Genomic DNA, 56,878 nt, shown 5'->3' on the forward strand with positions numbered 1-56,878 from the left:
GCACGGCGTCGAGATACGCGTGCCTTACGTCGATCCGGTCTTTCTCGCCAGCCTGCCGGCGGGCAATGTTCTGGCGCGCCTCGATGCCAAGAAGGCGGTGGCCTCGGTGCCGGTCCCGCCGCTGCCCGCCGCTATCCAGAACAGGCCGAAGACCGGATTCGCCACGCCGGTCGGGCGTTGGCTGTGCGAGGCCACCGAGGCATCCGCAGGGCAGGGCGTCGACTTTTCCGTGGCCTCGCGGACCTGGGCCTTGCGCGTCTGGCGACATGGTTGGGCCGCGCCGGTGCCGGCATGAGATGGGAATGACGACCCGTATCCTGGCCCTGGTCACCGATGCCTACGGCATGCGGGGTGGCATCGCCCGCTACAATCGCGATCTGTTCGAGGCATTGGCGGCCGACGGTGCGGAGATCTTCGTGCTGCCCCGGCACGGCAGCGCCGAGGGGCTGACGTTGCCGACCGGCATCCGCCAGTTCCCGGCAGTGCTCGATCGACTGCGGTTCTGCCTGGCATCGCTCGGCGTTGCCTGGCGCTGCCGGCCGGTCGACGTGGTCTTCTGCGGGCATGTGTTCATGGCGCCGTTTGCGCGCCTGGTGGCGCGCCTGACAGGCGCGCACTATTGGCTCCAGGCGCATGGCGCCGAGGTGTGGACCGACCGCCGCGACATGGTGCGCCGGGCGATCGAGGCGGCCGACATGGTGAGCACGGTAAGCCGTGCGACGCGGCGGCTGTTGCTCGACTGGGTCGACCTCGCACCCGAGCGGGTGCGGGTCCTGCCCAACACGGTCGACGACCGATTCACGCCAGGCCCTCCGTGCGAGGCGCTGCGGAAGCGTCTGCGCCTGGGGCCCGGGCCGGTCTTGCTCACGGTCGGCCGCATCTCCTCGACCGAACGCTACAAGGGCCACGAGCAGATCTTTGCAGCTATGCCGATCCTGCGACGCCATTTTCCCGATCTCGTCCATGTCGTGGCCGGCGATGGCGACGATCGTGCGCGGCTGGAGCAGCGCGCCGCCGAGTTGACGGGCGACCGGCAAGCCGTGCGTTTCCTGGGTTACGCGCCGGAGGACGAGCTGCCCGATCTCTATCGCCTCGCCGATCTGTTCGTGATGCCGAGCTCGGACGAGGGGTTCGGCATCGTCTATCTCGAGGCGGCGGCCTGTGGCCTGCGCGTCGTCGGCGGAGCCGGGGGCGGCAGCGACGATGCGATCCCCGATGGCCGGGTGGGTGTCGTCGTTGATCCCAACGACCAGGCCGCCCTTGTCGAGGCCATCCTGCGCCTGCTCGAGCAGGGCAGGGTCGACCCGGCGGTAATTGAACCGTACCGCCGGCCGCATTTTGCTAAGGCCGCGGGCCTACTCCTTGCTCGCCTTCTGGCGCAGCCGCGTCGTATGAGGGGGTAGCATGAGCACGTCCCAAGCCGATTCGGTCCGGCGGCTGGTCCTCGAGGCGGGTGGCGCCGACCGCCAGTATTGGCTCGACCTGTGGCGCTATCGCGAGTTGTTCTTCATCCTCGCCTGGCGCGACGTTGCCGTGCGCTACAAGCAGACGGTGATCGGCATCGCCTGGGCGTTCCTGCGGCCGTTCCTCACCATGGTCGTGTTCACCGTGGTGTTCGGCCGGATCGCCAAGCTGCCGAGCGAGGCCGGGGCGCCCTATGCCGTCATGGTGTTTGCGGGCCTGCTGCCGTGGACCCTGTTCTCATCGGTGCTGGGCGACGCCGCCGCCAGCGTCATCGGCAACGGCCAGCTGGTCAGCAAGGTCTACTTTCCCCGCATGGTCATCCCGCTGGCGACCATGGTGGTCGCGCTGATCGATTTCCTCGTCAGCCTGGTGATCCTTGCCGGCCTGATGCTGTGGTACGCGGTGATCCCGGGTTGGCAGATTCTGCTGCTGCCGGTGTTCGTCGTGCTCACGCTGCTGGCCGCCCTTGGTCCGGCGATGTGGCTGGCGGCCATGATCGTGAAGTTCCGCGACTTCCGCTTCGTCGTTCCTTTCGTCATCCAGGTCGGGCTGTACGTCTCGCCGGTCGGCTTCTCGGCCACCCTGGTGCCCGACGACTGGAAGCTCCTCTACAATCTCAACCCGCTGGTCGGCATCATCGACGGCTTCCGCTGGTGCGTCCTGGGCGGCGACAGCCCGATATACCTGCCGGGCTTCGTGCTCAGCCTGGCTGTCATCGCTGTCATGCTGTGGTGGGGTACGCGGAGCTTCCGTCGCACCGAGCGCAGCTTTGCCGACCTGATCTGACCATGCCGGACACCGTCATCCGCGCCGAAGGGCTCGGCAAACGTTACCTGATCGGCCACCGCGTCCACCGCGAGGGCATCTTCGGCGAGGTCGTCATGCGCGGCGCCCGCAACATATGGCGCAAAGGCCTCGACCTGATGCGCGGCCAGAGCGTGATCGAAGGCGACGTCATCGAGGAATTCTGGGCCCTGCGCGACGTCAACTTCACCATCCGGCGGGGCGAGGTCATCGGCGTGATCGGCCACAACGGCGCCGGCAAGACGACGCTGCTGAAGATCCTGTCGCGCATCGTCGAGCCGACGCAGGGGCGGGTCGAGATCACCGGACGGGTCGCCAGCCTGCTCGAGGTGGGCACCGGGTTCCACCCGGAGCTCACCGGCCGGGAGAACATCTTCCTGAACGGTGCCATTCTCGGCATGAGCCAGCGCGAGGTGCGGGCGCGCATGGACGAGATCGTCGATTTCTCGGGCATCGAGAAATTCCTCGACACGCCGGTCAAGCGCTACTCGGTCGGCATGTATGCGCGACTGGCCTTCGCCGTCGCCGCCCATCTCGAGACCGAGGTCCTGTTCGTCGACGAGGTGCTGGCCGTCGGCGATGCGGAGTTCCAGGCGCGTTGCCTCAACCGGATGTCCAAGGTCGCCAATGCCGGCCGCACCGTGCTGTTCGTCAGCCACAACATGGCGGCGGTCAGCGCGCTCACGCGCCGGGCTCTGGTGTTCCGTGGCGGCACCCTGTCGTTCGACGGGGCGATCCAGGATGCCGTCGCTCACTATGCCGAGTCGCTGAGCCGCATGAGTGTCGAGCGAGATTGGGGCCGCGGCACCAATGCCACCTTGCTCGAGGCGTCGCTTCTCAATGCGGACGGCCTTCCGACCGACCGTTACGAGCCCGGTACGCCGCTCAGGCTTCGTGTCGCGATCGAGACCACCGGCATGCCCGGCATGTCCCTCGACGTGGTGCTGCGTGACGAGCACAATCTGCCGATCGCCTATTATTCCTCGAGCATCTTCAGCGCGATCTCGCTGCCGAGCGTGGCCGGCCGCTATGTGTGCACGCTTGGTCTTGCGCCGTATTTCCTGGCATCGGGCCAGTACTGCTTCGACTTGATGACCAACTATAACAAGTACCATGGCGATCATCGCGTCGACAACGCGGTCCGGTTCACCGTCGAGCTGTGCAGTCCCGATGGCATTCCGTTCGACTTCAACCAGAGCCTGGGCCAGGGTACGCACGCGATGCGGCTGAGCGCGCCGCTGCACTTCCAGCCCATGCCCGAGCCGGCCTCTGGCGGCGAAAAGCTGCGGGATTGATCGGTGCCCGAGCCGCGAAGGGTATGCATCGTGAGCCCCGGCAATCTCGCCTCGAACCCGCGGCTCTTCAAGGAGGCGGATGCACTGCATTCGGCCGGCTACGACGTGACCACCGTCGTAACCGACTTTTCCGAGTCGGTCCGGGCATTCGACGACGAGCTGGTGGCGCGCGCGTCGTGGCGCGTCGTCCGCATTGCCCGCCAACGCGGCCTGAATTTGCGCTCCGCGGCGAGCGCCCTGATCGCGCGGACCATGGGCGGAAGGGTTCCGGTCGGGCTGGCGTGTCGCGCGGCGGGAGGCGCGCCGGTCGGCGCCATGATGCGCTCTGTCCGCGCCGTCGAGGCCGACCTCTACGTCGCCCACTATGTCGCGGCCCTGCCGGCGGCGGCTGACGCCGCGCGTCGGCATGGCGCGCTGCTCGGTTTCGACGCCGAAGACTTTCATTCAGGCGAAGGCGTCGGAGGGGCCGGCGAGGACTTTCGCATGAAAATGGTGACTGCGGTCGAGCAGGCGACCCTGCCGCACTGCGCCTACAGCACCGCGGCATCCCCGCTGATTGGGCGCGCCTATGCCGAGCGCTATGGCCTCAGCCCCACCACGATCCTGAACGTCTTTCCGCTGGCCATGGCGCCGCGGCAGCCCAGGCCGCGCGAACGGGCGTCCGCCGAATTCAAGGCATACTGGTTCTCCCAAACGATCGGCCTTGATCGCGGCCTGCAGGCGTTCGTGCGGGCAATGGCTCTCACCAGGTGCCGCGTCACGCTCGACATTCGCGGCAGCAACCGATGGCGACACGGCGATACGCTGATGAAGCTGGCCGGCGAGCTCGGCATTGCCGACCGCGTGAGGCTCCTGCCGTTGGCTCCCCCTGGCGAGATGGTCAGGCTCGCGGCCGACTACGATCTCGGCCTGTCGTTGGAGACCGATATCAGCGAGAGCCGCAATTACTGCCTCACCAACAAGATCTTCAGCTACCTGCTGGCCGGCGTCCCGACAATGCTGAGCGACACGCCGGCGCAGCGCGCCCTGGCGCCCGATCTCGGCCGCGCAGCCACCGTCGTCTCGTTGGCTGACCCTGCGGCCATGGCATCCGCTCTGGACCTCATATGCGGCACGGAAGGCGCTCTCGAGGAAGCAATGGCGACGGCCTGGCGGCTGGGCCGCGAGCGTTACAACTGGGAGGTCGAGCAGCGGTTGCTGCTCGACGCCGTCGCCAATGCCTTCGAGGCTGCCCCGGCCGGCACGGCGAGGCGGCACTGATGGCGAACCAGCGCCCTTGCATCCGCAGGACTGTCGACCACGACTTTTTTCTACGTCATCCCGAGCGGAGCCGCCCGAAGGGTGGCGCAGTCGAGGGACCTTTCTTACCGACGTTGCAACAAGAAAGGTCCCTCCACTGCGCCGCGCTGCGCTCGGCTTCGGCCGGGATGACAATGTTTTCTGTCAATTGCGTTCGTGCTGCTTGCAGCGAGGCCAGACGCTGATGCGGCTTCTCTTTACCGTCGATCCGGAGATCGAGGTGCCGCCGAAAACCTACGGGGGTATCGAGCGCATCGTCGATGCACTGGTGCGTCACCTGCAGGCTGCCGGACACGAGATCGCCCTGATCGCCAGGCCCGGCTCGGAATGCCCGGCAGACAGGGTCTTCCCGTGGCGGGGGCTGATCTCCCAGTCGACGCCCGACACCGTGATCAACACGTGGACGCTGTCGAAGGCGGTGAGAAGCTTCCGGCCGCACGTCATCCACAGTTTCGCGCGTCTCGCCTATCTCACGCCGCACTTGCGCGGCCGAATCCCGATCATCATGTCCTACCAGCGCTATCCCACGATGCGGACGATCCGCATGGCGCTGCGGCTGGCCAGGCCGGGCGTGGTGACGTTCACCGGCTGCAGCGAGTACATCGCCCGCCGCGGGCGGCCGGCCGGCGGCGAGTGGCACGGCATTCCCAACTTCACCGACACCGAGGCTCTGCAGTTCAACCCGAGCGTACCCGCCGATGCGCCGCTGGTGTTCCTGAGCCGTGTCGAGACGATCAAGGGGGCGGATTGGGCGATCGAGATGGCGCGCCGTACCGGGCGGCGCCTGATCATCGCCGGCAATCATGCCACGAGCGGGGAGGAGGGCGCCTACTGGAGCGACCGGATCGCGCCCTGCATCGGCCGTGACGGCATCGAGTATGTCGGGCCGGTCGACGACGTGCAGAAGAACGCCTTGCTGCGTCAGGCCCTGGCGATGGTCGTGCCGATCCAGTGGGACGAGCCGTTCGGCATCGTCTTCGCCGAGTCGCTGGCCTGTGGCACGCCGGTCATCTCCTGTCCGCGCGGAGCCCTGCCGGAAATCGTGCGACCGGGCATCGATGGATTCCTGGTGCAATCCATCGAAGAAGGGTGTGCGGCGGTCGAACGCGTCGGCGCGCTCGACCGGGCGGCCTGCCGCCGCCGCGCCGAGGAGTGCTTCTCGCCGCGCGCCGTGGTGGCGCAGTATCTCGCTCTCTATGAGCGGGTCCGCACCCGCCTGGGGACAGCCTGATGAAACGCATCGCCTTGGTGACGGGGCACTTTCCCCCCAGCAATTTGGTCGGCGGCCAGCGCGCGCGCCTGTGGTCGCAGTACCTGCCCGAGCTCGGTTGGGAGCCGATCATCGTCACCGGCGATCCGGCGATGTACGAGGAACGGCCCGACCCGGACCTCGCGCTCCTGGTGCCGAAGGGCTTGCGCGTCATCCATGCGCCGACCTATTCCAACAAGCCGATCCGGCTGGTGGGCGATATCGGCGTGCGGGCCTTCATGGGTACCTACCGCGTGCTCGCCGACCTCGCCCGCTCGGGCCAGATCGACTTCGTCATCATCACCATCCCGTCCAACTTCCTGGCGTGCGTCGGGCGGCTCATTCACCGTCGCTTCGGCATCCCCTTCGGCATCGACTATATCGATCCCTGGGTACATCGCTGGCCGGGCGTGGAGAAGGTCTTCAGCCGCGCCTGGGGCGCTCACCATCTTGGCAATATGCTCGAGCCGTGGGCGGTCCGGGGCATCTCGCTGGTGACCGGCATGTCGCTGGGCTACGTGCAAGGCATGCTCGATCGCAATCCGGAGGTCGCCAGGACCGCCGTGGTGGCGGCCATGCCGATGGGCGGCTCGCCGGAGGAGTTCGAGATCGTGCGCAGCCTTCATCGGCCGCCCTTCCTGTTCAAGCAGGGCGACGGGCGGATCAACCTGGTCTATGCCGGCGCACTGCTGCCGCGCGGCCTCACCGTGCTCGACACGTTCCTGTCGAGCCTCGGTGTGTTGCGGGACAAGGCGCCGCGTCTCGCCGAACGGATCTGCGCGCATTTCGTCGGCACCGGGACGGCGCCCGACGATCCCAAGGGCCACCAGGTCCTGCCGCGCGCCGAACGGCTCGGCGTCGCGCAGATGATCAACGAGCATCCGCATCGCATCGGCTATGTCGATGCTCTCAATCACCAGATCAACAGCGACGGCATCCTGGTGCTGGGGTCGACGGAGCCGCATTACACGCCGTCGAAGGTCTTCCAGGGCATCCTGTCGCGCCGGCCGATCTTCGGCATGCTGCACGAGGCCAGCACCGCGGTGGACATGGTGCGCCGGGCACGCGCCGGAACGGTGCTGACCGTCACCGAGACGCAGTTGCCGACGGCCGCGGCGACAGCCGAGGGTCTGCGATCGCTGCTGGAGGACAGGGCCTACGATCCGGACGCCGTCGACTGGAGTGCCTTCGAATCCTACACCGCGCGCGAGTCGACGCGGCTGATGGTGGACGCCCTCGACCGAGCCTACGCTCGAAGCAGGGTCGCCAGGGCAGCGTGAGGTGGCAGCCGTGATATCGCCGCCTGACCAGGGCATTCGCATATGGACAATGATCGCGTCATCCCGAGCGAAGCCGTCCGCAGCATGGTTTCTCCTCCCCAGCTTCGCTGGGGAGGTGTCGCCGTCTTCGGCGACGGAGGGGTCATGAGCCACAATCCCGCTGCTCATGACCCCTCCGTCGGCGATTACGCCGACACCTCCCCAGCGAAGCTGGGGAGGAGAAACCATGCTGCGCGCGGCTCCGGTCGGGATGACGGGTATTTCTTCAATATGCGAATGCCCTGGCCGCCTGACAGGGCGGCATGACATGGCGGTTCCCCGCATCGGCTTCCTGCTGAGCCATCCGATCCAGTACTACGCGCCGATCTTTCGCGCGCTGGCCAAGCGCTGCGACCTGCAGGTCTTCTTCGCCTACCGGCAACCGGCGGCTGGTCAGGCCGATGCCGGCTTCGGCGTGGCGTTCGACTGGGACATCGATCTTCTCGGCGGCTACGAGAGCAAGTTTCTTCAGAACGTCGCGCGGCATCCCTCGACCGACCGCTTCAACGGCTGTGACACGCCGGCCATCGGCCGTGAGATCGCAGAAGGCCGCTTCGACGCCCTCGTCGTGCCGGGCTGGGCCCTGCGCTCGTACTGGCAGGGCATCCTGGCGGGACGGAAGGCGGGCGTGACGGTGCTGGTTCGCGGCGACTCCCAGCTCGGCGGTCACCAGAAGCCGTGGGTCAGGCTGGCCAAGCGGCTGGTCTTCGCGCAGGTGCTGCGTCGCTTCGACGGGTTCCTCTATGTGGGCCGAAGGAATCGCGAATACCTGATGCATTATGGCGTGCCGGAAAAACGCCTGTTCTTCTCGCCGCACTGCATCGACAACGACCTGTTCGCCGCCGCCAGCGAGGCGGCACGTCGCGGCGGGCCGGCCGACGAGCGAGCACGACAGCACGTGCCGAGAATCCTGTTCGTCGGCAAGCTGATGGCGCGCAAGCGGCCGGTCGACGTCCTGCGCGCGGCCGATATGGTGGGCCGCCGGATCGGCCCCGTCGAGGTGGTGTTCGCCGGATCGGGAGAGCTCGAGCCGGAGCTCCGGCGCGTCGCGGCCGCGACGCAGGTCGCGACCACCTTCCTCGGCTTCGTGAACCAGAGCCAGCTGCCGGCTGTGTACAGCGCCGCCGATGTCATCGTCCTGCCGTCGAACTCGTCGGAGACCTGGGGGCTGGTCGTCAACGAGGCCATGGCCTGCGGCGTGCCCGCCGCGGTGTCGGAGGCGATCGGCTGTGCGCCCGACCTGGTCGAGAACGGCGTCACGGGCGCCACTTTCGCCGACGGCGACCTTGCCGGTTGCGCGCGGGCGCTCGAAAGCGTTCTGGCCCTCGATCGCGCGGCGACGCGACGTCATCTGGCCGAACGCATGGCGACCTACTCGCCGGCGCGCGCGGCCGACGGCATCGTCGAGGCGGCGTTGGCCCTTGCCGGCCGGGCGCGGGCAGAGTAGGTGCCGTTCATGCGAGGCTCGGCCGGCGTCAGCCTATGTCCACGATCACCTTAGCCAAGTCCGCCGGCGTCACGCGGCTGGATTACGACCTGCTGCGTCGCGTTGCGATGGTGTTCGGGGTCGTGAATCTGCTGCTTGCCCCGCTCATGATGGATTCGCTGGCATATGCCGGGGGTGCCGTGACGCCGTGGCTGCTGCTTCGCATCATCGGCACGCCAACCATGCCGGCCGCCGCTGCCTATCTGTTTCTCTGGCAGTGGATGCAGGTCTTCGCCCGCGTTCTGCAGGTCCAGATCGATGGCGAATCGCTGGGTGCCGGCATCCACGGGATCAATGTCACGCGAGCCTATTGGTACATGCTGGCGAGCCTGGTGGCGATGGCCGTCGCCTTTCGCGTCACATTGAGCGGGCTTCGCCCGGCCACCTATGCCGCTGCCGTCGCGCACGAGAGGTGGCGGCCGACCGATCTGATCATCGTCTATTTCGGAGCGATCGTGGTCAGCCTGGTCTTCGCCTTCGCCGGCCGGCTGGTACCGGCGCTGTTCCAGGCGATGGACGTCGCGTCGCGCCTCAAGGTCGTGGCGCTGTTCGTTCTCTGCACTTACACCTTTAGCACCGGCCAAGGCATGAAGTTCATGCTGGGGGCGGTGTTCTTCGAGATCCTGGTCGGCTTCACCGGCTTCTTCTCGGATTTTCGCGGCGTGTTCATCTACGTTGCGGTCGCGGCGATCGCGGCGCGCATCCGGTGGACGACGATGTCCAGCATCGCCGCGGTCGTCTGGGTGTCGCTGCTTCTCGTGCTGGCCCTGTTCTGGACGTCGGTCAAGAACGACTATCGCGTCTATGCCAGCCAGTCCGAGGAATCGCAGGAGATCAAGGTCCCGCTCAGCGAACGCATGGCCTATCTCGGCGAGAAGGTGACATCGGCCGACGGCATCAACTGGAGCGATGCCGCCTATACGCTGCTCATTCGCTTGGCCTATGTCGACATTTTCGGCGCCGTGATCGGGGTGCAGGAATCGTCGCCGGAGCCCGAGCCTTACCGGCAATGGAGCGAGGCTTTCGGTCACGTCTTCCAGCCGCGCTTCCTGTTTCCCGACAAGCCCCAACTCCTCGACTCGGACGTCTATATGCGCCTGGCCCGCAGCGACCCAGCCGAGCATGCCCGCGTGGGCACGTCGATCAGCGTCGGCTATATGGGCGAGAACTTCGCCGATTTCGGTTTTCCGGGCATGCTGTTCGGCATCGTGTTCCTCGGTGTCATGCTCGGTTTGGTCACGCGCTTCTTCATGTCCTCGAACCTGCCCCTGATGGTGCGCGAAGGCATCGTCATGGGGTTCGTCTTCAGCATGGCCCGTGACGGCGTCGAGGTGTCGTTGCCCAAGGTCCTGGGCGGCATGTTCATGTTCTTCCTGGTGTTCAGCCTGATCGCCAGGTTCGGGCTTCCGATCGTCGTCCGCTGGCTCGACACGCGGGCCGCCGAAGCGCGTGCCAGGGCCGCCTCCGTGTCATGATCGCGCCGTCGCAGCATTGAGAGACGGGCCGTTGCGGCTGCTCCATGTCGTTCCGACCTATCTGCCGGCAGTCCGCTACGGCGGACCGATTCGCTCCGTCCACGCGCTGTGCCGGGGGTTGGCCGGCGAGGGACACGACGTCCACGTCTTCACGACCAGCGTCGATGGTCCGTCCGACAGCGATGTACCGTTGCTCGAGACGGTCGATCTCGAAGGCGTGAAGGTCACCTACTTCCCGAGCCGCAATCTCCGGCGACTCTATTGGTCGCCCGCCATGGGGAAGGCCCTCGCGGCCACGGTGGCGGGTTTCGATCTCGTGCACCTGCACGCGATCTACCTGTGGCCGATCTGGGCGGGCGCGCGGGCGGCCCGCCGCCACGGGGTCCCCTACGTCATGTCGCCTCGCGGCATGCTGGTCCCCGAGTTGATCCGGCGAAAGAATCGCTGGGTGAAGACGGCCTGGATCGAGCTGATCGAGCGCGGCAACCTCGAACGGGCGGCGGCCATTCACGTCACCTCGTCGGTCGAGGCCGAGCATGTCGCGAGCTTCGGCTGGCCTCTGCGGCGGCTCGCCATGATCCCGCATGGCGTCGACGATCCGCCGGCGCCTTCGGCGGCGACGCCTGCCGCGGATATCGCCGACGCTGTTGCGGCCGGCCCCGTCGTGCTGGCGCTCGGCCGGATCAGCTGGGAGAAGGGGCTGGACCGGCTCGTCGCGGCACTGCCCGAGGCGCCGCAAGCCCGCGTCGTCCTGGCGGGTGGCGACGCCGATGGTCAAGCCGCGCGGCTTGCCGCCCAGGCGCGCGAGCTGGGCGTGGCGGATCGCGTCGCGATTGTCGCGCGGCATGTCGATGGCGTCGACAAGGAGGCGCTGTTCGCGGCGGCGCAGCTCTTCGCCATGACCTCGCTGTCGGAGAATTTTGGCCTGGCTGCCTTCGAGGCCCTGCGCCGTGGTGTACCCGTGCTGGCGACGTCGGGGGTCGGAATGGCCGAGGTGGTGCGTGACACCGGCGCCGGCCGGGTGGTCGATGCGACGCCGACGGCAATCGCCGCAGCGCTCAGGGAGATGCTGGCGGATCCGCAGCGCTGTCGGATGATGGGCGAGGCCGGGCGTGCTCGCGTGATCGGATCGTACAGCTGGCCGGCAATCGCCCGCCGCATGGCGGCGCTTTACGCATCCCTGCTCGGCGGAAAGTCGGCTGCGGCCGCCGCATGATGGATTTGCTGGCGAAGAGCCCCTTCGATCCGGTGGAGGAGCCGAAAATCGTGATCATCGCCGACTGGCTGCCGCCCGATTTTGGCGCCGTTGGCCAGTACATGCAGATGCGCGCGCAGGCGCTCGCCGAGCAAGGCCACGATGTGACGCTGATCGGCCTTGCCTCCTCGGGCAGCGCGACTCGCAGCGGTGCCAGAGGGCAGGGGCGACTCACGGAGCTGCGGCTCTCAGCGACGTCCGTGCCGCGAACCTCGTTGCTGCGGCGTCTGCTGTGGACGATCTGGACCAACGTGCGGCTGGTCGCAGCCGGCTTTCGGAGCCTGCGGGCGGCGGATGGCATTCTTTTCACCGGTTCGCCGCCGTTCCTGATCCACTTGCTGGCGCCGTTGCGCTTCCTGTGGCGGGGCAGGCTGGTCTATCGGATCACGGACTTCCATCCGGAGTGCCTGATCGCCGCGCGAGACAGGCCCTCATGGGCGCTCGGGATCCTGCTGTCTCTCACGAACTTCTGGCGCCGGCGGGTCGACGGATTCGAGGTGCTGGGTCTCGACCAGCGCCGCCGCCTGCAAGAGACGGGCGTGCCGGAACGGCGCATGACCCTGGTGCGCGATGGCTCGCCGGTCATGTTCACGGGACAGGAGCATGCGGAGCCCCTGCCGCAGCCTCTGGCAGGCACCGTCGTGCTGCTCTACTCGGGGAACTACGGCGTGGCGCATGAGGTCGAGACGGTCGTCGCCGGATACGAGCGGCATCACCGGCAGGGGTCGGGCCGGGTGCACTTGTGGCTCAGCGCCACGGGAGGAGGGGCGGATGAGGTCGCGATGCGCCTCAGTGGGCGAGGTCTGCCCATCCACAAATCGGCTCCGGTGCCGCTGGAGCGCCTTGCGGGACTTCTGCTGGCCCCTGCCGCTCATCTCGTGACTCTGAGGGATGCCTTCGTCGGTTTCGTGATGCCGTCGAAGATTTACGCCTGCGTCGCCTCAGGACGCCCGATCCTGTTCGTCGGCAGCGCCGACTCGGACGTCGACCTGATCGCCCGGGAAGGCCGCGCAGACTATTGGCATGTTGTGTGCGGAGATGTCGCAGGCTTTGCCGCCGCCCTCGAAGCAATTGCCGACGCCCAGCAGCCGAGACCATAGACGCCGTGTTTTCGACATCCGCATGGCGCCAGCGACAGCGGTCGGATCGAAGGGCAGAACGCGGTCGCAATGTTGTCTCAATTATTGCGTTGCGCCTGCAGTTTTAGCGACTATAATTATCGCTGTGGGAACGCTAGCCAGGTTTTGCGGAGCAGCCGTGGGAAGCAGCTCCGACGAGGCCGACAAAGAGTCGTGGATCATCGCATCGTCCGACGCAAAATCGAAGTCTTGGCATGGTCGAGGGGATTCGATACTTTGTATGGTAGGCTAGGCGAAAAACGGCCGGACAGCCTTGAGCGGGGTCCGAGTCGTCAGGACGAAGTGACCTGAGCCGCACCGGCGGCAGTCACGATGGTGGGGCTGGGTACCGATGATCAACATTTCGCTGCTCTTGCAAGGGTTCCTCCTGACCTTCGTCAGCGCCGTGGCATCGACCCTCATTTGGGTTGGCATCACGGACGCGCAGTCATGGCTGACGGCGACGGCCGGTCAGACGGAAGAGGGCCAGCAACTCGCCCAGGGCAACTCCCCGATGCAGGGGGCGGGTCCCCTGCAGGACGCCGGGCCGCTGCAAGGAGCAGGTCCGCTGCAGGATGCCGGCCCGTTGCAGGGTGCAGGGCCTCTCCAGGGAGCTGGTCCGCTGCAGGGAGCGATCCCGCTGCAGAATGTTCTGCCGCTGCCGCCCGCTTCCGATGCGTTGGACGAGGCGGTTCCTGGGACGATGTTGACCGAGGTGCCGAATATCCCATTGATTCCGACCGAGCTGACGTCGACCCAGATCGTCGCGTTGAGCAGCGGCGATACCAGCGTGATGAACCAGCTGATCGGTCAGTTGCTGGGCGGCAACGTCAACCCGACTGTCATCCAGCAGATCATCAACGTCCTGACGGCCGGTCCGGCCGCGCCGGAGTCGTCGCCGATTCTTGTCGCCATTGCGCCGAGTGGCGGCACCGCACCAGCCACGATTACCGGCACGCCATCGTCTACACCGATCACTTCGCCGCTGCCGCCGGCGGTCCTGCCGCCGACCACCTATGTCAGCAACCAGTAACGTATGCGGGTTGAGGCGGAATTTCTACCAGCCTGCCCTTGGGCCCTTGGCTGGATGGTCCGCCAGTCCCCCGATGATTAGAGCAGCCCGCTCGCGACTTGCATGGTCGCCGGTCCTGGGTTGGGTGCTGCTGTCCTGTGCTGCGACGGGAGCGCAAGCCCAGGTGACCGACGCGCCCGCGATCGAGTTTGTCCACGAGCAAACGCCGATCGTGGATCTGTTGAATTTGCCGGGCTCACCGGTGGGTGCCCTCGGGCAAAGATCGCCTTCCGAGCTCGGCATGTCGCTTGGCGCCTTCACCTTGTACCCCCAGGTCGATCTTCTTGTCGGCTTCGATGACAACGTTTTCGCTACGCCGGCGCCGGCGATCGGATCGGCATTCACGGTCATTCGGCCGCAACTCGAGTTGCGATCGGAATGGCTCAACCACTATCTGCGATTGCTGGCCGGCGGTGGCTTCGGATTCTATGCGGCGGCGCCGACCCAGAATTTCCAGAACTACAACATCCGGCTCGATGGCCGGCTCGATATCAGGAACGACTTCTACCTGACCGGCCTCGTTGCGTTTCAACGTGCCACCGAGGCGCTGGGAACGCCCAACGTGACCTTCTCCCAGGCGCCGACCGTCGCCGATTCGCTGGCCGCGGAGGTTTCGCTCTATCAGAGGTTCAATCGGTTCTTCTACCAGCTGACCGCGACGGCGACGAAGTATTGGTACTACGAATACAGCAACATCGCGTCGCTGGGCCTGCCAGCCCAGAGTCGCAATCGCACCGAGTTCGAGGAACGGGTCCGCCTGGGATACGAGGTGTCGGAAGGCATTTCGGTGTGGCTCCAGCCGGGGATCAACCAGCGGCGCTATGAAAGTCCGACCAACACGGTTGGGCAGCAGCGCGATTCGAACGGCTGGTTCATGAATCTGGGGGCAACGGCGGTCCTCAGTCCGAAGACGCAGCTCGAAGGCTTTGTCGGCTACCAGACGCTGAGCTATCCGGCGGACGGCACGTCGACCAATTCGATGATCTTTGGTTTGAGAGGGGTCTGGAACGGCTACGAACCGCTGACCCTGCGTCCGGCGATCATGAGGAGCATCAACGAGTCGGCGCTGATCAACTATCAGAACTACATCTCGACCACGATCGGCGTCGATTTTACCTATCAAATCAATGGTCCGTGGCAGGCAGTGGGCGGCGTCGCCTACAACATTGCCGAGTTCACGCCGGCCTTCGGCGTGGCCAACGTGAACCCGCGAACCGATTATTTCTTCAGGGGATCGATCGGCCTGCTGTACTCCATCCGCCCGCAGATCCAGATCGGGCCGCTGTACGAATATGCATCGGGGTGGTCGACCGACGTGGCTGCCGGTGGGCCAGCGTACACCCGCAACATTTTCTCCATTCGGCTGGTGGCGAGGCACTGACGGCGATATGAGCAGCACCGGCATCCTCAGTGTATTTCGCAGAGCGATCGGCGGCCTGATGTCGATAGCGGTCGGTCTCGGGTTGGCGGCTTGCGATCCGCAGCCTCCGATGACGACCCAGACTCTTCAACAGCCATCGCAGATGACCCAGACGATAAGGATGGGCGAATACCGGGTCGCTCCGGGCGACAAGCTGCGCGTCGTCGTGCTCTCCGATACCGAGTTGTCGGGTGAGTACGAGGTCGATTCGGTGGGAGCGATTTCCCCTCGTCTGGCCGGTCGGACCCAGGTGGTCGGCATGACCACGCCTGAGATCGAGGACACGCTGCGCAACCGCTACAAGGCCGACGGTGTCCTGCTGACTCCGCGCCTCAGCGTCGAATTGATGACCCGGCGGCCTTTTTATGTGGTCGGCGAGGTCGTTCGGCCGGGCGCCTTTGCGTTCGTATCGGGAATCAACGTCGTCCAAGCTGTCGCCATAGCGGGCGGCTACACCCGCCGTGCCTCGAAAACGCGGATGACAATCCAGCGTTTCAATACGACCATCGGGTCGGAGGAGACGGTGACTGAGGACAGTCCAGTCGGGCCGGGAGACATCATCCGGGTGCCCGAAAGGTGGTTTTAAGGGATCTTTGATAGAGTCGTTGCGTAGCGTGACCGCGACGGGCGGTGTGGGACTGCCCGTTCGGAAGTTGCGGCTTGCAAGAGTGGCCCTGGGAAGCCGTTTTTGCTGACCGCAGGAGAGTGGAGCGAAGACTTTTCGTTGTCGTGGGGTTGGGATGAGATCGTTTTCAAGGGCTGACCAGAGCGTGGATGAGTCAGTGCTAAGCCGAGTCGCGCCAGTTGCCGATGGCGGCAATCTGGCGCCTGCGCCGGTAACGGTACGCGCCAACGATGCGTCCGCCGAGCTGTGGTCGTGGCTGCACCTGCTCAACCGCCGCAAGGCGATGATCGTCGGCTGCGGCCTGATCGCGGTCGCGCTGATGGCCGTGATGATTGCCCAGCAGACGCCGCTCTACAAGGCGTCGGCCCGGATCATGCTGGATACGCGCACCTTCAAGGTGGTCAGCACCGAAGCGGCCCTGTCGGGCGTCGACACGCTCAACATGGGGGCGATCCAGAGCGAGCTCGAGGTCATCAAGTCGGATTTTCTGATCGCCCGCGTCGTCGACAAGCTTGGGCTGGCCAATCTGCCGGACTTCAATGGCACCAAGCCGCCGGGATTCATCGACCGCTCGCTCGCGCCGTTGCGGGAACTGTGGAGCACCGGCATCGCGAAGCTGCTGGCGCCGATCACGTCCAATTCCTCCGAGCCCGAAGAGTCGGCCAAGACTTCGGCTCCCACCGAGGAGAACGATCCCCGTCGCCTGGCGGCAATCGGCGCGGTGTCAGGCCACCTCAGCGTGACCCTGCTTGGCCGTACCTTCGTCATCGTCGTGACCGTCGAGAGCCCGGACGGGACAATGTCTGCCAAGATCGCCAATGCCATCGCCGACGCCTACCTGTCCGACCAGATCGACAGCAAGAACGAGGCGAACAAGAAGGCGACCGATTGGCTGGAGCAGCGCCTCGCCGAGTTGCGCCGCAACCTGCAGGCGGCCGAGGAGGCCGTGGCGGCCTATCGCCGCGACAAGGGGCTGGCGGGCAGCCCCGAGGGTAATGTCTCGACCCAAACCTTGTCCGACCTCAACACCAGGTACACGCAGGCGCGTGGCCGCCGCGTCGAGAAGGAAGCTCGGCTGGTCGCCTTGAGCAAGGCGAGCCTCAATCCCAGCGAGCTGGCCAACATCGCCGAGGTCGCGGGCAACACGACGCTCGCGGCGCTGCGCATCCAGGATGTCGAGCTCAGCCGCAAGCTGGCCGAGCTCGGCGCTCAGCTCGGCGAGAATCACCCGCGCCTGGTCCAGGTCCGCAATGAGCTGAATGCGGTGCGCGCCCGCTTCCTGAGCGAGACCCAGCGCATCACCCTGGCGGTGAGGGCGGAGCTCGATGCCGCCAAGGCCGAGGAGGAGGAGCTCAAGGAGATGGTGGACAAGGCCTCCGTCGTCTCCGGAACGGCGACCCAGTACGAGGCCGAGCAGAAGCAGCTCGAGCGCGAAGCCCAATCCAACCGGACGCTCTACGAGAGCTTCCTGACCCGATACAAGGAATTGCGCCAGCAGCAGGACATCCAGCGCGCCGATGCCCGCATCCTGTCCTACGCCTCGCCGTCCTACACGCCGTCCTCGCCCAACTACAAGACCGGCCTGCTGACCGCCTTCATCATCGGCTGCATGCTCGGGATGGCGGGCGCCGTGGCGGCCGAAAAGCTGGACCGCGTGTTCCGTTCGGCGGCGCAGATCGAGGAGGCCACCGGCGTCAACGTTCTCGGCATGATCCCGGAGGTCAAGGGAGCCTCCGGTGCCCGGGCCAGCGTCGTCGGCCAGGTGCTGGACAACACCACGTCGCCGGCGGCGGAGGCCGTTCGTGCGGTCTTTACCGCCATCACGTTGGGCAGTCTCGACCGGCCGCCCAAGGTGGTTGCCATCACCTCGTCGACGCCGAGCGAGGGCAAGACCACCTTCGTCGCGTCGCTGGGTGGGCTGCTGACCAAGATGAACGCATCGCGCCGTGTGCTGATCGTCGATCTCGACCTGCGTCAGGCGAGCATGTCGGCGGCGCTCGGCCTGCGCGATCGAGGCGGTACAATCGATGAATATCTGATGGGCCTGCGCTCGCTCGACGAATGCATCCGGCGTCATGATTTGTCGGGCGTCGACTACATCTGCGCGCGTCCCAATACGCCCAACGCGCCGGAAATTCTCGAATCGCATGCCATGAGATCGGCGCTGGCGACGTTCGCCGATCGCTACGATCTGGTGATCCTCGATGGTCCGCCGGTCATGGCCGTGTCGGATGCCCGCATCATTGCCCGTCTCGCCGACTACACCGTGTTCGTGGTGCAGTGGGCCAAGACGCCGCGCGAAGTGGTCAAGGCGGCGATCAGCGCCTTGCTGGCGGTGACCAGCCATGTCGGTATCGTCATCAACCGGGTCAATCTCGCCAAGCATGCGCGCTACGGCTACGGCGATCACAGCGACTACTATTCCCGCTATCAGGGCTACTACAGCGACGAAAGCGATGAGCCACCGAAGCCAGTCAGGCGGCCATCACTGAAGCTGGCGAAGTAGGTCGCGGACCGCTCACGCAATCGTAAGCAGTCAATTCAGGTCCTCCATGGCAGGTTCCCGGCCTGCCTGCATGGAGGACCTCATGACTATTCGTCGTTCGATGACGAGCCGCCGCCCGCTGTTGGCCGGCGCGGCGGCCGCGCTGCTGGGCTGTGCTGCCGTCTCCGCGGCCGAGGCCCAGACACCCCCGGCGAGCCCGCCAACTCGCCTGCGTGGCGCGATTGCTGCGATCGACGGCAAGACCGCGACCATCGCAACCCGGGAGGGCGCGTCGGTGCCCGTCAAGCTCGCCGACAACTGGGCCGTCCTGCTGGTCAGTCCGCTCACCCTGGCCGACATCAAGCAGGGCAGCTTCGTCGGCGTTGCGTCGTTGAAGGGACCGGACGGTTCGCTGAACGCCCTTGAGGTCCTGGTCTTTCCCGAAGCGGCGCGCGGCAGCAACGAGGGCCATTATCCGTGGGACCTGCAGCCCGAGAGCCTCATGACCAACGCCACGGTGTCGACGGCGGCGTCAACCGGCGACGGCCAGACGTTGACCCTCACCTACAAGGACGGCTCGCAGACCATCAAGGTGAAGCCGGGCACGCCGATCGTCACCTTCGCCCCGGGCGACCGCGCCGACGCCAAGGTCGGCGCCAAGGTTTTCCTGGGTGCCGCCAAGGCCGCCGACGGCAGCCTGTCGGCAACCCGACTGCTGGTCGGCAAGGACGGCCTGACGCCGCCGATGTGAGGGCTGGGAGCACGCCGCGCTCCGCCGCCGTCAGGCCTTGACCGCGCGCCGCAGGGCGGCGCGGGCGAGCAGGCGAGTCGAATCGAGGCTCGGCAGCGGCGAATCGCTCACGGCCGGCCAGTCGTGGCGCTCGATCGCCCGCACGTATTCGGCGAGCGACGGGGTGTGCATCGAGATCTCCGGATGGGCGTGTGCCCCGAGCAGGCTCGCCCCTTCGACGCAGATGGTGCGATAGCACAGCGCCGCACCTTCGGCCGAGCAGGCGACGATGCCGATATGGCGCGGCGGCATGGCGTCAGCTCTTCAGGCGCATCCTGCCGAGGAAATCGCGCTTGCCCAGAGGCACGCCCTTAATGCGCAGGATGTCGTAGGCGGTCGTGGCATGGAAAAAGAAATTCGGCATCGAGAACGACTGGATGAAGCCCTCGGCGGTGAACGGGATCTTGGTGTCTCGGATCTGGAACACGACATCCTTGCCCTCGCAGGCATTGACCTCGTCGGGCTTGATCTTCTGCAGCTCGTCGCGCGCCTCCGTGACCATCTTCTGCAGGCCGGCAAAGTCGAGCTCGCCCAGCGGCGCCGGCGGCCCGAACAGACCTGCCTTGATGCCGCGGATCGCACCGATCGAATGGTGCGCTACCGCCACGATCTGGAAGCGGAACGGCAGCATGTCTGAAAACAGGCGATGGTCGACCACGGTGCCGACGTCGATGTTGTTGTCCTTGAAGTGAGTGGCCGCGCGGGCCAGGAAGCCTTCGACGGCGCCGGTGATCTGCAGGTAGCTGGGGACGCTGAGGTCGTAGAGTGAGATAGCCATGGCGTGGTGTCCTCCCGCGTGGAAAGTCTTGCCATCCGTCGGGCTAGTGGCGAACAGCCGATCGGTCAAGCCTCGGCGGTCGAGACGCGCGGGAAGGGCTTCTTGCCTTCGCCCCGTTGCCCCACTGCGCTAGGGTCCTGCCAACGCAATCGCTCCCGGAGACACGCATCATGATCGACCTTTACTACTGGCCGACGCCGAACGGCTGGAAGATCTCCATCATGCTGGAGGAGTGCGGCCTGCCGTACAAGTTGGTTCCGGTGAACATCGGCACCGGCGAGCAATTCAAGGCGGACTTCCTGAGCATCAGTCCCAACAACCGAATGCCGGCGATCGTCGATCACGATCCGCCGGGTGGCGGAGCGCCGGTGTCGGTGTTCGAGTCTGGCGCCATTCTGCAATACCTGGCCGAGAAGTCCGGCCGCTTCATGCCCAAGGACCTGCGCGGCAAGTACGAGGTGCTGCAGTGGGTCAACTGGCAGATGGGCGGACTGGGCCCGATGGCGGGGCAGGCGACGCACTTCAATGTCTATGCGCCGCAGTTCAATGCCCCGGAAGCTCTGAGCTATGGTCAGAGCCGCTATACCAACGAGGTCAACCGGCTGTTCGGCGTCCTGAACAAGCGGCTGGTCGACCGGCCGTTCGTTGCAGGCGATTGTTCGATCGCCGACATGGCGATCTGGCCGTGGGTTGTGCGATGGGAGAACTTCAAGCAGAACTTGGACGACTTCCCGAACCTCAAGAAATGGTTCGAGGAATCGATGGGCCAGCGGCCCGCCGTCATCAGGGGCAAGGCGGTCGGCGCCGAGTTGCGCCAGACCCCCGGCATCAACACCGAAGAGCAACGCCGCGTCCTGTTCGGCCAGACCGCCGCCGTGGTGCGCTGACCGACTGGAAGGGCGACCTGCTTCCGACGCTGGTTTCGCCAGCAACCATCGTCAGGCGATGGGATGATGAAATCAAAGGTCCCTCGGCGCGCTCGGGATGGCAGCACTACTGGCGTCACAGTACGGATGTCATCCCGAGCGCCGCGAGGAACCTTTCCTTTTGTGTCGCTGCAGCACTGTCAACGATCTGTCTTGGCAAGGCCCGATAGTGCCCTGAACACGGCGTTCAGGGGCTCTCGCCGACCCTTGACGCTCGGCGCCTGGACAACCACGTTGAGGTGCCCGCAACTGGGGTGAGAGGGATGTCATGCAAGCACAGGAACGTGAGCTGATCGCCGGTCTGTTCGGTCGCCTGCAGCCGTTCGAATCGCAACCGCGCGACCTGGAAGCGGAAGCGTTGATCAAGGATTTCATGGCCCGCCAGCCGGCTGCCGGCTATCTCCTGGTTCAGGCCGTGCTCGTGCAGGAGCATGCGCTCAAGGCAGCGCAGGATCGTATCGCCGAGCTCGAGGCGAGTGCCAAGGAGGCGCCGCCGGCCGCAGCAGCACCGGGCTTCCTGGGCAGTGCGCCGAAGCTCGGTCCTTGGGGAGCCTCGGCGACAGCGCCGCGAACCTCGGTTCCGACGACGCCGCCCGCACCCATGGCACCACCCGCACCGCAGACTCGCTCGCCGCTGCAGGCCGCGTTGTCGCCGCAAGCAGGGGGCGGCGGCGGCGGCTTCCTGCGCACGGCCATGATGACGGCGGCCGGAGTCGCGGGCGGTGCGCTGCTGTTCGAGGGCATCCGCGGGTTGCTGAACAACAGTGCCAGCCCGTTCGGCCAGGCCCAGACGGCGCAGCCGTCGCCATTGCTGCCGCCGGATTCGATCCCGCAGCAGCAGCAGGCTTGGTCCGATACGACATCGGCGGACAATCAGTACCAGGCCGACAGCCAGCACCAGACTGACGATCAGTTCCAGCAGGACCAACAGTATCAGGACGACTACGATACGGCTTCGGTCGACGATGGAGGGTCGGACGACAGCTGGACCTGAGCGGCGCCGACGTTTCGAAGATCAAAGGGGGAGAAGAAGACAATGATCGAATTGCATACGTGGGGCACGCCCAACGGCCGCAAGGTCTCCATCATGCTCGAGGAATGCGGGCTGCCCTACAGCGTGCACAAGATCGACATTTCCAAGGGCGAGCAGTTCAAGCCGGAGTTTCTGCGCATCAGCCCCAACAACCGCATTCCCGCGATCGTCGATCCCGACGGTCCGGGCGGAAAGCCGTACAGCCTGTTCGAGTCGGGTGCGATCCTGATCTACCTCGCCGACAAGACCGGCAAGTTCCTGCCCACGGACCCCGTGAAGAAGTACGACGCGCTGCAATGGCTGATGTGGCAGATGGGTGGCGTGGGGCCGATGTTCGGCCAGGCGCATCACTTCCTGCGCGCGGCACCGACCAAGATCGAGTACGGCATCAAGCGTTATGTCGATGAAGCCAAGCGGTTGTACGGCGTTCTCGACAAGCAGCTCGCCGTGAACGCTTTCGCCGCCGGCGCCGACTACACCATTGCCGACATGGCCATCTTCCCGTGGGCGGCCCGGCACGAATGGCACACCGTCAACCTGGCCGATTTTCCCAACGTCAAACGCTGGTTCGATACCGTCAACGCCCGTCCGGCCGTGACCAGGGGCATGGCGGTTCCGTACCTGAATTGATGGCGTTTGGCAGACGCTCTTTGCCGGCGGCGATGGCGGCCCTCGCCATCGCCGGGGCAAGCGGCGATGCCTTGGCGCAGGGCGGCCCGGCGACGGTTTGCGTCGCGCCGCTCAAGCCGGCCCTGTCCGTCGAGCTCTATTTCGGCCGTGGCAAGCCCGAGGGCGGCGAGGTAAGCGATGACGAGTGGGAGGACTTTCTCGCCACCGAGGTGACGCCGCGCTTTCCTGACGGGCTCAGCGTCATGGACGTCAGGGGACAGTACCGCGGCTCGTCTGGAAGGGCTGTGTCCGAGCGCTCCAAGCGCCTGCACGTCGTGGTGTTCGATTCGCCGACCTACGTGGCGAAGATCGCCGAGATCATCGACCTCTATCGCCAGCGCTTCCGTCAGGAATCCGTGCTTCGGACGGAGCGCAGCCTGTGTGCCGCCTTGTAGCGCGCGACCGGTTCACCCTGTCGGGGAGGCCGGCTAGATTTGTTCGTACACCGCCAGGAGAGTCCGTTCATGAGCAACGACGCGAAGTCCCGCAAGACCGCCAACCTCGCTACGCCGTCCGATCTCGGCGCCAATGCCACCAAGGAGCTGGCGGGCGGCCTCAACATCCTGCTGGCTGACGTCTATGCGCTCTACCTCAAGACCAAGAACTTCCATTGGCACGTGTCGGGCCCGCACTTCCGCGACTACCATTTGCTGCTCGACGAGCAGGCGACGCAGATCGACGCCATGACCGATGCCATCGCCGAGCGGGTGCGCAAGCTCGGCGGCACGACCATCCGCTCGATCGGCCATATCAAGCGGCTGCAGCGCGTGCTCGACAACGACGCCGACTACGTGACCCCGCACGACATGCTGGCCGAGCTGCGCGGCGACAACATCGAGCTCAACAAGCACATGCGGACGCTCCACGAGCTGTGCGACGAGCACGGCGACATCGCCACCGCGAGCCTGATCGAGAACTGGATCGACGAGACCGAGAAGCGCGTGTGGTTCCTGTTCGAGACTGGCCGGCGCATGGATGGCTGAGGCCATCGCATAGCCGGGAGCGCGCCACGAGGTGGCGCGCTCCCGGCGAGGAAAATGAAACCTACGTTGCCCGGCGCACCATGGCGGGCACGAGCTGCTTCAGCGATGTCGCGCCGAGCTGCATCATGACGTTGCGAGTCTCCTGGTGGAGGAGATTCAGCACCCTTTCCACGCCGGCCTGCCCGAACGCGCCGAGGCCCCAGAGGTAAGGCCGGCCCACGCATACGGCGCGGGCGCCGAGGGCCAGCGCCTTGACGATGTCGGTACCGCGACGGAAGCCCGAATCGATCAGCACGGGAATGCGGCCGTCGACCGCTTCGAGGATCTCGGGCAGGGCGTCGATGGTCGACCGGCCATTGTCCTCCGAGCGGCCGCCGTGGTTGGAAACAACGATGGCGTCGACACCGGCATCGATCGCGAACAGGGCATCCTCGGCGGTCACCAGGCCTTTCAGCACCAGCCGCGTCTTGACCGTGTCGCGCAGGCGCTTGACGAAGCCCCAGGTCAGGTTGTCGACGTGCGTGCCGGTGATGCCGGACGGATTCAGGCCGTCGAAGCTCGGCTTGCGCCGCACGAAGTCCGCCACGCTGAGGCCATGGCACTCGGCGCACGACCGGGAATCGGAGCGCGCCATCCGGCGGAACGTCTCCCACATCTGGAAGGCGATCACGTCGGTGGTGACGACGATCGTGTCGGCGCCGGCCTGCTCGGCGCGTGTCGCCAGCGCCTTGGCGATCTCCCAGTTGTTGGTGGGATAGAGCTGGAACCAGACCGGGGCGCCGCGCGCCTCGATGGCATCCTCGATCGACGTCGTGGCCACGGTCGACAGCATCTCGAGATGGTCGCCGCGGCGCGCGGCGCGCGCCACGGCGAGCTCGCCGTCGGGATGGAAAGCGCGGTTCGAGCCGGTCGGTGCGATCACGACAGGGCTGCGCCAGGTGCGCCCGAACAGCTCCATGCCGAGGTCGACCTTCTGGACATCGACCATGCGGCGCGGCAGCAGCTGGAACTTCAGGAAGCCTTCGCGATTGGCGCGCAAGGTCACCTCGTCGCCGGTGCCGGTGGTCATGTAGCCGAAATGGGCCGGCGGCACCTTCTCCTTCATCACCGGCTCGAAGTCGAAGACGTTCAGCGCTTCGTTGGGCGTGCGGATCAGCTTGTCGAGCGTGCGCGGCGCCCACATCGAGGGATCGGGCAGACGCTGCTCCTGGGCCAGCACCGCCATCGGGCCGGCGAGCAGGGGGCTGCCGGCGAGAAACCTCAGGAAGCGGCGGCGATGCGCCAGCACGCTCACGGGCGCTCTGCCCAGCCGATCAGGCGCCCCAGGAAGGCGTCGCAGGCATCCATCTGGGCGCGGGCGACGAACTCGTTGGGCTGATGGGCCTGGGCGATGTCGCCCGGTCCGCAGATCACCGTCGGGATGCCGTGGCGGCGGAAGATGCCGGCTTCGGTGCCGTAAGGCACGGCGTAGGTCCGGTTGCCGCCGGTCCACTGCAGCGCCAGTCGCGCGGCTTCCTCGTTCTCCTGCGGCAACAGCCCCGGCACGAAGGAGCGGCGCCTGAGCGTGATGTCCGCTTCCGGGTGGCGCGCCTTCATCTTGGGCAGCAGCAGCTCCGCGATGTACCGCTCGGCGCGGCGCTGCACCTCCCACGGATCATCGCCGGGCAGGGTGCGATAGCCCCAGTTCAGCGTGCAATCGCGCGCCAGGATGTTGGCCGCGGTGCCGCCGGTGATGATGCCGACATTGATCGTGGTGTGGCCCGGCACGGTGTCGATGTCGCTGCGCTTGCGCGCCGCCAGCTCGACCTGCAGCCCGTTCAGCCAATGGATGAACTCGCCGGCGAAATGGATGGCGCTGACGCCGAGATGGGTCATCGAGGAATGCGCCTCGAAGCCCTTGAAGGTGGCGATGAGGCCGCCGCCGGCATTCTGGGCGTTGACCACGCTCATCATGGTGGGCTCGCCCACGATCACGGCTTGCGGACGCGGCACCTCGCCGACCAGCCGCTCGGCAAGCGCGTGGGCGCCGAGGCAGCCGATCTCCTCGTCGTAGCTGAAGGCGAAATGCATCGGCACCTTGAGGCGGGCGCGCTGGAAGGCCGGCAGGTTGGCGAGGCAGGCGGCGATGAAGCCCTTCATGTCGCAGGTGCCGCGGCCATAGAGGTTGCCGTCGTCCCGTGCCGTCAGCTGCCAGGGATCGGACGTCCAGGGCTGGCCATCGACAGGCACGACGTCGGTATGGCCCGACAGGACGATGCCGCCCTCGGAGTTGGGCCCGATCGAGGCGAACAGGTTGGCCTTGGTCCCCTCGGCGTTCGGCACAAGGGTGCTCGCAACGCCATGCTCCGCGAGATAGTCGGCGATCCAGTGGATCAACTCCAGGTTGGAATTGCGCGAAGTGGTGTCGAACGCCACCAGGCGCTGCAGCATGTCGATCGAACTCGGCGAGGCGCTCATTCCGGTACCGTGGCACAGTTCAGGCCGATCGGCCAAGGGCCTGATTTTCCATGGAAAATTGACACTATGTTTGACACGCAGGGCTGCCCCGGCTAGAAACGCCGCGCATCCGTCGTGAAACACGACCGCCGGGGTCTTAGCGGGCTGCGGAGAGGTGGCCGAGCGGTCGAAGGCGGCGGTTTGCTAAACCGTTATACGGGGATAACCCGTATCGAGGGTTCGAATCCCTTCCTCTCCGCCATTTCAGTCCTTGAGTGGGCACTGCATTTACACTGCCGTGCGCCACCAGGGTCTGGAGCAGCCGGGACTTCGATCCCATGATCCGGACCTCGCCGATATCCACCTCGACACGCTGGGCGAGCGCGCGCAGATGGTCCCGGCGATAGCCGCCGCCTTCAACCTGGATACGCTCCCGCGCTGTGCGGGCGAACTTGTGCAACGTCTGCGGCGTCACCGCCTGCTGGCCTGAGTTCTGAAGCATGGCCTGCGCGCGTGCGGCGTCGGTCTTCGCCTGATCGCGAACGGCCTTCAGGGCCTCGATGCGATCCTTGAGCGCCGGATCGTCGAGCCCGGCCACTCCCGTCTCGATGGCGTCATAGAGGCGCTTGAGACGCAGGTCCGCCTCCGTGGCCCGCTTGTTCAATTCGGCAATATGCTCGCGGCGGCGATCGGCACGCTCCTCCCTGCGGTCGAGAACGCCGGCAAGGATGGTTTCCAGCCGCTTGGGCTGAAGCAAGCGGTCCTTCAGATGGCTGGCGACCAGGTCGTCCAGTTTCTCCATCGGGATGGCCATGCCCCCGCAGCCGGTCGGGCCCTGCCGCGCCCTGGTCGAGCACGCGTAGTAGCGATAGCGGCCGCTCTTGCCGGTGCGGATGGTCATGGCGCCGCCGCACCTGGCGCAATGGATGAGCCCGGTAAGCATGGTCGGGCCGCTGATCACGCGGGCGGGCATGACCTTCGGGTTGCGGGCCTTGAGCAGCGCCTGGACCGCATCGAACGTCTGCCGATCGATGATCGGCGGCACCGGAACCGTTACTACTTCGCTGGCCGGCTTCCACTCTTTGGACTTCGATCGCCTGTTGAAGTGATGCTCGCCCACATAGGTCAGGCGGGTCAGGATGCGGTGGACCTGAGCGATCCCCCAGCGTCCGCCGTCGCGGGTGAAGATGCGATTGCGGTTGAGGTAGGAAACGATGTTCTTGATGCCCATCTGGCCCGATGTGCCGTCGCCCTGAAGGGCAAGGCGGTAGACCAGCCGCACCGTCTCGGCGTGCAGTGGGTCGATCTCCAGCTTCTTCTTGACCTTCGCCCCGCGTGTCTCGGCGGCAACGGTGCGATAGCCGATGGGCGGCAGCGCCCCGTTCCAGAAGCCCTGGCGGGCATTCTCCTTCAGGGCACGGATGACGTGCTTGGCGTTCTCCTTGGATTGATATTCGTCGAACAGCGCCATGATCTGCCGCATCATGACGTGCATGGGATCGTCGCCCATCTCCTGGGTGATGGAGACGAGCCGCACCCCGTTCTTGGCCAGCTTGCGAACGTAGAACTCGAGCTCGAAGTGATCGCGGAAGAAGCGCGAGAAGCTGTGGACCACGACGATGTCGAAGGGCGCGGGCTTCGACGTGCCCGCCTCGATCATCCGCTGGAACTCGGGGCGGCGATCGTTCATCGCCGATGCGCCCGGCTCCACGAAGGTCTCGACCAACCGATAGCCGCGAGACTGGCAGTACGCCTCGCCCTGGCGCTTCTGGTCGGGGATGGAGACATCATGCTCGGCCTGCCGCGCCGTCGAGACGCGCAGGTAGAGGGCGGCGCGCAGCGGCACGGTCATGGCAGGTGTCTCCTGATCAGATCATGATTGTGGCCCGAACAGCTCGTCGAACAGGTCGCCGAACCAGCGTTCGAAGACGTCGATCTCGGCCTCGGTGACCGGAACGTCCTGCGGCCAGTCGTCGGTGACGGTCCAGCTCGAAAGGTCGTGCTTGGGCGGACGGCCCGGGAATGGCCACGGCTCGCCGAGCAGCTGGCGGAGCTGTTCAGATGCCGAAGGCCGAGGAGGACGCGCAGAGTGAGGCATTTCGCCAAAGTCATGGAGGCGGCAGGCAGAGACAATCGTCCGTCTCTACGCCACAGCCCGACGCGTAGTCTGGGATAATGAAACAAGGACAGGACGGCTCCCGGCGGTGCCGGCGTCAGGTCGGCAGGCACTAGGCGGTGCTCCTTCATGGACCTATGCCTCTTGCTTGGTCCGTGGAGAGACGGCGAGCCCGAGGAAGACGACAATGGCCCGATTGAGCCGCAAGATGTCCTCCTCGTCCAGGCGGCCGATCTGTGCGCCGACTCTACCCTTCGGGACGGTGGTGATCTTGTCCGCCATGAGGCGACAGGCCGCGCGCAGGCCGTTGCGCTCGTTCGGTTCCACGGGCAGCCGGAACAGCGGCGCTTCGGTCTTGTCCGTGGTGAAAGCGCAGACGGTGACGGAAGCGGTGGCGTTGAAGCTGTCATCCTGCACGATGACGACGGGCCGCGGCTTGCCCGCATAGCCCTTGCCGCCTGCGACGGTCCAGATATCGCCACGCCTCATTCATCGCCCCAGTCCGACACCGCGTCGATGAACGCCTGATCTTCGGCGGCGCGGGCGCTTCTCGCGACGGCGAGCGATTGGCGATGCGCTTGCGATCGGAAAGACGGCGCCCGCACGTCCGGCACCCAAATCTGGATCGGACGCAAGCCTTGCGAGCGTAAGCGCTTTCGATGTTCCCGCACCTTGACACGGGAGGGCTTGGGCTTCGCTGCCGGGGCCATGATCTTCCTCCATCTGGGTTACATGTAACCTACCATGAGCCGCTCGCTTTGACCAGCCACTGGGATCAGAAAGGAGCGGACCGCTCCCCACTCCGCCTTAACTGCTTGCCAAGTCCCTGGCGGGCCGGCGACAGGCGGTCAAGGCTGGCGCGGCACGCGCCACCGCGAAGCGGCTGCGGCCTTGACGGGCTGCCGCCGGTCCGGCCTCCTGCCTGCAAGCAGATCAAGGCTCACAACCCCAGCCCGCGCTTCCGCCCGAACGACCAGTCCACGTCACCGCCGGGCATGGCGACGCCGGAGATGTGTCGACCGAGCTGTTGCTCAAGCGCCGGCCGCCACGGCACGAGGCTGAAGCCCAGGCCATCATCGATCATGGCGAACCGGCCGCTGGCAAGCTGCGTCGAGCCGACCAGCTGGCCAGTGACGTAGTTGCCGGGGACGGCCGGCTGCCAGTCCCGCCCACGCTCCGCGGCAAGTGCCCTGCCGGCGCGTTCGATGTCGATGACCTCAAGCCGCCGGATCAGGTCTTTCGGTGCAATGACACGGCCATCGCCATGGTCAGTGGCATAGCCCATGTCGACCAGCGACTGCTTGCGCTTCTCCAGGGCCGCCTTCACCTCGCGGCCGAACCCTTCATCCGCCAGGACGGTACGCTCGCGGGAAGCAAGCTCGCGGTCCAGCCAGGTTGCACCCTCATGGCCGATCTGGTGACCGAGGCCGGTGGGTGACAGGATGCCGATCCGAATGTTCCCGCGGTGCCGCGCCAAGTCATAGGCCTGCCCCCGTTCGACCAGATCAGTCGGGACGCGCCAGTGATCGGCGTCGAGCCGTACGGCATGCCCGGCGCGCCGCAACGCCTCCAGCCGGCGCACATGGGAACGGACGAACGCCTCGGGATCGCCGCCGATGCGGCCGATGCCGGCCCTGGCCCGCTCCAGGTGCACTGACGGGCGATAGAGGCCGTCTTGGCCGGCCACCTCCACGATGTTGCGGTCCGCCGCGCGCGGGCCGGCTTGGCCGGAGCCGGCGGTCACGATCATGCCCCGGCCGATCTCCTCGGCGCGGCCGGCGTCCACCTCCAGATGATGGACGCGCCCGTCCGCGCCGTCGATCACCAGGCGCACGCGATCGGCCATCTCGTCGCCGCCCAGACCCTTATCGAGCACGCGGCCGACGATGCGCTCGGTCGTTTCTTCCTGGTGCAGCATGTAGCTCGTGAAGGGGCGTGCGTCGGCCAGGCCTTCCCGCTCCAGCGCCCGGTGCAGGGTCTTGATGATATCGCCGCGCTCGCCCAGTTCCCGCAAGGTGGGCTCAGCCCTGGGCGAGACGGTCCAGCGGCCGACCTCGACCTCTGTGGCAAGCCGCATGCGCTCCAGCTTGCGCGCCCGCTGGATCAGCAGCGCCCGGTTCTGCCGCATCGTGTCGAGCATGTCCCTGTCGGGGCGGAGGTCGGCGAACTCGCTGCGGCTCTGCTGCTCGGCAATCAGCATGCGGTCGAGCCGGGTGAAGCGCTCGGCGTCGACCTCCCGTTCCAGGCTGCGCGACACTTCCTGCTCGGTCTGCCGGCCCAGCTCCAGGGTGACGACCTCACTCGCCCGCTCGCGGATGCCGTGGGCGATGTAGTCGCCGGCGATATTGAGGGTCTTGCCGTCGTCGGTCACGCCGCGGACGATGATGTGGGTGTGCGGGTGGCCGGTGTTGTGGTGATCGACCGCGATCCAGTCGAGCCGGGTGCCAAGGTCGGCTTCCATCTGCCTCATCAGATCGCGCGTGCTCGCCCGCGGGTCCGACAGCTGGACGCCTTCCTCGGCCGACACGATGAAGCGGAACTGGTGACGGTCCTCGCGGCCGCGCTCTAGAAAAGCGCGGCCGTCCTCCAAGTCGCGCTCGGCCGAATAGAGCTGGCCCTTCTCTCCGTCCTTCGTGACGCCGTCGCGCTGGAGATAGCGCACGTGCGCGTCGACCGCCTTGGCGCTGACGAACTGCCGCCCGCGTGCCGCGCCGCGTTGCGGGTTGAGCTTCACGACGCGCGCCTTCGCGGCAACCCGCCGCGCCCGGGTGCGGGCGCCGCTCCCGTCCCGGCTCCAGGCGCTGCGCCCCTTGAGGCCGAGCGCCACGGAGGCGCCCCGGCCGCGCGCGTTGAACCGGCCACTTGCCGTGCCGGACCCGCCCGGCCGGTTGAGGTCGCCGCCTGCGCGGCGGATTGCTTGATGTACTTCGCCGATAAAGCTCGTGGCGCGAGGCCGCACTCGACGGATACGACGCACTGGCGCCCGCGCGCCGCCGCGATCACGGACCTTACCCGGTCGGATGCGGAAGTCGTCGTCGCCGCGTGCCATGAAGTGACGATTGGAACTGCGAGCACGGCCGGCAAGAGGCTACATGCGGTCGTCGGGCCATGGCGTAGAAAAGCTTGCGCCAGCGTAGGCTCACAAGGACGCACCTCGCGGCGACGGCGCTCGCTGCATTGGAATCAAAAGGAAAACCGGTTCAAGCGCCGCAACCGCACCTCGCCGGGTTATCGAGGTCATCATGAGCGGAGCGATAAAACAACGTGCAGACAAACACTTAGGAACGAAGTTCCGGGAGCGAGGAATCTCGCTTTATCTTGCCGTCCTAATCGGTGGGATGAGTCTGATCTTCTTCGCCATCGTCGTCTCTCCTCTATAGCACGCAACGTCCTTCTTCGCTTCGCGGCAATGCGCCGTTCCACGACGGTTGAGAGTTCCGGTGCGCCGTGCAGTCCTCCGCGCTCAGCGACGGGGTGGGATGGCTGCGGTCGTGCAGCGCTCGAACCGTCGCGGCGCATTTTTCCATCGGATTGACGGGGCATCATCACAGGCAGTCGAGCGTGGTCCGACACCGCAAGCTGTGCGGCCACAGGCAACGTATGGCCTGCCCCGCTGCAAGAGGTTTGCTGAGATGGATGTAACAGTCTGCGTCAACGTATTCGGCCTCGACATCAAATGTCCTGCCAAGATGGAGATTCGCACGCTCGGTTCCTGCTAAGATACACGGCCTCGAAAGGGCCATTGCCTGACGACAGGTTTGCCGAACGTCGATCGACTGTTGGGCCATCTATTCGCGTACCACTCGCAGATCCTTTGCAGCTCGATCGTCTTTACATAACCGCCCCGACCGCTAGAGATTCGTCATGCCGCGACAGGGTCGGCAGCAAACGGTCTGCCGCGCGCCAGCACGGCCCAGACAATTCGAGCCAACTTATTGGCCAGGGCGACGACAACGACATTACGCTTTGCTCTTGCAAGGAGACCGCGCAACCATGCTCCCAGCAGTGTGCTGCTCGCTGCCAAACCTGGCAGCGCCGAGCGGGCGCCGTGGATAAGCAGCACGCGCAAATAGCGGTTTCCTCGCTTTGTGATTCCAACTAACCGGGGATTGCCACCTGTCGTTACTTGACGCGGCGCAAGCCCGAGCCATGCAGCGAAGTCTCGCCCGCGTTCAAAAGCCGCCGCATCGCCCACGGCGGCAACAATTGCCGTACCGTTCAGCACACCGATTCCAGGAATGGATTGGAGACGCTGCGTGGCCTCATCCGACCTGGTCATTGCCTTAAATTCGCGGTCGAAGGCGCCGATACGTGCGTCGAGTTCACGCATCTCGGCTACCAGATCCCCGACGAATCGCTGCATTCGGGCCGACACCGCGACGATGTTCGGAAGCTCCGTTCGCAACCATACTTCAAGCTTGGTGCGACCTTTCGCGATGGTCACACCGCGCTCGAGAAGCAGAGCCCGGAGCTGATTGATCAATGCAGTTCGTGCGGCAACCAGCCGAGCACGGCTGCGGTGCAGGGACTGGACATCGAGTTGCTCTTCCGTCTTCAAAGGAACAAATCTCATAGTAGGCCGCGTCGCTGCTTCAGCGATGCCCTCCGCGTCTCGGTCGTCATTCTTTTGCGATTTGACATACGCTTTGACGTATTCTGGAGGCATTAAGCGCACGTCATGACCTAACGCCACCATCTGCCGTCCCAGATGATGTGCTCCACAGCATGCCTCCATGCCAATAACGCACGCGGGCAGTCTTTGGAGAAAGGCCGCGAGCGAACCAGGACGCATACGACGACGAAGGACGACCTGTCCGGCCGCATCGAGCGCAACCAAGCTGCAGACGTTCTTGCCGAGATCAATTCCGATTACCTTGGCCTCCATAGCTCATCCTTTCCCACGCTTGTGAACCCTGAAAACCTATCTTGGAGCGTCAGGGGCAGGCCATCCCATAAGATAACGTGCGTCCCGTCGTCCTTGGTCTGCACCAGTCCTCATCCGCCGCAGCGGAGCTCCATTGTTCAGTTGGCGGCCGTCGGGATGACGGACCGCAGCATCAAAGGTCCCGGTCGCGCGCTCATGCTTGGGCTCCCAGCAGCTTGCCATCCTTCCGGGCGGCGCGTGCTTGGTTTTCGCTGGTGCTGGCCGCCGCATCGCCAACGTAGCAGGTTCCATCCGTCCACATGGCGTGCATGATCACGGCCAGCTTGCGCGCCACGGCCACCGTCGCCTTGCGGTGGCAGCTGCGCCTGGCCAGCGCCAAGCCCCACGTCTGCACCTTGTCGCGACCCTTGAAGCGCGTCATCAATGCCGACGCCGCCTCGTACAACGCTCGCCGAACATCCCCATCGCCGGCCTTGCTGATGCGACCCTGGACGTCGATCGATGTGCCGGATTGCCAGCGTCGCGAGGTCAGCCCGAAGTACGCCGCCACGTCACGTGAGCGACGGAAGCGCGACGGATCGTCGATCGCCGTCACGAAGCTCAACGCCGTCACCGGACCCACGCCTGGGATCGCCATGAAGCGCCGACAGAGCTCGTGCCGCGCGACGAACTTCACCACCAAGTCGTGCAGCCGGCGGTATTGCTTCCACAGCATCGCCCGTGCCGCCAGCATGGCGTCCATCAGTTCGCTGGTCAGCGCATCGTCGGCCACCGCCTCGCGCACCGCCGCGTCGAAGCCAGTGCGCCCTGTGCCCTTGATGCGGATGCCGAAGGCCTTCAGCGAGTGCCGGATGGTGTTCTCGAGATCCAACACCTTGCGTTTGAGATTGCGCCGTTGCGTCAGCAGAAGCCGCAGCCGGTAGCAGCTCTCCGCCTTGATATGGGCCTGCCGGAACCAGCCGGTTCGCACGATATGCGCCAACGCCAACGCATCCGTCGCATCGGTCTTGTTGCGCTGCGCTGACATGGCCGCGCGCACGTGCCCGGTCTCCAGACAGACCGCCGGCAGACCGCGCTTGACGAGCTCGGGCTGCAGCCAGGGCGACAGCGATCCGGCCTCATGACCCGCGCGCCGTAGCCGCGGCAAGAACGGCTTGAGGGCTGCCGCGATCGCGTCCGGATCGGTCACCACCTCCGTCTGCATCTGCACCTCGCCCTTGTCGTCGACCACGCAGATCGCTGTCCGCTCCATAGACACATCGAGACCCGAGAAGAATTCCATCGCTCGCCTCCTGCGTTGCTGCTTCACCGCAGCGACGTTAACAGCAGGCGCACCCGACAATTGCCTTTCGCCGGTGCCATACGGTGCACACCGATTACGGGCCGCAGTCCTAATCAGGCCACTCAAGTCAAGATGCTCGTTCGCTTTTCTTCGATCTACCTTCCATCGTCACCTACCTTTCTCACTGCGTGAACAGCGGCCAGAGTCCGTCCGTCAACACGCATGCGGTTTGCAATCTCCAGGCGGGGTCCATGCGTTCCTTCGCGATCAGCACAGGGCCGTCGCATGCTCTTCAACAGTCGTAACAAGGTGGTCCAAGCAGTCATAGCGCTCTCATCCTCGAGGGATGGCAGCCGGCAAGATAGCGGACATTCCCTGTTTCGCGGCCCCGCCAGGGGACACTCACCGCGCGCGCGGGTCTCGATCTCATCTCCTCTCGTGCAAGTTCTCGGCAACTCCAACTACAAGATGACCGGCCATGCCCGACACGACATCGCTACGCCGGCTTCAACTTGACCTTCTCGATCACCTTCGCACCGAAGCCCACTTGGAACTCCGTGCCGTCGATCCACATACGGTGCAGGATGCCCGCCAGCTTGCGAGCGACGGCCACGATCGCGCAAAGCATGCTCGTCCGCTTTGCGACCCGGAGCCCCCAGGCCCGCAAGGCAGAGTAGCGCTTCACCCGCAGCAGCAAGCTTGCAGCGGCCTCGCAGAGAGCTTCGCGGACAGTACCATCACCCTGCTTGGTTATGTGCCCTTCGAAGTCGATGGATGTACCGGATTGATGTCGCCTGGGCGTCAAACCGAAGTGCGCCCCAACCGTTCGTGATCTGGTGAAGCGCAGCGGATCATCGACGCCAACCTTGAACGACAGCGCGGTAACGGGACCAACGCCCGGCACGGTCATGAGACGTCGACAAACGACATCATGTTGCACGACCCGCAGAAGGATCTTGTGCAGTCGATTGAAGCCCTCCCAGACGGCCCGGCGCACGTCCAGCATGGTCTCGATCATTGTCGTAAAGACGATGTCGGTACGCTCGACCAGCTCGCGCACCCGCGCTTCGAAGCCCGCTCGACCGACCGGGCCGATCAACAATCCATAGGTCCTGAGCGCTCCTCGAATGTGATTCTCCATGTCGATGAGCTTGCGCTTCAACAGCTTGCGGTTGGACAGCAGCGTGCGCAGCCTCTGCGCCTCGATGTTCTTGACATGCACCGCCCGGAACCAACCCAGCCGCATCATCTGAGCAATGCCGCGGGCATCGTTACGGTCGGTCTTGTTGCGCATGGCCGACAGAGACACATGCATATGTCGCGCTTCCACGACGATCACCGGAAGACCGGCCGGGTGCAGCTCACGATAGAGCCAAAGTCCAATCGACGACGCTTACAAGCCTATCCGCTGCAGGTCATCGGCGAAGCCCGCCAGTGCCGAGCGGATCGCTTCCGGTTCGGTCGGAACCTTCGGTTCGCGGACGTTCTTGCCGTCCTGGTCCACAACGCAAAGACTAGGGCTGAGACTCATTAAATCCACCATACGATAGCAGCAGCGAGGCAGACGGAGGCGAGGAAGTTTCGAGCGAGTCTGTCGTATCGGGTGAAGACGCGTCGGAAGTCTTTGAGGCGGCAGAAGGCATTCTCGATGAGATGTCGCTGCCTGTAGGTCTTTTTACTGAAGCTGAAGGGCTGTTTGCGGTTTGAGGTATTGGGGATGACCGGCTTGGTGCCGCGCTCGGTCAGCCATTGCCGCAACTCGGCGCTGTCATAGGCCTTGTCGGCGAGCAGCTTCTTGGCGGCCTTTGTGCGTCGGATCAGGCGCTGAGCTGGTGGACAGTCGTGCGCTTGGCCGCCGGTCAGGAGGATGGAAAGAAGGCGGCCTTTAGCATCTGCGAGTGCATGGATCTTCGTGTTGCGCCCTCCACGAGAGCGACCGATCGCCTGTGTCTGCTCCCCCCTTTTGCGCCCGCAGCAGAGCGATGCGTCTTGATGTGCGTCGAGTCGATCATCTGGGTGGCGGTTGATCGACCGCGCCCCGCAAGTTCGCGAAACAAATTCTCCCAGACGCCTCGCCGAGCCCAGCGCGTGAAGCGATTGTAGATCGTCGTATGCGGGCCGTACTCCGGCGGACAATCCTTCCAGCGACAGCCACTTCGCAGCACATGCAGGATACCGCTGATGACACGTCGATCATCCGCTCGCTCCTTGCCCCGTACGTCGGTCGGCAAGTGTGGTTCGATCCGCCGCCACTGATCGTCGTCGAGCCAGAATAGGTTGCTACGCATCTGCTGCTCCGTTTGACAGCAGAGAATCAACAACCGATTCTAATCGCAACCAATTTATTGGGTTTCAGCCCTAGTTTCTTGCAGGCCGACGTCCAGTCCAGCATACAATTCCATGGCAGACTCCCTTCCGTGGCAACGATCGTTTGGATCGTCGCACCAGGCTCCGAGGTGCCGCCACCGGGATTGTTCCCCACGGTCTCCTAGTCGAGCCTGATTAGAGGAGCCGTCCTAATCGGTGGGATGGTGGGATGACTCTGATCTTCTTGACCATCGTCGTCTCTCCTCTATAGCACGGAACGTCCTTCTTCTCTTCGCGGTCATGCGCCGTTCCCCGACAGCCGAGAGTCCCGGTGCGCCGTGCAGTCCTCCGCGCTCAGCGACGGGGTGGATTGGCTGCGGTCGTGCAGCGCTCGAACCGGCGCGGCGCATTTTTCCATCGGACTGACGGAGCATCATCACAGGCAATCGGGCGTGGTCCGAAGACACCACGAGGGCGTCGGCCACAGGCAACGTATGGCCTGCCCCGCTGCAAGCGATTTGCTCGATGGACATAACAGTCTGCGTCAACGTATTCGGCCTCGACATCAAATGTCCTGCCAAGATGGAGATCCGCACGCTCGGGTCCTGCTAAGATACGCGGCCTCAAAAGGGCCATTGCCTGACGACAGGTTTACCGAACGTCGATCGACTGTTGGGCCATCTATTCGCGCACCACTCGCAGATTCTTTGCCGCTCGATCGCGCTCCGACCGCTAGCCCGGAACTCTCACGGGTAAGAGGTGCATCGGAGTCCGGCCTCTGAGAAAGTTGTTTTGCGAGAACGACTTTCAGCGGAAGAGGAAAGAGCCCCGATGCCGACAGAGTGTATTGCGGACCTGTTTGGATTTGAAGCTGTGGAAAGGCGGCGAGTTGAGGCGTCATTCGACGGCGGTCGGATGACGTCGGACGCGGGGGCGCTGCTGCTGGGTCGGACGGCTCGAGCGATCGGGTTGATCGATCGGTTTGCGAGCTGCTTTGCCGACCACCGTGATCCGGCGCTGATCGAGCATGAGATTGCGACGCTGGTCGGTCAACGGGTCTACGGCATTGCGCTGGGCTACGAGGACCTTGTCGACCACGATCAGCTCCGCCATGACCCGGTGTTGGCGGCGCTGGGCGGCAAGCTCGAAGCCCGGCGGTCGAGCTGCGCGGCGCTGGCAGGCAAGAGCACGCTGAACCGGCTGGAGCTGAGCCGGGCAGAGCCTTCGCGGTACCACAAGATTGGTCATGACGGTGCGGCGATCGAGCGGCTGTTCGTCGAGCTGTTCCTGGAGGCCCATGCGACAGCGCCGTCGGAGATCGTGCTGGATCTCGACGCTACGGACGACCCGGTGCACGGCGAGCAGGAGGGCCGGTTCTTCCACGGCTACTATGGCGGCTACTGCTACCTGCCGCTGTACGTGTTCTGTGGCCGCCATCTTGTGGCGGCGAAGCTGAGGCCGGCCAATATCGACGGCTCGGCCGGGGCGCGCGAGGAGGTCGAGCGGATCGTCGGCCAGATCCGTGCCCGCTGGCCCGGGGTGCGGATCGTCCTGCGGGCCGATTCCGGCTTCGCTCGCGAAGCCCTGATGGCGTGGTGCGAGGCCCACGGCGTCGACTATCTGTTCGGCCTGGCGCGCAATGCGCGGCTGGTCTCGGAGATCGAGGCCGAGCTTGCCGAGGCTTCGGTCGAGAGTGTTGCCAGCGGACTGCGCGTCACAACCCGGCACGCCGTCGCGCACCATCCAGTTTTCATCGACCATCCTCGTTGCATGAAGGGCCGACTGCGAACGGCCATGTTTCAATCCAGGCTCACACTTTCCGCGCTCACTTGTGGCGACACCCGATCCACCCCCAATCGAGATCGCTGCTCGCCACCAGTGTCGACATTGCCGTCACCCCCGCGCCACTGAAAGGCGGCGGCTCGCGTTCGGCCGCCAGCGAGAAGCGCAATTTGACCGCGTCCTACTCGGACCACGCCACAACGCAACACCCGTACCGAGCCCTCCGACTGTCGGCTAGCCGATGTTAGCAAGTATCGGAAAGACATCGAGCAGCCAATAAGCGATGACCGTGAGCTGGCCGGTGATCATCGCGATTCCCATAAGCACCATGAGGCCGCCTGCCAGGATCTGCAGGACGCGCCCAAGCCGGCCCATCGCCTTGAGCCGTGCGGCCAGTTCATCGGTGAACAGTGCTGCCAGGACGAAGGGCACACCAAGGCCAAGAGAGTAGACAGCGAGCAACGAGACACCGCCCGCGACTGTCGCCGATGCAGCGCTAACCGTCAGCACGGCGCCCAATATCGGCCCGATGCACGGCGTCCATCCGAAGGCAAAGGCGAGGCCGAGCACGTAGGCGGAAGCCGGTTTGCCGCCGGCAACGGCGGGGTGCACGCGGAACTCCCGCTGCAGCCGGGGGAAGTTCGCCAGGCCGAGCATGAAGAGCCCGAAGAAGACGACGATCGAACCGCTGACGACGTTCAGTTCTTGCCGGTAAGAAAGGAGGAGCTGGCCGAGCGCGGTCGCGCTGGCACCCAGGATGAGGAATACGGTCGAGAAACCGAGCACGAAGCACATGCTCAGGCCCACTGCCGGCCATCGTCGCGCCATGACACCATTGGGCGAGGCGTCGACCGACGAGCCGGCAACGTAGGAGAGGTAGCCTGGAACGAGCGGCAGGACACAGGGCGACAGGAACGAGATGACCCCCGCCGCGAACGCGGTCGGCACCCCGATGTCGGAGATCTGGATCATAGCGGCGGTTCGGCGCGTGCCTTGTCGACGAGGCTCCGCAACGTCGCTGCATCGGTCGCACCGCGTAGAATGTGCTCTCCGATCACAAAGCCCGGTGTGCCGGCAATGCGCAGTGCCTGGGCCAGCTTCAGGTTGCGATCGATCGCCGACTGGATCTCGGCATCCGCCATGTCGGCCTTGAGGCGGGTCACGTCCAGTCCGACCTCGGCTGCGATGCGAAGGACGCCCGCTTCGTCGGCCGCGCCGCGCGCCTGCATGAGCGCCTCGTGGAAGGCGATATAACGGCCCTGCCGATGGGCCGCCAGCGCGGCCTTGGCGGCAAACACCGAATTCGGGCCGAGGATCGGGAACTCCATGTAGACGACGCGTAGCTTGGCGTCGCCGGTCACCGTTTCCTGCACGGCGCTCGCGACCTTGCGACAATAGGGGCAGTTGTAGTCGAAGAACTCGACCATCGTGACATCGCCGGCCGGATTGCCGCCGACTGGGCTGGCCGGGTCGCGGAACACCTCGTCGGCCCGCGACTTCAGCACTGCCTGCGCCTCGCCGTCTTCCGCAGCCCGCCGGCGCGTCTCAAGGCGCTGGACGGCTTCCATGATCACTTCGGGGTGCTTGAGCAAATAGTCGCGCACCCGCTGCTCGAATGCGTCGGACGCCATCTCGGTCGTCGCGTTCGAACCGACGCCACGGAATCCCGGATCCAACGCAAACCACGCGATGACGGCGCCCACTATGAGCAGCGGCGGCACGAGCCACGATCGTCGCCGTGAAAGGACGTTGCGAGAATCTGCATTCATGTCGTCTCTCCCGGCGTCAGAAGAATTCGCGGAGCCTTTCCCACAGGCCTTTTCTTGCCTGATGGTGCGAGCGCTCGATGTCATTGGTCAGGGCGTTGACCAAAAGCGTCAGGTTGACGGATGCGAACTCCAGACCGTGGAAGTTCGCCCGCCACCGCCCTTCCTTGTCGATCACGTGGGTGACGACGCCGTGCGTGAGCTGCCCGCTTTCGGCCCGGGTGAATTTGTGGCCATATGCCTCTACGAGTTTCCTGGTCAGATCGGGCGGCTGACCCGGCATCGTCGTCAGGAACACCCAGTTGGCGTCGTCCAATCCATGTGCCGACCCATTGGGGCGCAGGATTTCGGGCGTGTCGTGCTCGGGATCGGTGGAGACGCTGATGAACTGGACCATGCCCTTCATCGGCGTGCGATTGACCATCGCCTGGATCTCGGCGATCCGGTCGGCGTGCAGCGGGCAGACGTCGGGGCAGCCGGCGTAGATGAAATTCAGGATGACGACCTTGCCGCGGAAATCGGCGAGCCGGTAGACCTTCCCGCCCACGTCCTGCAACGTGAACTCCGGCGCCGGCTTGTCGACGGGCTGGAAATATTTCTCGTCTTGAAGAAGCTTCGCCTGAAGTTCTTCGAGCGAAGAAGCGCGCGGTCGCTGTGAGCACCGCCGCCGTGACGAAGACGAGGATCCAGCCGATGATCGAGCGCATTTTCACTCCTGGCATGTGGAGACAGGATCCGCCGCGCGGTTGGCGCGGCGGATCGATGCCGCACTATTGCTTCTCTTTTGTCTGGTCGCCCGACGGCTGGGTGCTGTTGCGCCATTGCTCGTTGGGCTTGCCGGAGGCGCCCTGCATCATGCGGTTGCAGTGGTCCATCATTTCGCCCATCTGCCCCATCATGTTCATCATCCCCGAGCCGCCCATCATGGAGCCTCCCTCCTTGCGGGGACTCGTGGTGTCATCGTGCGCCTGAAGCGCCGACGGCACGGAGAGCGCCACGGCCACGGCAAACATGGATCTACGCATCGGTCAGTCTCCTTTCCTGTTGGATTTCAGTCGCCCGCCCACCATCGCCGCCTCGACGAAAGCGGTCTGCGGATCGCTGGCGCCGCTTGCGGTCGAGATGACGGGCGGGATTTCACGCGCCGGGACCGGCGTCTCGTCCGCCCCGCTGCCTCGTGATGTCGGTGGTGCGGACGTGTCCGTCGAACAGGAACGTCCGCCCATGCGGTGCATGCAGAGGCCCAGCGCGCACATGGCCACGCAGGGCAGCGCCGTCAGCAGCACCGGCAGGATGCCGGCCGCCACCAGCCAGCTCCAGTTGAAGGCCAGGCCGGCGGCCACGGCGACGACGCCGACGACAATGATGCCCCGTCGGCCGCCAAGGTAGTGACGCGCGATGTCGAGTATGTCGCGGGTCAGCGAGGTGTCGGGATTGCGGGTGGGATTCGACTCAGTCATGGGCGGGACTCCTTTCGGGATTCGCAGCCGTCATGCGCGCGGCTGCGGCACGATCCGCAGATATGGCTTGGGTGCCTTCCATCCGCCGGGGAACTTCTTCCGGGCGTCCTCGTCGGAAACCGTGGGAACGATGATCACGTCCTCACCCGGCTTCCAGTTCACCGGTGTCGCCACCTGGTGCTTCGCCGTCAGCTGGATCGAGTCCAGCACCCGCAGCACCTCGTCGAAGTTGCGGCCGGTGCTCATCGGATAGGTCAGCGACATCCTGATCTTCTTGTCGGGGCCGACCAGGAACACCGTGCGCACGGTCGCATTCTGGGCCGGCGTGCGGCCCTGTGACGTCGCGCCGGCCTCCGCCGGCAGCATGTCGTAGAGCTTGGCGACCTTCAGTTCGGGATCGCCAATCATCGGGTAGTTCACAGCGTGGCCCTGGGTCTCCTCGATGTCCTTCGCCCATCTGCTGTGGTCGTCGACGGGATCGACACTCAGTCCGACGATCTTGCAGTTGCGCTTGTCGAATTCCCTCTTCAGGCCCGCCATGTAGCCCAGCTCGGTCGTGCATACCGGCGTGAAGTCCTTGGGATGCGAGAACAGGATCGCCCAGCCTTCGCCGATCCAGTCGTGGAAGGTGATCCGGCCGTGCGTCGTCTCGGCCGTGAAGTCGGGCGCTTCGTCGTTGATCCTGAGTGGCATGATCTTTCCTCCAGTTGTCGGTCCGTTACGGTCTGTCGTGCTGCTGGTCGATGCGCCGGCGGATGAAGGCGATCATCTCCGGCGTATCCCATTCGGCGGGGCCGACGAGCCGACCGATCTCGCGGCCCGCGCGGTCGATCAGCAACGTGGTCGGCACGCCGACGGCGCCGAGTTCGCGCGCCGCCTTGCCGCTGCTGTCGATGTGCATGGCGAGGTTCTTGATGCCGATCTCGCCGTAGAACTTGCGCATGACGTCCAGTCCCTTCCGGTCGGCCGACAGGGCGATGACCTGGAAGTCCGCACCGCCGAGCGCGCCCTGCAGCCGATCGAAGGTCGGCATTTCCCTGCGGCAGGGCAGGCACCATGTCGCCCAGACATTGAGTAGCACGACCTTGCCGCGGAAATCCGTGAGCGCGGCGTTGCGGCCCTCGCCATCCATGAACCTGACGTCGGGCAGCGCCTTAGGCGGATCGACGAGGGCGAAGTTCGGCTCGGCAGTGGCTGCAGCCGCTGGCAGTGCAGCCAGCAACAGCGGCAGGAGCACGGCCCTCATGGCGACATCGGCTATCTGGGGCATTGCACATGGCTCCATCGATGGTTCGTCGCTCGATCATTCCTTCGCGTAGACGGTCGGCGCGCCGCCGCCCTTGGGCAGGGCGTAGACGACGAACGGGACGGTCTTCGTGCCCACCATACCAGGCGAGCCGGCCGGCATGCCGGGCAACGTGATGCCCGCGATCTGCGGGCGCTCCGCCAGCAGCCGAAGCACGATGTCGACCGGGACGTGACCGTCGATCACGTAACCGTCGATGAACATCGAATGGCAGCCTTGAAGCCGCTCCGGCACGCCCGCATTCTTGCTGATCGTGGCGTGGTCGTGGGTCGGCTTGACGGCGACTTCGAAGCCATTGCCGCGCAGATAGCCGGCATAGCCTTCGCAGCAGCCACATTGCGGGTTCTTGTACAGGATCGCCTTGCGGGTCTCCTCGGCACGTACCGCGGCGGCGCCGGTCATCAGGATGGAGGCGAGAGCAAGAAGCAGAATACGACGCATGGACTGGGTTCCTTTCCCTGGGTGCCTCATTCCGTTCAGCATTCTTCCTCGACGAATCGTTTGATCTCCTCGACGCTGGCGAAGATCACCGAGACGCGGTCGCCCTGCATGCCGGCGCCGGTGACGACCGGCTTGCCCGGCGCCGGGCCGGTGGCGCGCGTGTCGAGTTTCAGGCGCACATTCATCTCCCAAAACGGCGTGGTGGCGCCGTCGGCCGTGGAGATGAAATAGCTGTCGCCGCAGTGGCGGACGGCCGTTACGCGGGCTTGGTCGGGCGCCGATGCAAGGGGCCGGGATCGTGGTCCGCGGGCAAAGGCGGCCGGCAGGAGACCCTGCTCAACGACTCGCTTGTCGCGTTCCGGCGCCATGGCGAGCTTCAGGAAGGCGACGATGTCGGCGCGTTGCTGCTCGTCCTCGATGCCGCGGAAACTCATGTAGGTGTCCGGCACCACGACCTGCGGATCGGCGACCCAGGCGAAGAGCATTTCGGCGGTCCACGTGAAGTCGGCCGATTTCAGCCCCTTCGAGTAGCGCGCGAAGCCCGTGGTCTTCCCGGCCGGCCTGTCCCACAGCCCCGCCAGGCTCGGTCCGCTCAGGTGGACGCCCGGTTCGAGCGAATGGCAGGCGACGCAGCTCCGATAAAGCTGCGCGCCGCGCTTGGTGTCGCCGTCGGCCGCCTGGGCCAGGCTCACGGCGGCGAGGAAGGCGACAAGGGAAGACGAGGCCAGCCGCATATACGTTCCTCCCATCATCCTTTTCCCCCCTTGCCGACGCGCAGGACCGCCATCAGGCCGGCCGTCTGGTGGTCGGTGACGTGGCAATGCACCATCCAGTCGCCGGGGTTGTCGGCGACGAACGCCACGTCGACGGTTTGCCTGGGCTCGACGAACACGGTGTCGGCCCATTGATTGAAGGGAACGGGCACCCCATTGCGGCTGAGCACGCGGAAGCTGTGTCCGTGCAGGTGGATGGGATGCGGCCATGCGGTGTCGTTGCGCAGGCCGAGCACGTAGCTGCGGCCCAACATGAGCGTCGTCAGCGGCGGCATGCCGGCATGCCCGTCGCCGGTCATCGAGGCGCCGTTGATCGCCCAGGCGGCGCGGCCCATCCCCATCATTCCGCCGCCGCCCATCATGCCACCCTGCAGCACGAGCTCGCGACGCTCCGCGGCCCCGAGATCGGGCTCGGGCAGCGGATTGCGCGGCAGACGGATCGGCGCTTCGAGAGGATGCGGGCGCACTGGCGCCGCCGCGTCGTAGGCGAGATGGACCAACGAGTACTCGAGGTCCTCGTCGTAATCGTCGACCACGCGGTAGCGCCGGCCAGGGTCGCCCTGCATGTCGAGCACGATGTCGATTCGCATCGCCGGCCCGAGCAGCAGGCGGCCGTCCTTCGGTTCATGCGGATCGCAAGGCTGGCCGTCGACGGCCACGACGACCGGGCGGTGACCTTCGAAACGCAGCGCCATGATACGCGCGAGCGCGGCATTGAGCAGGCGGAGGCGCACGCGTTCGCCCGCGCGAACCCGTTCATCGGGCGGTACGACACCGTTGATGGTGACGGTGTTGCCGATGCGCCCGGCCATGGCCGCTTCCATCCGGTTGCCGAATCCGGCGGCGATCTGCCCATCGGACTTGAGCCGCCAGTCCATGATCGTCCAGAGGAGTTCGCGGTCGACGGCCACTGGCGAGCGTTCCTCGACGATCAGCGCGCCGGCCAATCCCCGACCGAGCTGCTGCAGCGCGTTGGCGTGCGGGTGGTACCAGAAGGTGCCGGCGTCGGGTGGCGTGAACTCGTAGACGAAGCTCTCGCCGGGGCGGATCGGCGGCTGTGAGATGCCGGGCACGCCGTCCATGCCGATCGGCAATCGGATGCCGTGCCAGTGAACCGTGGTGTCATCGTCGAGGCGGTTCTCGACGACGATCGAGGCCGGCTCACCCTGGCGGAGGTGCAGCGTAGGCCCCGGCACGCTGCCGCCGTAGGCCCAGACGTCGGTCGCGCGCCGCCGCGGCCCGGTCAGCGACGCCTGCCCCGGAGCGGCGACGATCCGATGGCTTTGGTTCGCCCGCGCCGGGCCCGGGCGCACCACGCCCAGCAAGGCCGCCCCGGCGCTCGCCGAGAGCAACGCGCGCCGCTTCAACAATCCGATATGATCGGTACCCACAGCTCGATCCCTCCGCAACCATCGTCGATGGAGGTGCACCGTGGCGCCAGACAACGGAGAATCTGAACGAACTCAGCCAGCCGCCATCGTGCACGTGCACGCACCACTTGCCTGGTCAGCCGCGCTGCGGCGACCAGGTTCAGCCGAGAGTGCTGGGTCTGGGTGGGTAAGGATCAGGCGCATGCGCCCAGCCGACGAGCAGCGGCTGGGCCTGAACCGGCAAGTCGAGCCCGTCGATCCGGACGGCGACGACAGGTGTCAACGCCAGGGTCGCAACGCCTGAAGTGCCGCAGAGGGCAAGGCGGCAGTCCATTGCCTTCATGTCGCGGCTGCCGTGGTCGCAGTCCGGGCATTTGACGTCGTTGGCGGCAACGCCCATGGCCGACGCCATGGTCATCCTGACTGCCATATCCGTCGCCTGGACTGCTGAAACGCTCATGCTCGCAGCAAACACCAGCCCCAGAATCGAGGTGAATGTCCGTCGCAGCCAAAAGCGAATCATATGCCACAGGATGGGGATTTATTTCCGGACTGCAAGCCCTATCCCATCACGGGGCTGTGATCTTACGACGCGTGTCGAAGCGATGCTAGTGTTCCCCGACGATCGTACCAGCCATTGCGGGTGTTTCAGCCGTCGCGTCGAGTATCGAATTCACCGCGATTACCGGGCGCGGCGAGATGGATCGACTTTCTGCACTTGAAGCAGGATGTCGCGAACGATAGGTGCAGCGGTGCGCGAGCCGCCCATCCCGTGCTCCACGACCACAGCGCAGGCGTAGCGCGGACTGGCGACCGGCGCGTACGCGCAGAATAGGGCATGATGACGCAAATGCCAGGGCAACTGTTCCTGTGACACTTTGCGGTCTCGCTCGGCCTCGGTCATCCGTTTGACCTGCGACGTACCGGTTTTGCCGGCCATCGCCATGCCTTGTTCCACGATGCGCGATGCGAAGGCTGTGCCGCTCGGGCTATTGACCACCAGATCCATGCCGTTTCGGATCGCACGCAGATTTTCCACGCGGAAGGACAGGCTTGGGGTCGCTGGAGTCGACTGCACCGGCAGCGACCTGACCGGAGCGCGCGCCCCGGTAGTGGCTGCAGTCAGATGCGGCTTGACTTCGTAGCCACCGTTGCCGATGCGCGCCGCCATGACCGCAAGCTGTAGCGGCGTCGCCAGCATGTCCCCTTGGCCGATGCCGAGATTGTAGGTGTTGCCGATCGTCCATGGCCTGCCCGTACGTGCCAGCGTCCAGCCGGGCGTCGGCAGAAAGCCAGGCGATTCTTCGGGCAACCCGACATCCGTGAGCTTGCCAAAACCTAGTTTCGCCGCAGCTTGGACGATCTGGCCGACACCGGCGCGCTTTGCTGCCTCATAGAAGAATACGTCACAGGAATGCTGCAAGGCCTCGGTGACGTTGATGGCCGCCACCGCCAAGCTGCCGACTACGACGGTCAATGCCGCAACAGACATGCCGCTTTCCGCTGCTGCCTCCTTCAATGATTTCTCCTTGAGCTCAACAGCCGGTTCGCTGCGCGTTGTCCCGGCGATAGGCCTTCGACGGCTTGCCGCAGTGCACGTTGACCGGATTTCTCTTCATGCAAGTTCGTTTGAGGCGCCGGAAAGGCTTCATGCTCCATGCCGAGGGCCTCTTTCCGTAACTTGTACGCCCGAGACGACGCAGCCGGTCGACGATGCGGCGGTTACGTGATTCAAGCCTTCTCGGTGGCAAGGATGGGTTAAATTGCGGCAGAAGCCGCAAGCGTGGCTCGCTTTCTGATCGGCGTGCGAATCCTCTTGGAACATTGGACAGGTTGACCATCCGGCACTATTTCCGACGCTGGAAGCTTGTGGCAATCCGCCTCCAGCGCGCAGCTTCCCATAGAAGTGCTCCTATGGCATTGTCCAACTTATGAAAGTCGGCGTGTGGCTCCGCACGGTGCTTCCGATCCTTGCGATCGTGGGGCTTATTGCCGGCCCGTTCGTCACGATGAGCGTGTCGATGATAGCGGCTGCATCGACAATGTCCGGAATGCCGGACGACATGCCGTGCTGCCCGCCCGAGAAACCCACCATTCCAGACTGCCAGAAGGCCTGCCCGTTGACGACAACGTGTATGGCGAAGTGCTTCTCAATCACGCCGCTGCTTTCGGGTGTGGCTTACGTTCATTGGGAGCAGAGTGAGGTTATCCGCCCTGGCAGCGACGTCGCGGGTGACGCGCTCGCGGTAGAGCCTCCCGCCCGACCTCCGCGAACCTAGAACATCGCCGGCGTTTGCACGCCGGCTCGCGCCGCTCCAGCGAGGCTCGGGCGGTTAAGAGCGCGTGGCCATAGGCCGCGCAACGCCGGGCCGTGTGCACGGTGCTCCGATGCATCTGGGATGTCCAAACCATGACGACCTTTCATACCAAGCGCGCCGTAATGGCGGCGCTCGCCGCCGCGCTCTCCGTATCGGCTCTCTCGACGGCGCGCGCCGACATTGCCGACTATGAATTTCGTCTCGTTCAGGCGAATCTAAAGCAAGGCGACGGTGCGATGATCTCTGTCCGGCTCGTCGACAAGCGGACGGGCAAGGCGGTTCCGGACGCGGTCATCTTCGCCATGCGGATCGATATGGCGCCTGACGGCATGCCGACCATGACCGCTCCGATCGAGGCCCTGCCGTCGACCGAACCCGGCATCTACCGTTTCAAAACTAACCTGACGATGGAGGGCGGCTGGCAGCTCTCGCTGGGGGCCAAGATTCAAGGTGAGACGGGCACGCTTCAGAACAAGTTGATCCTGAGGGCCGTGCCATGAAACGGATTGTCCTCACAGGCCTCGCCTTGGCCGCCGTTGTGGCGGCGGGGATCGGAGGCAATTGGGCAGGTGTCCGGGGTCTTCCCGCGCCTGGCGTCGGCGCATGGTTCGGTGTCGAACCTACGCTTGCGGCTGTTGAGCCAGCCGGCACCGGTATGGTGATCTACTATCAGGATCCCGACGGCAAGCCCTTCTATTCGGCGACCCCGCGCCAGACCGAGGACGGTCGGGCTTTCCGCGCCGTTCGCACCAGCGAGGACGTAAGTTTCGAGGTCAAACCGCCGGCCAGGGCTGAGGCGACCGTCCCGGCAGGCGCGCGGCGCATCCTCTATTACCGCAACCCAATGGGCCTGCCCGACACCTCGCCCACGCCGAAAAAGGATTCCATGGGGATGGACTATATCCCCGTCTACGAGGGAGAGGACGACGGCGGCTCGGTCGTGAAGGTGTCCCCCGGCAGGCTGCAGCGCACCGGCGTCCGGTCGGAGCTGGTCGAGCGGCGCGCCGTCGGCCGGCTAGTGCGGGTGCCGGGAACGGTTCAGCTCGACGAGCGTCGCATCTCGGTGGTCGCAACGCGGAGCGACGCCTTCGTCAACGAGGTGGCGAACGTGACGACAGGCGACCAGGTGACAAAGGGTCAGGTGCTCCTCCGGCTCTATTCACCTGACATCGCCGCAGCGGGCGCTCAGTTTCTCACCGACCTCAATATCGGCGGCCGCGACGGCGCAGTCGGCGGTGCCCGCCAGCGCCTCGAAAACCTAGGGCTGTCATCTCGGGTGATTGGCGAGATCGAGCGGACGCGCAAGGTCCCACTATCGGTGACGTGGCACGCACCACGCGATGGCATTGTGCTCGAGCGCAATGTCGTCGACGGCATGAAAGCCGCCCCCGGGGAGGTGCTTTTCCGTATTGCCGACATCTCGAATATCTGGGTGCTTGCGGATGTGCCGGAGTTTGACCTCGGTGTCGTCCGACTTGGCGCTCCGGCGACGATTCAGGTGCGAAGCCTGCCTGGGCGCAGGTTCGAAGGGCACGTGTCGCTGATCTATCCGCAAGTGGGCGAGGCGACGCGGGCCACAAGGGTACGCATCGAGATCGCGAAGCCCGGCGGCGTGCTGCTTCCTAACATGTATGCCGATGTGGAGATCGGCACCGGCGGCGTGCTGCCGGTGGTCGCCGTTCCGGACGACGCCATCATAGACACAGGCACTCGGCAGGTAGTGATCCTTGATCGGGGGGAAGGCAAATTTGAACCGCGTGTGGTCAAAGTCGGACTCCGCGGCGGTGGTTTCACCGAAATCCGCGAAGGGATTGCCGCGGGCGACCGCGTCGTCGTGGCGGCGAACTTCTTGATCGACGCTGAGAGCAATCTGAAGGCCGCGCTGCGCAGCCTGGCAACTCCGGAGGCGCAGCCATGATCGCCCGTCTCATTGGATGGTCCGCCCGCAATCTCGTGCTCGTCTTCGTCGGCACGATCTTCGCTGTCGCGGCCGGTGCCTATGCGCTGAAGACGCTACCGCTCGACGCCATCCCCGATCTCTCCGACGTGCAGGTGATCGTCTATACCGACTATCCTGGTCAAGCGCCGCAGGTCGTGGAGGACCAGGTCACCTATCCCCTCACGACGTCCATGCTGACGGTGCCGAAATCGAAGGTGGTGCGCGGCTTCTCCTTCTTCGGCGTCTCCTTCGTCTATGTGATCTTCGAGGACGGCACCGATCCCTATTGGGCGAGAAGCCGAGTGCTGGAATACCTCAATGCGGCCGCGCAGCGCCTGCCAGCTGGCGTGACGCCGACTCTTGGACCGGATGCCACCGGCGTCGGCTGGGTCTACCAGTACGCCGTTGTCGCCAAGGAGATGACACTCGCCGAGCTCCGCTCGCTGCAGGATTGGGTGATCCGCTTCGGCGCGTCCAAAGCAGAGGGCGTCGCCGAGGTCGCCAGCGTCGGGGGCTTCGTGAAGCGATATTCGATCGTGGTTGATCCGAATCGGTTGCGTGCGCTAGGCATTTCGCTCGATAGAGTGCGCGAGGCCGTCAAGGGGAGCAATGCCGACGTCGGTGGACGCACTGTCGAGCTCTCCGAATTTGAGTTTATGATACGCGGCCGCGGCTATCTTCGCGGCGTTGCCGACATCGAGAACGTGGTGCTGAAGACCGACCGGGGCGTACCCCTGCGGGTGAAGGATGTTGCCCGTGTCGAGGTCGGACCGGACGAGCGGCGCGGCATCACCGAGCTGAACGGTGAAGGCGAGGTGGCGAGCGGCATCGTGCTGCAGCGCTTCGGTGCCAACGCGCTGAGCGTGATCGAGAACGTCAAGGCGCGGCTCATGGAGATTGGGTCGAGCCTGCCCAAGGGCGTCGAGCTCGTGCCGGTCTACGACCGATCCGAGCTGATCGACCGGGCGATCGAAACGCTGATGGGCACGCTGATCGAGGAGAGCATCATCGTTGCCCTGGTCTGCGTCGTGTTCCTGCTACATGTGCGTAGCGCGCTCGTCGCCATCTTGATGCTGCCGGTCGGCATCCTGATGGCGTTCGCGGCGATGAAAGTCATCGGACTCGGGTCCAACATCATGAGCCTCGGCGGCATCGCCATCGCCGTCGGTGCTATGATCGACGCCGCGATCGTCATGATCGAGAACGCTCACAAGCATTTGGAGCGCGCTCCGCCTGACAAGCCGCGTGTCGAGACCCTGATCGAGGCGGCGAGCGAGGTCGGCCCCGCACTGTTCTTCAGCCTGCTGGTCATCACCGTCTCGTTCCTGCCCATCTTCACGCTGGAATCGCAGGAAGGGCGGATGTTTGGTCCGCTTGCCTTCACCAAGACATTCGCCATGGCGGCGGCGGCACTCCTTTCGGTGACGCTGGTGCCGGCCTTGATGGTCGTCTTTGTGCGCGGGCGGATCGTTGCCGAGCACCGGAACCCGATCAACCGCTTCCTGATCTGGATCTACAGGCCGATAATCCGTGGTGTTCTCAAAGCGAAAATCCTGACCATCCTCATCGCCCTCGTCGTGCTGGGCGTCACCGTCTGGCCAGCGCGGCAGCTCGGCTCCGAGTTCATGCCGAGCCTCGATGAGGGAACGCTGATGTATATGCCGACAACATTGCCGGGGATTTCCGTCACCAAGGCGGCCGAACTCCTGCAAATGCAGGATAGGATCATCAAGAGCTTTCCGGAGGTCGTCTCGGTTTACGGCAAAGCGGGGCGCGCGCTCACCGCGACCGATCCGGCGCCGATCGAGATGTTCGAGACCATCATCAATCTGAAGCCGAAGAGCGAATGGCGGCCGCAGGTCACGATCGACAGTCTAAAAGCGGAGCTGGACCAGGCGCTGCAGTTCCCTGGCGTCTCAAACGCCTGGACCATGCCGATCCGCGCTCGGATCGATATGCTCGCGACCGGCATCCGAACGCCGGTCGGCGTCAAGGTGTTCGGCCAGGATCTGGCGCAGATGGAGCAGACCGCCCGCGAGATCGAGCGGGTGCTGCGGTCCGTAGCGGGGACTTCGAGCGCCTACGCGGAGCGGGTGATCGGCGGTTACTATCTCGACATCGTGCCGGATCGGGATGTGCTTGGCCGCTATAATTTGGCCATTGCCGACGTTCAACGGGTGATCGCGAGCGCGCTCGGCGCAGAGACCGTGACGACCACGGTCGAAGGTCGTGAGCGCTACGGAGTCGCGATTCGATATCCGCGCGACTTCCGGAGCGATCCGCAGGCAATCGCTCACGACGTGCAGGTGCCGTTGCCGGGCGGCGGCACGGTGCCGCTCGGCGAGGTTGCCAAGGTGGAGCTCACACGTGGAGCGACCTCGATCCGGACCGAGAACGGCAAGCTCGCGGTTTATGTCTTCGTCGACATCACCGGCCGCGACCTCGGCGGCTATGTCGCCGAGGCGCAGCGAGCCGTGGCGAATGAGGTGAAGCTGCCGCCCGGCACCTACGTCTCGTGGAGCGGTCAGTTCGAGTACCTGCAGCGCGCCGAGGCACGGCTGAAGATCGTCGTGCCGGTGACGTTGCTCGTCATCTTCCTGCTGCTTTATCTCAATTTTCGAGCGCTCACTGAAACACTCATCGTCATGCTTTCGCTGCCCTTCGCTTTGGTCGGCGGAATCTGGCTGATGTGGTGGCTCGGCTTCAACATGTCCGTAGCAGTGGCGGTCGGCTTTATCGCGCTCGCAGGCGTCGCCGCCGAGACCGGCGTTATCATGCTGATCTATCTTCAGCAGGCGATGGCGGAGGTCAAATCGGAGCGGACCCGACAAGGTCGAGCCTTCACGCGCGCCGCCCTTTACGAGGCGATCATGCTTGGTGCCGTCGAGCGTGTGCGGCCGAAGATGATGACGGTCGTTGCCATCATGGCGGGCTTGGTTCCGATCCTGTGGAGCGCGGGCGCTGGCTCAGAGGTGATGCAGCGGATCGCGGTACCGATGATCGGCGGCATGGTGTCCTCGACGGTCCTGACGCTGATCGTGATTCCGGCGGTCTACGGGCTGGTGAAGGGCTGGCGACTGCCGCGCAGGGCGGCGGACGACGACGTTACGAGCGGACCGGAACCAGCCGAACTCAAGGCCGTCGCCGAATGAGCGACCGATTCGACGAGATGGGAGGAACGCGATAGGGCATGGGCTTCGCCGGCCTGATCGGCGCTAGTCTTACTGAGTCAGAAAGCCACAGGGTAGCGGTTTAGGAGCTGAGGTATTTTTTGGAAGATTCATTTTCAGCGAACGAGGGCTGGGATGGGTCTTTGAACGAGAAGCAGCGAAGGTCGGTTTTCGGCTTATGTCGAAGGGCCTGTGAGTGTGATCGGCCATGCCGATCGGGCTTAGCCACTGCGTGATTATTGCGCTGGGCTGTTGACGCCCGGCGAGCGCAAGAGCGTGGAGCCGATGGCGGCAGTGACGGCGCCGCATCGGACGGCGGCCCAGCATCAGTCGCTGTTGCATTTTGCCGGCGAAGGTCGGTGGTCGGACGAGAGAGTGCTGGCGAAGGTCCGGCAGACGGTTCTGCCTGCGATCGAGCGGCACAGGCCGATCGAGGCCTGGATCATCGACGACACGGGCTTCCCCAAGAAGGGCAAACATTCGGTGGGGGTGGCTCGGCAGTATTGCGGCCAGCTGGGCAAGCAGGACAACTGCCAAGTCGCGGTGTCGCTGTCGCTGGCCAATGCCGACGCGAGCCTGCCGGTGGCCTCCCGGCTGTATCTTCCGCAGGCTTGGGCCAATGACGCGGCTCGCCGCAACAAGGCTGGTGTGCCGGAAGAGATCGGCTTTCAGACCAAGGTCGAGATCGCGCTCGATCAGATCCGGGCCGCCAACGCGGCGGGCCTGCCGCGTGGAGCTGTGCTGATGGATGCGGGATATGGACCCATAGCGATCTGCGCACCGCCATCACGACGCTTGGCCTGCCCTATGTCGCCGGCATTCTGTCGAACACCACGGTGTGGGCGGCCGACCACGTGCCTGCGCCGCGACGCCGAACATCAGCCGGTCAGGGTCAAAGACCTTGCGTTCAGCCTGCCGACCGGAGCATGGCGGACGATCACTTGGCGAGAGGGCACGAATGAGCCGCTCAAGTCGTGCTTTGCGCGGCTGCGCATCCGGTCGAACAGCAAATGGGCGAAAATGCTCTTGTCCAGCATCTTCAGCATGGTGTGCGGTTGGACGCGCGCTCGGATAGTCGCCTACCGTGCTGCGGGCCAAGCGCGTGCTGCGCGCGATCGCCCGCTCGCTCAGTCCTTCGGCCTTGAGCCGCAATATCTCCCTGACACAACGCATCGGCACTCTCTCGGCTGGCATCGGCTCTCCCCTGCTGCAACCCCGGGGGTGGCCGACTTCCCTCGGATTCCACACTCCGATAGGCAAATTCTTCCAAAGCGCACCCAGCTCCCATTGGATAGATTAGAGTGCTATGGGGTAAATGTAGTACTCATTTTCATCTGACGTGGCCCGCCATTATCTGCCCATAAAATCCCAATTTCACTGGGATTTTTAAGAAGACGTCGCGGTCAGTGCACAAGAGAGTGCACAGACAAGCCCCAGCGGTCTCGGTCTTTGCCTTAGCCGGTTGAGCCCGTACGAGAGAGACTACTTGATCCCGAAGAACGAGCTGCCTACGCCGATTAGAAATCCCCCAAACATCTTCACAATGTTGTCGGCGGTCTCGAGGGCTCGGCGATTCTCATCCTTGTCCTTCATGAACACCAAGATGGCTAAGGCAAAGAAGAACGCTAGAACAATTGTCACGAACACCACTTTAATTAACAGCGCGGCAAGCTCTGGCGCCCCTTGGGGGGAAACTTGAGCGAGGGCGGGGGCGATAAGCAGATCAATCAAGGATTGCTGGTTGTGGCGAATCAACCGGTCGTATGCTGTCCATCCCACCAGAGTTCCAGCGAGGAGTCCGTATACGGCAACGACGGCACGGTAACCGATCTTGATGTGGCGAAATTGTCGGTTTATATCCGCAAGTTCGACGTCCACTTTGCGGATAGTTTCCTGAAGCCGCGCCTGTATCTCGGTTGGAGCGCCCATTTCCCGAAGCGATTCGAATCTGACCTGAACTTCGGATCGCTTCTTTCGAATGGCCTCTATCCTGCGCGTCGTCTCCCTAACACGACCGGTCTGGTACGCGAGCATCAGCGAGGCGACCAAGAAGATCACCCACCAAACAAGCAACGCACTTCCCTGAAACATTGCTTCCATTGCGCCTCTCCCAGAGCAGGTCCCAGAGCACCCCGGCCCGGGGCGCGCCCAACCTCCCGCACGTCTTGGGCGCGATTCGCGCTTGCAGCGCTACCAGCATTTCCGCCCCGAGGGATGATGCCGCGTGAATAAGCGGACTGCAACGCGCGGAGAGGTGGACGAACTGAAGCGGCCTCCCCCCTAAGCCGCCACCGCCGCCTGCGCCATCTGCTCGAGGCTGTCGGCCTCGACGAAGTCGACGAGGTCAGCCATCGACTGCAACACCGTCTCTTCGATGAGGACCGCAAACGCCTCCTGCTCACCGAGGGACCGCAGCGCATCGGGCACGCCCTTCGCCGCAGGGTCGGCTTCGATCAGCACGGCGCGCGCGTGCTCGTGCATCTCGGCCGGCAAGCCGCTGAGATAGGCCGGACCGGCACCGATCGCCCGCAGCGTCGTGGCATCTTTCGCCTCGATCGCAGTCCTGACGGCGGCAAGGCGCTCCGGCGACGCCAGCGTCGCGAAATGCCGACGAATCTCCCCGGCCAGCAGGGCATCGGCGGCGTCGCTGTAGGAGAAGACCTTCGCCGCGTTCTTCATCAGGTCGGCGCGAGTCGCGGCGGCGAGCGTGCGAGCCTGTTGCAATGCCTCGACGGCAGGGCCGAGCGTGGCCTTCGCGTGCCGCGCCGAGCGCACCGTGCGGGCCGCAGGGGTCGTCGTCAGGTCGCCCATGATCCGGTGGTGCGCCTCGGATGCGCTCGCGTATGCATCGGCGAGGCGGGTCAGGGCCGCCGCGAGGGCACTGTTGCCGGCGGGCTGGCGGTCCATCATCTGGCGGATGCCGATGGTCGGCATCGGCGACGGGCTGTGGCTGCGGCGAGGGAAAGCGAGAGAGGGCATCGGGGACTCCTTGTTCAAACTGTCTTGGGAAAGCTTTTGAAGCGCTCGCCGACCATCACGGCGACGAGGAAGCGGCTGCATTGCTGTTCGATCTCGCGGCCGATGTTGGAAATCATCAGGTCGGAATGGCCGTGCGCGCGGCGCAGGGCGTCGAGCTTCGAAAGGAAGCGCGCACGAATGCCTGGGGTGCCCGACGCGCCATGAAGGGCGGCGTAGCGCAATTCGTACGACAACAGGTGGTCGAGGGCGGCAAGCTCGGCGGCCAGCTGCTGCGGCAGCGCGAGGGCGTCGTTCTTCGACGTGGGCATCGGTGGCATAGGATGCGTGGTCATGGCGAGGGTCCATTCCGGAGTGATGTCCAGCGGCCGGACAAGGGCGACGGCTCTTGCCCCGGAGGCAGTTTCCCAACGGCGCGACCGGACATCCCCGGCTTTCGCTTGGGCAGCCCGACGCACGTCCACAACCCAATGGCGAGAGCCAACACGATATCGTCATGGGCTCCGACGCGTGCCTCGAATTGGTAACGACCCGCTGCGGAAACTTTGCGGCGCAGGTCCTTCAATTCTTCGGCGAGTGGGCCGGCTTCCGTAAGCTCGGCAGCAACGCGAAGGGAGCCCGAATGCAAGGCCGCGTCCAAGGTCGATATCAACAGGCTCTTTGCGACGTGCCATCCGCCGCGGTTCGGGCTGAAGCTCTCACCGGTCGTGATCGAGACGCGCACAGGCTTGAGCCCAGAATCATTCAGCAAATCACAGACGGGGCGCCCGACTCCGGTTTCGTCGGCGACTAGCGTGCAGCCCGAATTCAGCGGATGACGAGCCAGGAGTTTCTGCAGCTCCGCAACCTGAGCCGGATAGCTGAAGCCGAGCGGGAGCCGCTGTAGGTGCCTGACGTCCACGACCTCGCCAGCGGCAAAGACCTTGCCATCGAAGCGGACGTGCTTGACCACGCGATGCTGAAGCACAGCGATGGCCGTGGGGTCTTGTGCCTGCCCCAGGTCGAC

General features: G+C 65.1%; 51 protein-coding genes, 1 tRNA gene and 5 pseudogenes (2 of these 57 only partly in view). 28 read left to right on the forward strand and 29 right to left on the reverse strand.

Translation table 11 applies throughout. The features are described from left to right. From asnB to ACILR9_RS13390, 16 genes are all read left to right on the forward strand, one after another. Nucleotides 1-295 carry the 3' portion of an asparagine synthase (glutamine-hydrolyzing) gene (gene asnB / locus ACILR9_RS13315; RefSeq protein ID WP_395710418.1) on the forward strand. 1,544 nt of this gene lie to the left of the window's left edge, so only the last 295 of its 1,839 coding nucleotides appear in the window; its start codon lies off the left edge, out of view; the stop codon is at nt 293-295. A gap of 7 nt (nt 296-302) precedes the next feature. Beyond that, the gene (locus ACILR9_RS13320; RefSeq protein ID WP_395710419.1) at nt 303-1,403 is read left to right on the forward strand and encodes a glycosyltransferase family 4 protein; all 1,101 of its coding nucleotides are present in this window, start codon (nt 303-305) and stop codon (nt 1,401-1,403) included. A gap of 1 nt (nt 1,404) precedes the next feature. Continuing rightward, a complete protein-coding gene (locus ACILR9_RS13325) occupies nt 1,405-2,250 on the forward strand; it encodes an ABC transporter permease (RefSeq protein ID WP_395710420.1) in 846 nt (281 codons plus the stop codon). Nucleotides 2,251-2,252: 2 nt separating this feature from the next. Continuing rightward, entirely contained in the window at nt 2,253-3,563 is a 1,311-nt protein-coding gene (locus tag ACILR9_RS13330) for an ABC transporter ATP-binding protein (RefSeq protein WP_395710421.1), read from the forward strand. Nucleotides 3,564-3,593: 30 nt separating this feature from the next. Beyond that, the gene (locus ACILR9_RS13335) at nt 3,594-4,823 is read left to right on the forward strand and encodes a hypothetical protein (protein ID WP_395710422.1); all 1,230 of its coding nucleotides are present in this window, start codon (nt 3,594-3,596) and stop codon (nt 4,821-4,823) included. A gap of 223 nt (nt 4,824-5,046) precedes the next feature. Continuing rightward, nucleotides 5,047-6,093, forward strand: a complete 1,047-nt coding sequence (locus tag ACILR9_RS13340) for a glycosyltransferase (RefSeq protein ID WP_395710423.1) — start codon at nt 5,047-5,049, stop codon at nt 6,091-6,093. Beyond that, complete coding sequence (locus ACILR9_RS13345) at nt 6,093-7,391, forward strand: hypothetical protein (protein WP_395710424.1); 1,299 nt, start codon at nt 6,093-6,095, stop codon at nt 7,389-7,391. Before ACILR9_RS13340 ends, ACILR9_RS13345 begins: the two co-directional genes overlap by 1 nt. A gap of 307 nt (nt 7,392-7,698) precedes the next feature. After that, nucleotides 7,699-8,877, forward strand: coding sequence for a glycosyltransferase family 4 protein (locus tag ACILR9_RS13350; protein WP_395710425.1), 1,179 nt, complete (start codon nt 7,699-7,701; stop codon nt 8,875-8,877). Between the two features lie 35 nt (nt 8,878-8,912). Further along, on the forward strand, nt 8,913-10,391 hold the full coding sequence (locus ACILR9_RS13355) for a hypothetical protein (RefSeq protein ID WP_395710426.1): 1,479 nt from the start codon (nt 8,913-8,915) through the stop codon (nt 10,389-10,391). Between the two features lie 31 nt (nt 10,392-10,422). Then, nucleotides 10,423-11,607, forward strand: a complete 1,185-nt coding sequence (locus ACILR9_RS13360) for a glycosyltransferase (protein WP_395710427.1) — start codon at nt 10,423-10,425, stop codon at nt 11,605-11,607. Beyond that, a complete protein-coding gene (locus ACILR9_RS13365; RefSeq protein ID WP_395710428.1) occupies nt 11,604-12,746 on the forward strand; it encodes a hypothetical protein in 1,143 nt (380 codons plus the stop codon). Before ACILR9_RS13360 ends, ACILR9_RS13365 begins: the two co-directional genes overlap by 4 nt. A gap of 370 nt (nt 12,747-13,116) precedes the next feature. Beyond that, entirely contained in the window at nt 13,117-13,797 is a 681-nt protein-coding gene (locus ACILR9_RS13370) for a hypothetical protein (RefSeq protein ID WP_395710429.1), read from the forward strand. Nucleotides 13,798-13,960: 163 nt separating this feature from the next. After that, the gene (locus tag ACILR9_RS13375) at nt 13,961-15,217 is read left to right on the forward strand and encodes an outer membrane beta-barrel protein (protein WP_395710430.1); all 1,257 of its coding nucleotides are present in this window, start codon (nt 13,961-13,963) and stop codon (nt 15,215-15,217) included. A 7-nt stretch (nt 15,218-15,224) separates the two neighbouring features. Beyond that, entirely contained in the window at nt 15,225-15,842 is a 618-nt protein-coding gene (locus ACILR9_RS13380) for a polysaccharide biosynthesis/export family protein (protein WP_395710431.1), read from the forward strand. Between the two features lie 196 nt (nt 15,843-16,038). Then, a complete protein-coding gene (locus tag ACILR9_RS13385; RefSeq protein ID WP_395710432.1) occupies nt 16,039-18,387 on the forward strand; it encodes a GumC family protein in 2,349 nt (782 codons plus the stop codon). A gap of 82 nt (nt 18,388-18,469) precedes the next feature. Continuing rightward, nucleotides 18,470-19,117: a hypothetical protein gene (locus ACILR9_RS13390; RefSeq protein ID WP_395710433.1), complete on the forward strand. Its 648-nt coding sequence runs from the start codon at nt 18,470-18,472 to the stop codon at nt 19,115-19,117. A gap of 30 nt (nt 19,118-19,147) precedes the next feature. Here ACILR9_RS13390 and ACILR9_RS13395 read toward each other — a convergent pair whose 3' ends face one another. Further along, a complete protein-coding gene (locus ACILR9_RS13395; protein ID WP_395710434.1) occupies nt 19,148-19,408 on the reverse strand; it encodes a hypothetical protein in 261 nt (86 codons plus the stop codon). 4 nt (nt 19,409-19,412) lie between these two features. Then, nucleotides 19,413-19,934 carry a DUF1993 family protein gene (locus ACILR9_RS13400; protein ID WP_395710435.1) on the reverse strand — a complete coding sequence of 174 codons (522 nt, stop codon included), beginning with the start codon at nt 19,932-19,934 and terminating at the stop codon, nt 19,413-19,415. A 170-nt stretch (nt 19,935-20,104) separates the two neighbouring features. Here ACILR9_RS13400 and ACILR9_RS13405 point away from each other — a divergent pair, with 170 nt between their 5' ends. From ACILR9_RS13405 to ACILR9_RS13425, 5 genes are all read left to right on the forward strand, one after another. After that, nucleotides 20,105-20,821 carry a glutathione S-transferase N-terminal domain-containing protein gene (locus ACILR9_RS13405; RefSeq protein WP_395710436.1) on the forward strand — a complete coding sequence of 239 codons (717 nt, stop codon included), beginning with the start codon at nt 20,105-20,107 and terminating at the stop codon, nt 20,819-20,821. 307 nt (nt 20,822-21,128) lie between these two features. Continuing rightward, nucleotides 21,129-21,854, forward strand: coding sequence for a DUF2076 domain-containing protein (locus ACILR9_RS13410; protein ID WP_395710437.1), 726 nt, complete (start codon nt 21,129-21,131; stop codon nt 21,852-21,854). A gap of 42 nt (nt 21,855-21,896) precedes the next feature. After that, the gene (locus ACILR9_RS13415; RefSeq protein ID WP_395710438.1) at nt 21,897-22,523 is read left to right on the forward strand and encodes a glutathione binding-like protein; all 627 of its coding nucleotides are present in this window, start codon (nt 21,897-21,899) and stop codon (nt 22,521-22,523) included. 32 nt (nt 22,524-22,555) lie between these two features. Further along, a complete protein-coding gene (locus tag ACILR9_RS13420) occupies nt 22,556-22,957 on the forward strand; it encodes a DUF3574 domain-containing protein (RefSeq protein WP_395710439.1) in 402 nt (133 codons plus the stop codon). A gap of 69 nt (nt 22,958-23,026) precedes the next feature. Continuing rightward, nucleotides 23,027-23,545: a Dps family protein gene (locus ACILR9_RS13425; RefSeq protein WP_395710440.1), complete on the forward strand. Its 519-nt coding sequence runs from the start codon at nt 23,027-23,029 to the stop codon at nt 23,543-23,545. A 61-nt stretch (nt 23,546-23,606) separates the two neighbouring features. Here ACILR9_RS13425 and ACILR9_RS13430 read toward each other — a convergent pair whose 3' ends face one another. Together ACILR9_RS13430 and argE are read right to left on the reverse strand one after the other, a co-directional pair. After that, nucleotides 23,607-24,839, reverse strand: coding sequence for an alpha-hydroxy acid oxidase (locus tag ACILR9_RS13430; RefSeq protein ID WP_395710441.1), 1,233 nt, complete (start codon nt 24,837-24,839; stop codon nt 23,607-23,609). After that, nucleotides 24,836-26,002 carry an acetylornithine deacetylase gene (gene argE / locus ACILR9_RS13435; RefSeq protein ID WP_395710442.1) on the reverse strand — a complete coding sequence of 389 codons (1,167 nt, stop codon included), beginning with the start codon at nt 26,000-26,002 and terminating at the stop codon, nt 24,836-24,838. Before argE ends, ACILR9_RS13430 begins: the two co-directional genes overlap by 4 nt. Before the next feature lie 148 nt (nt 26,003-26,150). Between argE and ACILR9_RS13440 the strand changes: the two genes are divergently transcribed. Beyond that, nucleotides 26,151-26,243, forward strand: a tRNA-Ser gene (locus tag ACILR9_RS13440). A gap of 36 nt (nt 26,244-26,279) precedes the next feature. After that, nucleotides 26,280-26,471, forward strand: a complete 192-nt coding sequence (locus ACILR9_RS13445) for a hypothetical protein (RefSeq protein ID WP_395710443.1) — start codon at nt 26,280-26,282, stop codon at nt 26,469-26,471. 336 nt (nt 26,472-26,807) lie between these two features. Here the strand turns inward: ACILR9_RS13445 and ACILR9_RS13450 are convergent. From ACILR9_RS13450 to ACILR9_RS13490, 9 genes and pseudogenes are all read right to left on the reverse strand, one after another. After that, nucleotides 26,808-27,833 (reverse strand): annotated as a pseudogene (locus ACILR9_RS13450) (recombinase family protein); the annotation flags it as partial. A 21-nt stretch (nt 27,834-27,854) separates the two neighbouring features. Beyond that, a complete protein-coding gene (locus ACILR9_RS13455) occupies nt 27,855-28,079 on the reverse strand; it encodes a hypothetical protein (RefSeq protein ID WP_395710444.1) in 225 nt (74 codons plus the stop codon). A 153-nt stretch (nt 28,080-28,232) separates the two neighbouring features. Then, nucleotides 28,233-28,586 carry a type II toxin-antitoxin system PemK/MazF family toxin gene (locus ACILR9_RS13460; RefSeq protein ID WP_395710445.1) on the reverse strand — a complete coding sequence of 118 codons (354 nt, stop codon included), beginning with the start codon at nt 28,584-28,586 and terminating at the stop codon, nt 28,233-28,235. After that, complete coding sequence (locus ACILR9_RS13465) at nt 28,583-28,807, reverse strand: antitoxin MazE family protein (protein ID WP_395710446.1); 225 nt, start codon at nt 28,805-28,807, stop codon at nt 28,583-28,585. The genes ACILR9_RS13460 and ACILR9_RS13465 overlap by 4 nt, the downstream gene beginning before the upstream one ends. 230 nt (nt 28,808-29,037) lie before the next feature. Then, a complete protein-coding gene (locus ACILR9_RS13470; RefSeq protein ID WP_395710447.1) occupies nt 29,038-31,146 on the reverse strand; it encodes a DUF3363 domain-containing protein in 2,109 nt (702 codons plus the stop codon). Between the two features lie 813 nt (nt 31,147-31,959). Then, the gene (locus ACILR9_RS13475) at nt 31,960-32,982 is read right to left on the reverse strand and encodes an IS110 family transposase (RefSeq protein ID WP_395710448.1); all 1,023 of its coding nucleotides are present in this window, start codon (nt 32,980-32,982) and stop codon (nt 31,960-31,962) included. A gap of 193 nt (nt 32,983-33,175) precedes the next feature. Further along, the gene (locus tag ACILR9_RS13480; protein WP_395710507.1) at nt 33,176-34,264 is read right to left on the reverse strand and encodes an IS110 family transposase; all 1,089 of its coding nucleotides are present in this window, start codon (nt 34,262-34,264) and stop codon (nt 33,176-33,178) included. 496 nt (nt 34,265-34,760) lie between these two features. Further along, nucleotides 34,761-35,807, reverse strand: a pseudogene (locus ACILR9_RS13485) (IS110 family transposase). A gap of 53 nt (nt 35,808-35,860) precedes the next feature. Further along, a pseudogene (locus ACILR9_RS13490) lies at nt 35,861-36,552 on the reverse strand (IS5 family transposase); the annotation flags it as partial. 850 nt (nt 36,553-37,402) lie between these two features. On the opposite strand from ACILR9_RS13490, the pseudogene ACILR9_RS13495 reads away from it, so the two are divergent. After that, nucleotides 37,403-38,275: pseudogene (locus ACILR9_RS13495) on the forward strand (IS1380 family transposase); the annotation flags it as partial. A 312-nt stretch (nt 38,276-38,587) separates the two neighbouring features. Here ACILR9_RS13495 and ACILR9_RS13500 read toward each other — a convergent pair. From ACILR9_RS13500 to ACILR9_RS13555, 12 genes and pseudogenes are all read right to left on the reverse strand, one after another. Next, nucleotides 38,588-39,325 carry a cytochrome c biogenesis CcdA family protein gene (locus ACILR9_RS13500; RefSeq protein WP_395710449.1) on the reverse strand — a complete coding sequence of 246 codons (738 nt, stop codon included), beginning with the start codon at nt 39,323-39,325 and terminating at the stop codon, nt 38,588-38,590. After that, complete coding sequence (locus tag ACILR9_RS13505; protein WP_395710450.1) at nt 39,322-40,074, reverse strand: DsbA family protein; 753 nt, start codon at nt 40,072-40,074, stop codon at nt 39,322-39,324. Before ACILR9_RS13505 ends, ACILR9_RS13500 begins: the two co-directional genes overlap by 4 nt. A gap of 64 nt (nt 40,075-40,138) precedes the next feature. Then, nucleotides 40,139-40,690, reverse strand: a pseudogene (locus ACILR9_RS13510) (SCO family protein); the annotation flags it as partial. 199 nt (nt 40,691-40,889) lie between these two features. Beyond that, a complete protein-coding gene (locus ACILR9_RS13515) occupies nt 40,890-41,132 on the reverse strand; it encodes a hypothetical protein (RefSeq protein WP_395710451.1) in 243 nt (80 codons plus the stop codon). Between the two features lie 15 nt (nt 41,133-41,147). Beyond that, nucleotides 41,148-41,579, reverse strand: a complete 432-nt coding sequence (locus ACILR9_RS13520; protein ID WP_395710452.1) for a hypothetical protein — start codon at nt 41,577-41,579, stop codon at nt 41,148-41,150. Nucleotides 41,580-41,609: 30 nt separating this feature from the next. Beyond that, on the reverse strand, nt 41,610-42,272 hold the full coding sequence (locus tag ACILR9_RS13525; protein ID WP_395710453.1) for a peroxiredoxin: 663 nt from the start codon (nt 42,270-42,272) through the stop codon (nt 41,610-41,612). A gap of 25 nt (nt 42,273-42,297) precedes the next feature. Next, nucleotides 42,298-42,849, reverse strand: a complete 552-nt coding sequence (locus ACILR9_RS13530; protein WP_395710454.1) for a TlpA family protein disulfide reductase — start codon at nt 42,847-42,849, stop codon at nt 42,298-42,300. Between the two features lie 33 nt (nt 42,850-42,882). After that, a complete protein-coding gene (locus ACILR9_RS13535; RefSeq protein WP_395710455.1) occupies nt 42,883-43,326 on the reverse strand; it encodes a DUF411 domain-containing protein in 444 nt (147 codons plus the stop codon). A 35-nt stretch (nt 43,327-43,361) separates the two neighbouring features. After that, nucleotides 43,362-44,060, reverse strand: coding sequence for a c-type cytochrome (locus ACILR9_RS13540; RefSeq protein WP_395710456.1), 699 nt, complete (start codon nt 44,058-44,060; stop codon nt 43,362-43,364). 14 nt (nt 44,061-44,074) lie between these two features. Further along, entirely contained in the window at nt 44,075-45,490 is a 1,416-nt protein-coding gene (locus ACILR9_RS13545; protein WP_395710457.1) for a multicopper oxidase family protein, read from the reverse strand. A gap of 139 nt (nt 45,491-45,629) precedes the next feature. Beyond that, the gene (locus ACILR9_RS13550; RefSeq protein WP_395710458.1) at nt 45,630-45,899 is read right to left on the reverse strand and encodes a hypothetical protein; all 270 of its coding nucleotides are present in this window, start codon (nt 45,897-45,899) and stop codon (nt 45,630-45,632) included. A 252-nt stretch (nt 45,900-46,151) separates the two neighbouring features. Then, on the reverse strand, nt 46,152-46,988 hold the full coding sequence (locus ACILR9_RS13555; protein ID WP_395710459.1) for a penicillin-binding transpeptidase domain-containing protein: 837 nt from the start codon (nt 46,986-46,988) through the stop codon (nt 46,152-46,154). Nucleotides 46,989-47,879: 891 nt separating this feature from the next. Here ACILR9_RS13555 and ACILR9_RS13560 point away from each other — a divergent pair. From ACILR9_RS13560 to ACILR9_RS13575, 4 genes are all read left to right on the forward strand, one after another. Next, the gene (locus ACILR9_RS13560; protein ID WP_395710460.1) at nt 47,880-48,287 is read left to right on the forward strand and encodes a FixH family protein; all 408 of its coding nucleotides are present in this window, start codon (nt 47,880-47,882) and stop codon (nt 48,285-48,287) included. Further along, nucleotides 48,284-49,705, forward strand: a complete 1,422-nt coding sequence (locus ACILR9_RS13565) for an efflux RND transporter periplasmic adaptor subunit (RefSeq protein ID WP_395710461.1) — start codon at nt 48,284-48,286, stop codon at nt 49,703-49,705. The genes ACILR9_RS13560 and ACILR9_RS13565 overlap by 4 nt, the downstream gene beginning before the upstream one ends. After that, the gene (locus tag ACILR9_RS13570) at nt 49,702-52,878 is read left to right on the forward strand and encodes an efflux RND transporter permease subunit (RefSeq protein ID WP_395710462.1); all 3,177 of its coding nucleotides are present in this window, start codon (nt 49,702-49,704) and stop codon (nt 52,876-52,878) included. Before ACILR9_RS13565 ends, ACILR9_RS13570 begins: the two co-directional genes overlap by 4 nt. A 303-nt stretch (nt 52,879-53,181) precedes the next feature. After that, the gene (locus ACILR9_RS13575) at nt 53,182-54,234 is read left to right on the forward strand and encodes an IS701 family transposase (protein WP_395710463.1); all 1,053 of its coding nucleotides are present in this window, start codon (nt 53,182-53,184) and stop codon (nt 54,232-54,234) included. Between the two features lie 144 nt (nt 54,235-54,378). Here the strand turns inward: ACILR9_RS13575 and ACILR9_RS13580 are convergent, their stop codons facing one another. From ACILR9_RS13580 to ACILR9_RS13595, 4 genes are all read right to left on the reverse strand, one after another. After that, the gene (locus ACILR9_RS13580; protein WP_395710464.1) at nt 54,379-54,996 is read right to left on the reverse strand and encodes a hypothetical protein; all 618 of its coding nucleotides are present in this window, start codon (nt 54,994-54,996) and stop codon (nt 54,379-54,381) included. Nucleotides 54,997-55,176: 180 nt separating this feature from the next. Further along, nucleotides 55,177-55,830, reverse strand: coding sequence for a hypothetical protein (locus tag ACILR9_RS13585; RefSeq protein WP_395710465.1), 654 nt, complete (start codon nt 55,828-55,830; stop codon nt 55,177-55,179). 59 nt (nt 55,831-55,889) lie between these two features. Next, entirely contained in the window at nt 55,890-56,183 is a 294-nt protein-coding gene (locus ACILR9_RS13590) for a hypothetical protein (RefSeq protein WP_395710466.1), read from the reverse strand. 20 nt (nt 56,184-56,203) lie between these two features. Then, nucleotides 56,204-56,878 carry the 3' portion of a hypothetical protein gene (locus ACILR9_RS13595; RefSeq protein ID WP_395710467.1) on the reverse strand. The gene runs 66 nt beyond the window's last position, so 675 of the gene's 741 nt are visible here — the last part of the coding sequence; its start codon lies beyond the right edge, outside the window; the stop codon is at nt 56,204-56,206.

It is taken from the genome of Reyranella sp. (assembly GCF_044224635.1).
Taxonomy (GTDB): domain Bacteria; phylum Pseudomonadota; class Alphaproteobacteria; order Reyranellales; family Reyranellaceae; genus Reyranella.

What these genes read in the sequence shown, in the direction of transcription:
- ACILR9_RS13320 (WP_395710419.1), top strand. Translation starts at nt 303, where the DNA reads ATGACGACCCGTATCCTGGCCCTGGTCACCGATGCCTACGGCATGCGG.
- ACILR9_RS13325 (WP_395710420.1), top strand. Translation starts at nt 1,405, where the DNA reads ATGAGCACGTCCCAAGCCGATTCGGTCCGGCGGCTGGTCCTCGAGGCG.
- ACILR9_RS13330 (WP_395710421.1), top strand. Translation starts at nt 2,253, where the DNA reads ATGCCGGACACCGTCATCCGCGCCGAAGGGCTCGGCAAACGTTACCTG.
- ACILR9_RS13340 (WP_395710423.1), top strand. Translation starts at nt 5,047, where the DNA reads ATGCGGCTTCTCTTTACCGTCGATCCGGAGATCGAGGTGCCGCCGAAA.
- ACILR9_RS13345 (WP_395710424.1), top strand. Translation starts at nt 6,093, where the DNA reads ATGAAACGCATCGCCTTGGTGACGGGGCACTTTCCCCCCAGCAATTTG.
- ACILR9_RS13350 (WP_395710425.1), top strand. Translation starts at nt 7,699, where the DNA reads ATGGCGGTTCCCCGCATCGGCTTCCTGCTGAGCCATCCGATCCAGTAC.
- ACILR9_RS13355 (WP_395710426.1), top strand. Translation starts at nt 8,913, where the DNA reads ATGTCCACGATCACCTTAGCCAAGTCCGCCGGCGTCACGCGGCTGGAT.
- ACILR9_RS13365 (WP_395710428.1), top strand. Translation starts at nt 11,604, where the DNA reads ATGATGGATTTGCTGGCGAAGAGCCCCTTCGATCCGGTGGAGGAGCCG.
- ACILR9_RS13370 (WP_395710429.1), top strand. Translation starts at nt 13,117, where the DNA reads ATGATCAACATTTCGCTGCTCTTGCAAGGGTTCCTCCTGACCTTCGTC.
- ACILR9_RS13380 (WP_395710431.1), top strand. Translation starts at nt 15,225, where the DNA reads ATGAGCAGCACCGGCATCCTCAGTGTATTTCGCAGAGCGATCGGCGGC.
- ACILR9_RS13390 (WP_395710433.1), top strand. Translation starts at nt 18,470, where the DNA reads ATGACTATTCGTCGTTCGATGACGAGCCGCCGCCCGCTGTTGGCCGGC.
- ACILR9_RS13395 (WP_395710434.1), bottom strand. Translation starts at nt 19,408, where the DNA reads ATGCCGCCGCGCCATATCGGCATCGTCGCCTGCTCGGCCGAAGGTGCG.
- ACILR9_RS13400 (WP_395710435.1), bottom strand. Translation starts at nt 19,934, where the DNA reads ATGGCTATCTCACTCTACGACCTCAGCGTCCCCAGCTACCTGCAGATC.
- ACILR9_RS13405 (WP_395710436.1), top strand. Translation starts at nt 20,105, where the DNA reads ATGATCGACCTTTACTACTGGCCGACGCCGAACGGCTGGAAGATCTCC.
- ACILR9_RS13410 (WP_395710437.1), top strand. Translation starts at nt 21,129, where the DNA reads ATGCAAGCACAGGAACGTGAGCTGATCGCCGGTCTGTTCGGTCGCCTG.
- ACILR9_RS13415 (WP_395710438.1), top strand. Translation starts at nt 21,897, where the DNA reads ATGATCGAATTGCATACGTGGGGCACGCCCAACGGCCGCAAGGTCTCC.
- ACILR9_RS13420 (WP_395710439.1), top strand. Translation starts at nt 22,556, where the DNA reads ATGGCGGCCCTCGCCATCGCCGGGGCAAGCGGCGATGCCTTGGCGCAG.
- ACILR9_RS13425 (WP_395710440.1), top strand. Translation starts at nt 23,027, where the DNA reads ATGAGCAACGACGCGAAGTCCCGCAAGACCGCCAACCTCGCTACGCCG.
- argE (WP_395710442.1), bottom strand. Translation starts at nt 26,002, where the DNA reads ATGAGCGCCTCGCCGAGTTCGATCGACATGCTGCAGCGCCTGGTGGCG.
- ACILR9_RS13455 (WP_395710444.1), bottom strand. Translation starts at nt 28,079, where the DNA reads ATGCCTCACTCTGCGCGTCCTCCTCGGCCTTCGGCATCTGAACAGCTC.
- ACILR9_RS13460 (WP_395710445.1), bottom strand. Translation starts at nt 28,586, where the DNA reads ATGAGGCGTGGCGATATCTGGACCGTCGCAGGCGGCAAGGGCTATGCG.
- ACILR9_RS13465 (WP_395710446.1), bottom strand. Translation starts at nt 28,807, where the DNA reads ATGGCCCCGGCAGCGAAGCCCAAGCCCTCCCGTGTCAAGGTGCGGGAA.
- ACILR9_RS13470 (WP_395710447.1), bottom strand. Translation starts at nt 31,146, where the DNA reads ATGGCACGCGGCGACGACGACTTCCGCATCCGACCGGGTAAGGTCCGT.
- ACILR9_RS13475 (WP_395710448.1), bottom strand. Translation starts at nt 32,982, where the DNA reads ATGGAGGCCAAGGTAATCGGAATTGATCTCGGCAAGAACGTCTGCAGC.
- ACILR9_RS13480 (WP_395710507.1), bottom strand. Translation starts at nt 34,264, where the DNA reads ATGGAATTCTTCTCGGGTCTCGATGTGTCTATGGAGCGGACAGCGATC.
- ACILR9_RS13500 (WP_395710449.1), bottom strand. Translation starts at nt 39,325, where the DNA reads ATGATCCAGATCTCCGACATCGGGGTGCCGACCGCGTTCGCGGCGGGG.
- ACILR9_RS13515 (WP_395710451.1), bottom strand. Translation starts at nt 41,132, where the DNA reads ATGTTTGCCGTGGCCGTGGCGCTCTCCGTGCCGTCGGCGCTTCAGGCG.
- ACILR9_RS13520 (WP_395710452.1), bottom strand. Translation starts at nt 41,579, where the DNA reads ATGACTGAGTCGAATCCCACCCGCAATCCCGACACCTCGCTGACCCGC.
- ACILR9_RS13525 (WP_395710453.1), bottom strand. Translation starts at nt 42,272, where the DNA reads ATGCCACTCAGGATCAACGACGAAGCGCCCGACTTCACGGCCGAGACG.
- ACILR9_RS13530 (WP_395710454.1), bottom strand. Translation starts at nt 42,849, where the DNA reads ATGCCCCAGATAGCCGATGTCGCCATGAGGGCCGTGCTCCTGCCGCTG.
- ACILR9_RS13535 (WP_395710455.1), bottom strand. Translation starts at nt 43,326, where the DNA reads ATGCGTCGTATTCTGCTTCTTGCTCTCGCCTCCATCCTGATGACCGGC.
- ACILR9_RS13540 (WP_395710456.1), bottom strand. Translation starts at nt 44,060, where the DNA reads ATGCGGCTGGCCTCGTCTTCCCTTGTCGCCTTCCTCGCCGCCGTGAGC.
- ACILR9_RS13550 (WP_395710458.1), bottom strand. Translation starts at nt 45,899, where the DNA reads ATGGCAGTCAGGATGACCATGGCGTCGGCCATGGGCGTTGCCGCCAAC.
- ACILR9_RS13560 (WP_395710460.1), top strand. Translation starts at nt 47,880, where the DNA reads ATGACGACCTTTCATACCAAGCGCGCCGTAATGGCGGCGCTCGCCGCC.
- ACILR9_RS13565 (WP_395710461.1), top strand. Translation starts at nt 48,284, where the DNA reads ATGAAACGGATTGTCCTCACAGGCCTCGCCTTGGCCGCCGTTGTGGCG.
- ACILR9_RS13570 (WP_395710462.1), top strand. Translation starts at nt 49,702, where the DNA reads ATGATCGCCCGTCTCATTGGATGGTCCGCCCGCAATCTCGTGCTCGTC.
- ACILR9_RS13575 (WP_395710463.1), top strand. Translation starts at nt 53,182, where the DNA reads ATGGCGGCAGTGACGGCGCCGCATCGGACGGCGGCCCAGCATCAGTCG.
- ACILR9_RS13580 (WP_395710464.1), bottom strand. Translation starts at nt 54,996, where the DNA reads ATGGAAGCAATGTTTCAGGGAAGTGCGTTGCTTGTTTGGTGGGTGATC.
- ACILR9_RS13585 (WP_395710465.1), bottom strand. Translation starts at nt 55,830, where the DNA reads ATGCCGACCATCGGCATCCGCCAGATGATGGACCGCCAGCCCGCCGGC.
- ACILR9_RS13590 (WP_395710466.1), bottom strand. Translation starts at nt 56,183, where the DNA reads ATGCCCACGTCGAAGAACGACGCCCTCGCGCTGCCGCAGCAGCTGGCC.